The 56431-nt window shown below is 68.9% G+C and carries 54 protein-coding genes (2 of these 54 running past the window's edge); 29 read left to right on the forward strand and 25 right to left on the reverse strand.

What is annotated here, in order from left to right; all coding sequences use genetic code 11:
• Window positions 1-502: the 3' portion of an AraC family transcriptional regulator gene (locus AB0J87_RS43680; protein WP_363976510.1), read on the forward strand. It extends 332 nt beyond the left edge of the window; 502 of the gene's 834 nt are visible here — the last part of the coding sequence; its start codon lies beyond the left edge, outside the window; the stop codon is at window positions 500-502.
• Window positions 503-505: 3 nt separating this feature from the next.
• On the opposite strand, the gene AB0J87_RS43685 is transcribed toward AB0J87_RS43680, so the two are convergent.
• Window positions 506-1528 carry a GDP-mannose 4,6-dehydratase gene (locus AB0J87_RS43685; protein WP_363976513.1) on the reverse strand — a complete coding sequence of 341 codons (1023 nt, stop codon included), beginning with the start codon at window positions 1526-1528 and terminating at the stop codon, window positions 506-508.
• Window positions 1529-1783: 255 nt separating this feature from the next.
• Between AB0J87_RS43685 and AB0J87_RS43690 the strand changes: the two genes are divergently transcribed.
• From AB0J87_RS43690 to AB0J87_RS43705, 4 genes are all read left to right on the forward strand, one after another.
• On the forward strand, window positions 1784-3043 hold the full coding sequence (locus AB0J87_RS43690) for a glycosyltransferase family 4 protein (protein WP_350729375.1): 1260 nt from the start codon (window positions 1784-1786) through the stop codon (window positions 3041-3043).
• Window positions 3044-3046: 3 nt separating this feature from the next.
• Window positions 3047-3757 (forward strand): methyltransferase domain-containing protein, encoded by a 711-nt coding sequence (locus tag AB0J87_RS43695; protein ID WP_350729374.1) that lies wholly within the window; start codon window positions 3047-3049, stop codon window positions 3755-3757.
• Window positions 3754-4809: a prenyltransferase gene (locus tag AB0J87_RS43700; RefSeq protein WP_363976517.1), complete on the forward strand. Its 1056-nt coding sequence runs from the start codon at window positions 3754-3756 to the stop codon at window positions 4807-4809. Before AB0J87_RS43695 ends, AB0J87_RS43700 begins: the two co-directional genes overlap by 4 nt.
• A 123-nt stretch (window positions 4810-4932) precedes the next feature.
• A complete protein-coding gene (locus AB0J87_RS43705; RefSeq protein WP_350729370.1) occupies window positions 4933-5928 on the forward strand; it encodes a DUF1702 family protein in 996 nt (331 codons plus the stop codon).
• On the opposite strand, the gene AB0J87_RS43710 is transcribed toward AB0J87_RS43705, so the two are convergent.
• A complete protein-coding gene (locus tag AB0J87_RS43710; protein WP_350729798.1) occupies window positions 5929-6558 on the reverse strand; it encodes a class I SAM-dependent methyltransferase in 630 nt (209 codons plus the stop codon). It lies immediately after the preceding gene.
• Between the two features lie 85 nt (window positions 6559-6643).
• Here AB0J87_RS43710 and AB0J87_RS43715 point away from each other — a divergent pair, with 85 nt between their 5' ends.
• From AB0J87_RS43715 to AB0J87_RS43725, 3 genes are read left to right on the forward strand one after another with little or no spacing between them, the layout of a single operon-like run.
• A complete protein-coding gene (locus AB0J87_RS43715; RefSeq protein ID WP_363976520.1) occupies window positions 6644-7096 on the forward strand; it encodes a pyridoxamine 5'-phosphate oxidase family protein in 453 nt (150 codons plus the stop codon).
• Window positions 7093-7284: a ferredoxin gene (locus tag AB0J87_RS43720; RefSeq protein ID WP_363976523.1), complete on the forward strand. Its 192-nt coding sequence runs from the start codon at window positions 7093-7095 to the stop codon at window positions 7282-7284. The genes AB0J87_RS43715 and AB0J87_RS43720 overlap by 4 nt, the downstream gene beginning before the upstream one ends.
• 32 nt (window positions 7285-7316) lie before the next feature.
• Complete coding sequence (locus AB0J87_RS43725; RefSeq protein WP_363976526.1) at window positions 7317-8405, forward strand: Zn-dependent alcohol dehydrogenase; 1089 nt, start codon at window positions 7317-7319, stop codon at window positions 8403-8405.
• A gap of 39 nt (window positions 8406-8444) precedes the next feature.
• Here the strand turns inward: AB0J87_RS43725 and AB0J87_RS43730 are convergent, their stop codons facing one another.
• The 4 genes from AB0J87_RS43730 to AB0J87_RS43745 form a co-directional block, all read right to left on the reverse strand.
• Window positions 8445-9029, reverse strand: coding sequence for a TetR/AcrR family transcriptional regulator (locus AB0J87_RS43730; RefSeq protein WP_363976529.1), 585 nt, complete (start codon window positions 9027-9029; stop codon window positions 8445-8447).
• 20 nt (window positions 9030-9049) lie between these two features.
• Window positions 9050-10303 carry a cytochrome P450 gene (locus tag AB0J87_RS43735; protein WP_363976532.1) on the reverse strand — a complete coding sequence of 418 codons (1254 nt, stop codon included), beginning with the start codon at window positions 10301-10303 and terminating at the stop codon, window positions 9050-9052.
• A gap of 64 nt (window positions 10304-10367) precedes the next feature.
• Window positions 10368-11510, reverse strand: a complete 1143-nt coding sequence (locus AB0J87_RS43740; protein ID WP_363976535.1) for a HAMP domain-containing sensor histidine kinase — start codon at window positions 11508-11510, stop codon at window positions 10368-10370.
• Complete coding sequence (locus AB0J87_RS43745) at window positions 11507-12163, reverse strand: response regulator transcription factor (protein WP_363976538.1); 657 nt, start codon at window positions 12161-12163, stop codon at window positions 11507-11509. Before AB0J87_RS43745 ends, AB0J87_RS43740 begins: the two co-directional genes overlap by 4 nt.
• Before the next feature lie 119 nt (window positions 12164-12282).
• Between AB0J87_RS43745 and AB0J87_RS43750 the strand changes: the two genes are divergently transcribed.
• Window positions 12283-13383, forward strand: coding sequence for a serine hydrolase domain-containing protein (locus AB0J87_RS43750; RefSeq protein ID WP_363976541.1), 1101 nt, complete (start codon window positions 12283-12285; stop codon window positions 13381-13383).
• A gap of 55 nt (window positions 13384-13438) precedes the next feature.
• A complete protein-coding gene (locus tag AB0J87_RS43755) occupies window positions 13439-14920 on the forward strand; it encodes a S41 family peptidase (protein ID WP_363976544.1) in 1482 nt (493 codons plus the stop codon).
• 544 nt (window positions 14921-15464) lie between these two features.
• Here the strand turns inward: AB0J87_RS43755 and AB0J87_RS43760 are convergent.
• The 8 genes from AB0J87_RS43760 to AB0J87_RS43795 all read right to left on the reverse strand — a co-directional run bounded on the left by AB0J87_RS43760 (window position 15465) and on the right by AB0J87_RS43795 (window position 24636).
• Window positions 15465-16466, reverse strand: coding sequence for a sugar phosphate isomerase/epimerase family protein (locus AB0J87_RS43760; RefSeq protein ID WP_350729357.1), 1002 nt, complete (start codon window positions 16464-16466; stop codon window positions 15465-15467).
• Between the two features lie 3 nt (window positions 16467-16469).
• Entirely contained in the window at window positions 16470-17627 is a 1158-nt protein-coding gene (locus AB0J87_RS43765; RefSeq protein WP_350729355.1) for a Gfo/Idh/MocA family oxidoreductase, read from the reverse strand.
• A gap of 11 nt (window positions 17628-17638) precedes the next feature.
• Window positions 17639-18691 (reverse strand): ABC transporter substrate-binding protein, encoded by a 1053-nt coding sequence (locus AB0J87_RS43770; protein WP_363976548.1) that lies wholly within the window; start codon window positions 18689-18691, stop codon window positions 17639-17641.
• Entirely contained in the window at window positions 18688-19701 is a 1014-nt protein-coding gene (locus AB0J87_RS43775) for an ABC transporter permease (RefSeq protein WP_363976551.1), read from the reverse strand. The genes AB0J87_RS43770 and AB0J87_RS43775 overlap by 4 nt, the downstream gene beginning before the upstream one ends.
• Window positions 19701-21185, reverse strand: a complete 1485-nt coding sequence (locus AB0J87_RS43780; RefSeq protein ID WP_350729349.1) for a sugar ABC transporter ATP-binding protein — start codon at window positions 21183-21185, stop codon at window positions 19701-19703. Before AB0J87_RS43780 ends, AB0J87_RS43775 begins: the two co-directional genes overlap by 1 nt.
• Before the next feature lie 15 nt (window positions 21186-21200).
• Window positions 21201-22358, reverse strand: coding sequence for an ROK family transcriptional regulator (locus AB0J87_RS43785; RefSeq protein WP_350729347.1), 1158 nt, complete (start codon window positions 22356-22358; stop codon window positions 21201-21203).
• A 293-nt stretch (window positions 22359-22651) separates the two neighbouring features.
• The gene (locus AB0J87_RS43790; RefSeq protein ID WP_350729346.1) at window positions 22652-23524 is read right to left on the reverse strand and encodes an SDR family oxidoreductase; all 873 of its coding nucleotides are present in this window, start codon (window positions 23522-23524) and stop codon (window positions 22652-22654) included.
• Window positions 23525-23577: 53 nt separating this feature from the next.
• Entirely contained in the window at window positions 23578-24636 is a 1059-nt protein-coding gene (locus tag AB0J87_RS43795; protein WP_363976556.1) for an MBL fold metallo-hydrolase, read from the reverse strand.
• 44 nt (window positions 24637-24680) lie between these two features.
• Here AB0J87_RS43795 and AB0J87_RS43800 point away from each other — a divergent pair, with 44 nt between their 5' ends.
• Window positions 24681-25526 (forward strand): glutathione S-transferase C-terminal domain-containing protein, encoded by an 846-nt coding sequence (locus AB0J87_RS43800; protein WP_363976559.1) that lies wholly within the window; start codon window positions 24681-24683, stop codon window positions 25524-25526.
• On the opposite strand, the gene AB0J87_RS43805 is transcribed toward AB0J87_RS43800, so the two are convergent.
• Together AB0J87_RS43805 and AB0J87_RS43810 are read right to left on the reverse strand one after the other, a co-directional pair.
• Window positions 25474-26757 carry an MFS transporter gene (locus AB0J87_RS43805; RefSeq protein WP_363976562.1) on the reverse strand — a complete coding sequence of 428 codons (1284 nt, stop codon included), beginning with the start codon at window positions 26755-26757 and terminating at the stop codon, window positions 25474-25476. The two genes, AB0J87_RS43800 and AB0J87_RS43805, sit on opposite strands and share 53 nt — an antisense overlap.
• Window positions 26754-27320, reverse strand: coding sequence for a helix-turn-helix domain-containing protein (locus AB0J87_RS43810; protein ID WP_363976565.1), 567 nt, complete (start codon window positions 27318-27320; stop codon window positions 26754-26756). The genes AB0J87_RS43805 and AB0J87_RS43810 overlap by 4 nt, the downstream gene beginning before the upstream one ends.
• A gap of 74 nt (window positions 27321-27394) precedes the next feature.
• On the opposite strand from AB0J87_RS43810, the gene AB0J87_RS43815 reads away from it, so the two are divergent.
• The 5 genes from AB0J87_RS43815 (at window position 27395) to AB0J87_RS43835 (ending at window position 33925) form a co-directional block, all read left to right on the forward strand.
• Window positions 27395-28039: a phenylalanine--tRNA ligase beta subunit-related protein gene (locus tag AB0J87_RS43815; protein WP_355205179.1), complete on the forward strand. Its 645-nt coding sequence runs from the start codon at window positions 27395-27397 to the stop codon at window positions 28037-28039.
• A gap of 204 nt (window positions 28040-28243) precedes the next feature.
• Window positions 28244-31885, forward strand: a complete 3642-nt coding sequence (locus tag AB0J87_RS43820; RefSeq protein WP_363976568.1) for a multifunctional oxoglutarate decarboxylase/oxoglutarate dehydrogenase thiamine pyrophosphate-binding subunit/dihydrolipoyllysine-residue succinyltransferase subunit — start codon at window positions 28244-28246, stop codon at window positions 31883-31885.
• A 68-nt stretch (window positions 31886-31953) separates the two neighbouring features.
• Complete coding sequence (locus AB0J87_RS43825) at window positions 31954-32133, forward strand: DUF6104 family protein (protein ID WP_192793777.1); 180 nt, start codon at window positions 31954-31956, stop codon at window positions 32131-32133.
• Window positions 32134-32360: 227 nt separating this feature from the next.
• Window positions 32361-33188 carry a DUF4097 family beta strand repeat-containing protein gene (locus AB0J87_RS43830; protein WP_350729333.1) on the forward strand — a complete coding sequence of 276 codons (828 nt, stop codon included), beginning with the start codon at window positions 32361-32363 and terminating at the stop codon, window positions 33186-33188.
• Complete coding sequence (locus tag AB0J87_RS43835; protein ID WP_363976572.1) at window positions 33185-33925, forward strand: PadR family transcriptional regulator; 741 nt, start codon at window positions 33185-33187, stop codon at window positions 33923-33925. Before AB0J87_RS43830 ends, AB0J87_RS43835 begins: the two co-directional genes overlap by 4 nt.
• A gap of 7 nt (window positions 33926-33932) precedes the next feature.
• Here the strand turns inward: AB0J87_RS43835 and AB0J87_RS43840 are convergent, their stop codons facing one another.
• The 6 genes from AB0J87_RS43840 to AB0J87_RS43865 all read right to left on the reverse strand — a co-directional run bounded on the left by AB0J87_RS43840 (window position 33933) and on the right by AB0J87_RS43865 (window position 38952).
• Window positions 33933-34760, reverse strand: a complete 828-nt coding sequence (locus AB0J87_RS43840; RefSeq protein ID WP_363976575.1) for an oxygenase MpaB family protein — start codon at window positions 34758-34760, stop codon at window positions 33933-33935.
• Window positions 34761-34867: 107 nt separating this feature from the next.
• Window positions 34868-35824 (reverse strand): zinc-binding dehydrogenase, encoded by a 957-nt coding sequence (locus AB0J87_RS43845; RefSeq protein WP_350729328.1) that lies wholly within the window; start codon window positions 35822-35824, stop codon window positions 34868-34870.
• Window positions 35825-35833: 9 nt separating this feature from the next.
• The gene (locus AB0J87_RS43850) at window positions 35834-36712 is read right to left on the reverse strand and encodes a hypothetical protein (RefSeq protein ID WP_363976579.1); all 879 of its coding nucleotides are present in this window, start codon (window positions 36710-36712) and stop codon (window positions 35834-35836) included.
• 46 nt (window positions 36713-36758) lie between these two features.
• Window positions 36759-37178, reverse strand: coding sequence for a type II toxin-antitoxin system VapC family toxin (locus tag AB0J87_RS43855; RefSeq protein ID WP_363976582.1), 420 nt, complete (start codon window positions 37176-37178; stop codon window positions 36759-36761).
• A complete protein-coding gene (locus tag AB0J87_RS43860; protein WP_363976585.1) occupies window positions 37165-37419 on the reverse strand; it encodes a hypothetical protein in 255 nt (84 codons plus the stop codon). Before AB0J87_RS43860 ends, AB0J87_RS43855 begins: the two co-directional genes overlap by 14 nt.
• A 96-nt stretch (window positions 37420-37515) precedes the next feature.
• On the reverse strand, window positions 37516-38952 hold the full coding sequence (locus tag AB0J87_RS43865) for an acetyl-CoA synthetase (RefSeq protein WP_363976588.1): 1437 nt from the start codon (window positions 38950-38952) through the stop codon (window positions 37516-37518).
• Window positions 38953-39235: 283 nt separating this feature from the next.
• Between AB0J87_RS43865 and AB0J87_RS43870 the strand changes: the two genes are divergently transcribed.
• The 7 genes from AB0J87_RS43870 to AB0J87_RS43900 all read left to right on the forward strand — a co-directional run bounded on the left by AB0J87_RS43870 (window position 39236) and on the right by AB0J87_RS43900 (window position 49367).
• Entirely contained in the window at window positions 39236-40357 is a 1122-nt protein-coding gene (locus AB0J87_RS43870; RefSeq protein WP_363976591.1) for a serine protease, read from the forward strand.
• A gap of 280 nt (window positions 40358-40637) precedes the next feature.
• On the forward strand, window positions 40638-41759 hold the full coding sequence (locus AB0J87_RS43875; RefSeq protein ID WP_363976594.1) for a hypothetical protein: 1122 nt from the start codon (window positions 40638-40640) through the stop codon (window positions 41757-41759).
• Between the two features lie 197 nt (window positions 41760-41956).
• Window positions 41957-43123 (forward strand): hypothetical protein, encoded by a 1167-nt coding sequence (locus tag AB0J87_RS43880; protein WP_363976597.1) that lies wholly within the window; start codon window positions 41957-41959, stop codon window positions 43121-43123.
• Window positions 43124-43255: 132 nt separating this feature from the next.
• Window positions 43256-43657 (forward strand): transposase, encoded by a 402-nt coding sequence (locus tag AB0J87_RS43885; RefSeq protein ID WP_350729315.1) that lies wholly within the window; start codon window positions 43256-43258, stop codon window positions 43655-43657.
• A gap of 571 nt (window positions 43658-44228) precedes the next feature.
• A complete protein-coding gene (locus tag AB0J87_RS43890) occupies window positions 44229-45761 on the forward strand; it encodes a hypothetical protein (protein ID WP_363976600.1) in 1533 nt (510 codons plus the stop codon).
• A gap of 435 nt (window positions 45762-46196) precedes the next feature.
• Window positions 46197-47705 carry a hypothetical protein gene (locus tag AB0J87_RS43895; RefSeq protein WP_363976603.1) on the forward strand — a complete coding sequence of 503 codons (1509 nt, stop codon included), beginning with the start codon at window positions 46197-46199 and terminating at the stop codon, window positions 47703-47705.
• Between the two features lie 174 nt (window positions 47706-47879).
• Window positions 47880-49367, forward strand: a complete 1488-nt coding sequence (locus AB0J87_RS43900; protein WP_363976606.1) for a hypothetical protein — start codon at window positions 47880-47882, stop codon at window positions 49365-49367.
• A gap of 65 nt (window positions 49368-49432) precedes the next feature.
• Here AB0J87_RS43900 and AB0J87_RS43905 read toward each other — a convergent pair whose 3' ends face one another.
• Window positions 49433-50791: a hypothetical protein gene (locus AB0J87_RS43905; RefSeq protein ID WP_363976609.1), complete on the reverse strand. Its 1359-nt coding sequence runs from the start codon at window positions 50789-50791 to the stop codon at window positions 49433-49435.
• Window positions 50792-50947: 156 nt separating this feature from the next.
• A complete protein-coding gene (locus tag AB0J87_RS43910; protein WP_363976612.1) occupies window positions 50948-52144 on the reverse strand; it encodes an NADP-dependent malic enzyme in 1197 nt (398 codons plus the stop codon).
• Window positions 52145-52422: 278 nt separating this feature from the next.
• Between AB0J87_RS43910 and AB0J87_RS43915 the strand changes: the two genes are divergently transcribed.
• From AB0J87_RS43915 to AB0J87_RS43930, 4 genes are all read left to right on the forward strand, one after another.
• Window positions 52423-53280, forward strand: a complete 858-nt coding sequence (locus AB0J87_RS43915) for an ABC transporter substrate-binding protein (protein WP_363976615.1) — start codon at window positions 52423-52425, stop codon at window positions 53278-53280.
• A gap of 3 nt (window positions 53281-53283) precedes the next feature.
• The gene (locus AB0J87_RS43920) at window positions 53284-54111 is read left to right on the forward strand and encodes an amino acid ABC transporter permease (RefSeq protein WP_350729305.1); all 828 of its coding nucleotides are present in this window, start codon (window positions 53284-53286) and stop codon (window positions 54109-54111) included.
• The gene (locus AB0J87_RS43925) at window positions 54108-54851 is read left to right on the forward strand and encodes an amino acid ABC transporter ATP-binding protein (RefSeq protein WP_363976618.1); all 744 of its coding nucleotides are present in this window, start codon (window positions 54108-54110) and stop codon (window positions 54849-54851) included. Before AB0J87_RS43920 ends, AB0J87_RS43925 begins: the two co-directional genes overlap by 4 nt.
• A 214-nt stretch (window positions 54852-55065) precedes the next feature.
• The gene (locus AB0J87_RS43930) at window positions 55066-55491 is read left to right on the forward strand and encodes a CGNR zinc finger domain-containing protein (protein ID WP_355205127.1); all 426 of its coding nucleotides are present in this window, start codon (window positions 55066-55068) and stop codon (window positions 55489-55491) included.
• On the opposite strand, the gene AB0J87_RS43935 is transcribed toward AB0J87_RS43930, so the two are convergent.
• Window positions 55488-55853 carry a S24 family peptidase gene (locus AB0J87_RS43935; protein ID WP_363976621.1) on the reverse strand — a complete coding sequence of 122 codons (366 nt, stop codon included), beginning with the start codon at window positions 55851-55853 and terminating at the stop codon, window positions 55488-55490. The genes AB0J87_RS43930 and AB0J87_RS43935 overlap by 4 nt on opposite strands.
• 17 nt (window positions 55854-55870) lie before the next feature.
• Here AB0J87_RS43935 and sodN point away from each other — a divergent pair, with 17 nt between their 5' ends.
• Together sodN and AB0J87_RS43945 are read left to right on the forward strand one after the other, a co-directional pair.
• The gene (sodN, locus tag AB0J87_RS43940; protein WP_363976624.1) at window positions 55871-56272 is read left to right on the forward strand and encodes a superoxide dismutase, Ni; all 402 of its coding nucleotides are present in this window, start codon (window positions 55871-55873) and stop codon (window positions 56270-56272) included.
• A gap of 127 nt (window positions 56273-56399) precedes the next feature.
• Window positions 56400-56431, forward strand: partial view of an anti-sigma factor gene (locus tag AB0J87_RS43945; RefSeq protein WP_127936220.1) — the 5' end (the start) only. The gene runs 394 nt beyond the window's last position; the window shows 32 of its 426 coding nt (coding positions 1-32); the start codon lies at window positions 56400-56402; the stop codon falls past the right edge of the window.

Here is a 56431-nt window from a genome sequence, read left to right on the forward strand (position 1 = left end):
CGCGCCCGTGGTCGATGATCCCGTCCTGGCGGGGGCGCTGCGCTCCCTGCACGCGGAGCTCCTCGGCTCCGACGCGACGGCTCTGCGGCGCGACGAGCTGCTCACGGCCACGGTCGCGGCGATCGTACGGCGGGCCGCCACGACCCCGATCCACCCGGACGGCAGGCCAGGAAGGTCGGCGAGGGTCGCGCGGCAGGCCAGGCAGCTCCTCCATGACCGCCTCAAGGACGATCTCACGAGCGACGACCTGGCGCGGGCCACTGGCGCCAGCCGCTACGCGGTCTACCGGGCCTTCCACGCGGAGTACGGGCTGTCCCCCAGCGACTACCAGCGGCAGCTACGGCTCAGAGCGGCACGTACGCTGATCGCCGGCGGCACGGCCATCAGCGAGGCGGCCACCGCGACGGGCTTCGCCGACCAGAGCCACCTGACCCGCTGGTTCACCCGCTACTTCGGCCTGACCCCGGGCACCTATCGACAGGCCGTCACAGGTGAACGATGACCGTCACGGCCAGGAGCTGTCCTGGTCGGGATCGCCTCCGTCGGAGAGCAACCGCAGATCCGACTCGACCATCATCGCCACCAGCTCGTCGAACGACACGCTCGGCTCCCACCCCAGCTGCGCCCGCGCCTTCTTCGGGTCCGCGCACAGCAGGTCCACCTCGGCGGGCCGGTGCAGCGTCTGGTCGGTCACCACGTACCGCTCCCAGTCCAGCCCCGCGGCCGTGAACGCCGCCTCCACCAGCTCCCTGACCGACTTCATCCGCCCCGTCCCGATCACGTAGTCCTCGGGATTGGCGGCCTGCAGCATCAGGTGCATCGCCTTCACGTAGTCGCCGGCGAACCCCCAGTCCCGCCGCGCCTCCAGGTTCCCCAGTCGCAGCTCGGTGGCCAGCCCCAGCTTGATCCGGGCCACCCCCAGGGACACCTTCCTGGTGACGAACTCGGCCCCCCGGCGCGGCGACTCGTGGTTGAACAGGATCCCGGACACGGCGAACATCCCGTACGACTCGCGGTAGTTCTGCGTGAGGAAGTGCCCGTAGGCCTTGGCCACCCCGTACGGCGAGCGCGGGTGGAAGGCGGTCCGCTCGTTCTGCGGCGTCTCGCTGACCTGCCCGAACATCTCAGAGGATGAAGCCTGATAAAAGCGGATCTGTCGGGAGGCGCCCGAGCCCCGCGACGCCCCCGAGCACACCCGGATCGCCTCCAGCATGCGCAGCACGCCCATCCCGGTCACCTCGGCCGTGAGCTCCGCCTGCTCCCACGACATCGGCACGAACGAGATCGCCCCGAGGTTGTAGACCTCGTCAGGCTGAACGCGTTCCACCGCCGAGATCAGGGATCCCTGGTCCAGCAGATCCCCCCGCACCACCCGCACGTCGGAGAGCAGCTTGCGCATCCTGGACACGCGCGGGTTCGCCTGCCCCCGGGCCAGGCCCCACACCTCGTACCCCTGCTCGAGCAGGTGCTCCGCCAAGTAAGAACCGTCCTGGCCGGTGATGCCGGTGATCAGAGCTCGCCTGGCCAAGGGTCCTCCTGCTATCGCGTATAGCAATCTGTCTGGGACGGAATGTACAGCTAAGCGCCCAGATAGGGCACCAGCCCACCTAGAACCCGTTCCACCGAACCACGCTCGGTTACGGCAACGTCGCAGTTCGCACGACGTTTAACCGTAATTGTGAACAATTCCACCCGACCTACCGAATGGTAGCCTTCTCGGACTAAGGTCATCTTCACGGTACACGCCCATCTCAAGGGCCCTACCGGCGGAGAAAGGGGTGTCGTGGAAGAGCCAGCCCGGCGGGATCGAACGCTGCGAGTCGCGTTGTTGTCCTACCGCAGCAAGCCCACCTGTGGTGGCCAAGGCGTCTATCTTCGCCACCTCAGCCGCGAGCTGGTCGCCTTAGGGCACCACGTCGAGGTGTTCTCCGGGCAGCCCTATCCCGAGCTGGACGAGGGCGTCATCCTGCGCGAGGTGCCCAGCCTCGACCTCTACCGCGACGAGGACCCGTTCAGAACGCCCAAGCTGCACGAATACCGCGACTGGATCGACTGGCTCGAGGTCGGGACGATGTGGACGGCGGGGTTCCCCGAGCCGCTGACGTTCACGCTGCGGGCCTACCGCGAGCTGAAGAAGCGCATCGGCGACTTCGACGTCGTGCAGGACAACCAGACCCTCGGATACGGCCTGCTGGGCATCCAGCGGATGTTCCCCGTGGTCGGCACCATCCATCACCCGATCAGCGTCGACCGCCGCATCGAGCTCGAGGCCGCCACCGGCGGGAAGAAGCTGAGCCTGCGCCGCTGGTACGGGTTCGTGAAGATGCAGTCGCGTGTCGCGCCCCGGCTGAGCCCGATCCTGACCGTCAGCGAGTCGTCGCTGGCCGACATCCACCGCGACTTCAACGTCCCCCAGGCGAACATGCGCCTGATCCCCCTCGGCGTCGACACCCGCTACTTCCACCCGCGCCCGGACAAGCCCCGGCGCAAGGGCTCGATCGTGGCCGTGGCCAGCGCGGACTCGCCCATGAAGGGCGTCGCGACGCTGCTGCGGGCGGTCGCGAAGCTGGCCACCGAGCGCGACGTGCACCTCACCGTCGTCAGCCGACCCACCCCCGGCGGCCCGACCGAGCAGCTCGTCCAGGAGCTGTCGCTGCAGGACCGGGTGCGTTTCGTCCACGGCATCTCCGACGACGAGCTGGGCGAGCTGATCGCCACCTCGGAGATCTCGGTCGTCCCCTCCCTCTATGAGGGCTTCTCGCTGCCCGCCGTCGAGCACATGGCCTGCGGCACGCCCCTGGTGGCCAGCCGTACGGGAGCGCTGCCCGAGGTCGTGGGCGACGCCGCCATCCAGGTGGCCCCGGGCGACCCCGAGGAGCTGGCCGCGGTGCTGCGCCGCCTGCACGACTCCCCCGAGGAGCGCGAACGCGTGGGCAAGGCCGGATACGACCGCGTCATGGAGCGATACACCTGGCACGTCGTGGCCAAGAAGACCGTCGAGGCGTACCTCGAGGCCATGGAGAACCACAAGAGGAGAGGCTGACCAGTGCTGACCGTCGACTTCGCCCGGCTTCCTGTCGGCCCCGGCGTGCGCCTGCTCGACCTGGGCTGCGGCGGCGGCAGGCACGCCTTCGAGGCACTGCGCCGGGGAGCGGACGTGATCGCGTTCGACATGGACCAGGCGGAGCTGGACGGCGTGGCGGCCATGTTCGCGGCGATGGACAAGGCGGGCGAGGTGCCGCCGGGGGCGAGCGGGCAGATCGTCCAGGGTACGGCGCTGGACATGCCGTTCGAGGACGGCAGCTTCGACCGGGTCATCGCGGCCGAGGTGCTGGAGCACATCCCGGACGACATGGCGGCCATGCGCGAGCTCTTCCGCGTGCTCAAGCCGGGCGGTACGGCGGCCGTCACCGTGCCGAGCTTCCTGCCCGAACGGATCTGCTGGGCGCTGGACGAGGCCTACCACACGGCCCCCGGGGGACATGTCCGGATTTATACGTTGGCTGAGCTGTCAGCCAAGCTGAAGTCCATCGGGTTCGAGATCGGCCCCCACCACCACGCCCATGGCCTGCACGCGCCGTACTGGTGGATCAAGTGCGCCGTCGGCGTCGGCAACGACGACCACCCGCTCGCCAAGGCGTACCACGAGCTGCTGGTCTGGGACATCATGAAGCGCCCGGCCGCCACCAGGATCGCCGAAGCCGTGCTCAACCCGATCATCGGCAAGAGCGTGGTCCTCTACGTCAGGAAGCCATGATCTCCCACGCGGAGGTCGTGCGGACGGGCGAGAGCATCGCGGCGATCCAGCAGGACGACGGCGGCGTGCCGTGGCCGGAAGGCCACGTGGACGCCTGGAACCACGTCGAGTGCCTGATGGCCATGTCCGTCGCGGGACTCGGCGAGCCGGTACGGCGCGGCTACGCGTGGCTGGCCCGCCACCAGCGCCCCGACGGCTCCTGGCCGATGAAGCTGGCCGACGGCGTCCCCACGGAGCAGGGCGGCGAGAGCAACCACGCCGCCTACGTCGCCGCCGGGCTCTGGCACCACCACCTCGTGACCGGCGACCAGGCGTTCACCGAGGAACACTGGCCCATGGTCAAGGCCGCGCTCGACTACGTGGCGGGACTGCAGACCGAGCGGGGCGAGATCGTCTGGGAGCGCGACGCGCACGGCGTCGCCTCGACGCTCGCGCTGCTCACCGGGTGCTCCTCCATCCACCAGGGGCTGCGCTGCGGCGTGCTGCTCGCGGACCACCTGGGCGACCCCCAGCCGCACTGGGAGCTGGCCGCCGACCGGCTGGCGCACGTGCTGGCGGCGCATCCCGAGGCGTTCGCGGACAAGAGCCGCTTCTCCATGGACTGGTACTACCCGGTGCTCGGCGGCGCGGTGCGCGGGCAGCAGGCGTTCGGGCTGCTGGAGCGCGAGTGGGCCACGTTCGTGGTGCCCGGGCTCGGGATCAGGTGCGTGTCCGACCAGCCGTGGGTGACGGGGGCGGAGACGTGCGAGCTGGTGCTGGCGCTCGACGCGCTGGGAGACCGGGGGCGGGCGGTCACGCTGTTCACGGACGTGCAGCATCTGCGGCACGAGGACGGCTCGTACTGGACGGGCTGGCAGTTCGCGAACCTCAAGCACTTCCCCCACGAACGATCCGGGTACACGGCCGCCGCCGTCGTGCTCGCCGCCGACGCGCTGCTGGCGCTGACGCCGGGATCCGGCCTGTTCAGGGACATCGTGGGGACGTCGGTGTCCGACCCGGAGACCTGCGGCTGCGCCGCCGGCACGGGCCTGGTACGCCGCGACGACCTCTGACCCCACCCCCGCACAAGCGCTTTTGCGGGTTCTTTGCCGCCGAAATCCGGTGCGCCGCCGATGATCGACGCAATGGGCTTACTAGCTTCTGAGTGACTCGTACGAGGCGTCTTCGGGGGAAGCGTGGGCGACACGGGCACAACTTCGTTCTTGGATCAGGTCAGGACCGAGCCGACACTGTCCCGGGCGAGGGGGCTGCGGAGGTTCCTGGTCAAGGATCCTCTGGAGTCCGATCTGGGCCGGCGACGATTCCGGCTCAGAGGAGGAGCTTCCCGAGCGGTCTTCACCGATGCCGAAAGTGCATACGTTTTCGGCTTCAACGCGGTGATGTCCCGGGAGATTGAGAAGGTCGAGGAAATATCGGCTGAGCAGCGGCCCTTCGGCTACGAAGGGGCGGCCGCCGCCTGCACCGTGCTCGACCTGCTCACGCTGACGCGGGGCCGGCGCCTTCACGAGCTACTCACCGGCCCCGCCCAGCATCATCGCCACGCCGCCTACGTCGGCGCCGGTCGCGGCTACGCCCTGCTGCGGCTGCGGCCCCTGTGGGGGGCGCGGCGCGCGCATCCGCTGCTGCGCTGGCTGGCCGTGGACGGGTTCGGGTTCCAGTGGAGCCTGGCCAGGGCCGACCGCATGGTGGGCGAGCGCACGATGCCCGACCTGCTGACCCGGGCGCACTGTGCGGTGTTCGATCAGGGGCTGGGGCGGCTGCTCTGGTACCACGACAGCGCCTCGCCCGACGACATCGCCGCCAGGATCGGTGGATATCCGGCGGGACGTCGGGGCGACCTGTGGAGCGGGATCGGGTTCGCGGCGACGTACACGGGCGGGGCCGACTCCGACGAGCTGTGGTGGCTGACCGAGCACGCCGGGGCCGACGGGTTCCGCGCCCAGCTGGCCCAGGGGTGCGCGTTCGCCGTCGCCGCCCGGCTGCGGTCGGGGACGCTGCCGGACCACACGGCGCAGGCCGTGCCGATCCTGGCCGGGGCCGAACCCGAGGCGGCGGCCTCGTGGACGGACCAGGCGCTCCTCGCGCTCGGGCACGAGGCGCACACGCACGAGGACTTCCGGCGCTGGCAGTCCCAGACCCGCCGGTCCTGGAGCCAGCGCCACCGCTGCTGACTAGATTCCGGGGCCGACGCGCTCCAGCACGCGGAGCGAGCCCTCCACCGACACCTCGCTGAAGGCGCCGGACCGCACCGCCCGCTGGTAGACCCGGTACGGCGCCTGCCCGCCATCGGCGGGATCGGGGTAGATGTCGTGGAAGACCAGCGCCCCGCCCTCCATGACGTGCGGCGCCCAGCCCTCGTAGTCGCGGGTCACCGGCTCCTCGGAGTGCCCGCCGTCGATGAACAGCATCCCCAGAGGCGTCCTCCAGAGAGCGGCGACCTGCTCCGACCGGCCGACGATCGCGATCACCTCGTCCTCGAGCCCCGCGGCCGCGATCGTGGCCCTGAACGTCGGCAGCGAGTCCATCTTGCCGAACCGGGGGTCCACCAGCGTCGGGTCGTGGTGGGCCCACCCTGGCTGGATCTCCTCGGAGCCCCGGTGGTGGTCGACGGTGACGACCACCGACCCGGCCTGCCTGGCCGCCGCGCCGAGATAGACGGCCGACTTCCCGCAGTATGTGCCGATCTCGCAGACGGGGCCCAGCTTCCCGTACTGGCAGGCGGCCTCGTACAGGGCCAGCCCCTCGTTGTGCGGCATGAATCCCTTGGCGTGCTTCGCTGCGTAGAGCAGCTCTGACGGCATCGTCATGGGGATGCAGCCTAGCCGAACCGAATAACATTCCAGGGGACCCTTGCAGCGCCGTTCTGAAACCTGTTCTACTTACAACGTGAATCAGCGCGCTCGCATCGCCATGTCGGACGACGACGTCACCGCCTTCCTGGAGAGCTCGCGCAAGCTGCAGCTGGCCACCATCAACGCGGACGGCACACCCCATTTGGTGACGATGTTCTATGGGCTCGACAAGGGACGCATCACCTTCTGGACCTACGCGAAAGCCCAGAAAGCCCGCAATCTTGCCCGCGACTCCCGGGTGAGCTGCCTGATCGAGACGGGCGACGACTACGCCGAGCTCCAAGGCGTCCTGGTGTACGGGAACGCGGAGCGGGTGGACGACCGCGACCGCGTCATGGACATCGGGATGACGGTCACCCGCCGGATGACTCCGGGCGTACCGGACGAACTGCTGCGCCCGTATGTGGAGCAGACCGGGCAGAAGCGAGTTGCGTACATCGTGGAGTACACCAAAGTGGTCTCATGGGATCACAGGAGGCTCGCATGAGAGTCAAGGTGGACGAGCTGGTCTGCGAGGCCAACGCCGTGTGCATGGGGCTCGCGCCGGAGGTGTTCGAGTTGGACGACGACGACCAGCTCCACGTCCTGCTGCCAGAACCGCCCCCCGAGATGCAGGACCGCGTCCGCCACGCCGTCCGGTCCTGCCCCAAAGCCGCCCTTTCCCTAGAGGAATAGCCCCGCTAGGCACCAGCCGGAGGAGGAACCCCATGCGCGCCGCGATCCTGCACGCCGTAGGCAACGACAAGCTGGACATCCGCGACGACGTCACCCTGGCCCCCGTCGGGCCGGCGGACGTACGCGTACGGATCAAGGCGACGGGCGTCTGCCACTCGGACCTGTCGGCCATGACCGGCGTACTGCCGCAGCCCGTGCCGCTGGTGCTCGGGCACGAGGGCGCGGGCGAGGTGGTCGAGGTGGGCGAGCACGTCACCTCGCTCAAGCCGGGCGACCACGTGGTCATCAACTGGCGGCCCGGCTGCCAGGAGTGCGACCTGTGCCTGGGCGGCCAGCCGTACCTGTGCATCAAGTACGTGGTCGAGGCGTTCAGCAAGGGCAACTTCCGGTTCGGCGGCGACGGGGCGACGGCGTACGGGATGGCCGGGTGCGGCACCTGGGCCGAGGAGATCGTCGTGCCGTGGCAGGGCGCGATCAAGATCGACGAGGACGTGTCGTGGGAGGCGGCGGCCCTGATCGGCTGCGGCATCACGACCGGCGTGGGCGCCGCGATCAACACCGCGAAGGTCCGCCCCGGCTCCACGGTCGCGGTGATCGGCTGCGGCGGCGTCGGCCTGTCGGTCATCCAGGGCGCCCGCCTCTCCGGCGCCCGCATGATCCTCGCGATCGACCCGCTGGAGTCCAAGCACGAGCTGGCCAGGAAGGTCGGCGCCACCCACGCCGTCACCCCCGAGCAGGTCCCCGACACCCTGAACGAGCTCACCGCCGGCGCCGGCTTCGACTACGGCTTCGAGGTGGTCGGCAAGGCGGCCACCATCCAGAGCGCCTGGCAGATCACCCGGCAGGGCGGCGACGTCATCGTGGTCGGGGCGGGCGCGGTGGACGACATGGTGTCGATCTCGGCGTTCAGCCTGCTGTTCGAGGGCAAGAACCTGCTCTCCAGCCTGTACGGCGAGGCGGACGTGCGCCACGCCTTCCCCTACTTCGCCAAGCTCCACAAGGCCGGCAAGCTGGACCTGGAGTCGATGATCAGCGCCCGCATCCGCCTGTCGGACCTGAACGACGCGGTGGCGGCGCTGCGGGGCGGCGAGGTCCTCCGCCAGATCGTCGTCATGGACTGACTCTGTTCCGAGTAGAAGGGGCCGCCGCGGTGGCCCCTTCTACTGCGTCGGCGCCGGCGCGAGCCAGTGGCGATTGAGATCGCTCACGGCCTCCAGCCAGACCTGCGGCCGCTCCCCGGCGGCGATCGCGTCCGCGGCGCTGTGCAGGACGGTGAACAGGAGCGTGGCCGCGACATGCGGGTCGACCTGGCGGAACGCGCCGTCGTCCATGGCCCGCCGCAGCGCCTTGGCGATGGCGGCGATGATGTCCGGCCCCCCTTCGGGCGCGGGGTTGGAGTGGAAGACCGCGGCATGGAGCCCGCCGGGCCGGGCGATGGACTCGACGGCCGCCGCGCATTCGGCGTCGAGGGTGGCCCACCAGTCGATCGGCTCGGTGGATTCGGCGAGCCGGTGGAAGCGGTCCACGTAGTCCCGTAGCACGCGGTCCCGTACCGCGGCGACCATCTCCTCCCAGGAGGAGAAGTAGACGTAAAAGGTGCCCTTGGCGGCGTCGGCTTCGGCGGTGACGGCCTGGACCCAGTTGGTCACGTCCTGCCCGGAGTCCAGGAGCCGGATGGCGGCGTCGATGAGTTCGCCGCGCCTGGCCTCGGGGGAAAGACGGCGCCGGCTCCTGGAGGTCACCATCGCATCAGGTTAGCCGACCGTCACGTCATCACCCCTGCGTGGGAGATGAGGAGCTCGCTGACGCCGCGAAGGTTGATGTGCTCCCGGTACGGCGGCGGGTCGGCGACCAGCGCGGGCTCCCGTACGCGCCGGGCGAACGCGGCCAGCGCCACCCGGCCTTCGAGCCGGGCCAGCGGCGAGCCGAGGCAGAAGTGCGGACCGAAGCCGAAGCCCAGATGCCGCACCTGCTCGCGGGCCGGGTCGAACCGGTCCGGGTCCGGATTCGCCTCCGGGTCCCGATGGGCCGCGGCCAGCAGCAGGATGACCAGGCTGCCCGCGGGCACCTTCGCCTTCCCGACGCTCATGTCCTCTTTGGTGACCCGGGCGGTGAGCTGGACGGGCGGGTCGTAGCGCAGGGTCTCCTCGACGACCGCGGACGCCGTACCGGGGTCGGCGCGCAGGGCGGCGAGGTGGCCGGGGTGCCGCAGCAGGGCGAGCACGCCGTTGGCGATCAGGTTGACCGTCGTCTCGTGCCCCGCCACCAGCAGCAGCACGATCGTGGAGACCAGCTCGTCATGGCTGAGCGCGTCACCGCCCTCCTGCGCGGCGAGCAGCTCGGAGATCAGGTCGTCCCGGCGCGGGCTCCGGCGTCGTTCGGCGACGAGGTCGTTGACGTACCGGTGCATGTCGGCCATGCCACCCGCCCACTCGTCGTTCCCGTCGCCAGGATTGCCGAACCCGTCGAGCAGCCGGGTGAGCTGAGCGGTCCACCCGTGGAACAGCCGCTCGTCGGCCTGCGGCACGCCGAGCATCCGGCAGATGACCGTCACCGGCAGCGAGTAGGCGAGGCCGGACATCACGTCGAACGTCTCCCCCTCACCCGCGCGGTCGAGGCACTCGTCGACCAGCCGCGTGACGGAGTCCTCCATCCGCGCGACGGTACGGGTGGTGAACGCGCTGCTGACCAGACGCCGCAGCCGGGTGTGGTCCGGAGGATCCAGGGAGAGGAACCACGGCCGCCGGACCGAGGCGGGAGCGTCCGCGGGGTACGGGTCGGCTGCCCCGTCGGGCTGGAAGAACCGCCACCGCTCGGCGCTGAGCCGCGGGTCGCGCAGCAGCGTCTCGCAGTCGCGGTAGCCCGTCACCACTAACGAGGACATCTCCTCGATCCACACCGGGCCGCGAGCGCGGAACTCGGCGTAGATCGGATACGGGTCGGGCCTCGAAGCGGGGTCGAGCAGCTTGCCGACCAGGTGCAGACCGGACGACGTCTCGCTGTCGGTTGCCATGGACATCTGGGCTCCTTGAAGTCGCACACTATTGACCTTAGGTCATTAATAATGACCCGGGGTCAATATGTCAACGACGACAGCCGGGCTCTCCCGGGAGGTCGATGGTGACGTCGAGGCCGCCGCCGGCCCGGGCGGCGAGCGCGACCCGTCCCCGGTGGGCGAGTGTGACCGCGCGCACGATAGACAGCCCCAGCCCCAGGCCGTCGGTACGGACGCGGGTTCCCTGCCCGCGCACGAACGGTTCCAGCAGCGTCTCCGCCTTGCCGGACGGGATCTCGCGGCCGGTGTTGGAGATCCGCAGGACGGCGCGCCCGCCCGCCGTACCCGTGTCGACAACCACCCGCCCACCTGCGCGGTTGTAGCGGACCGCGTTGTCGACCAGGTTGCCGATCATCCGTTCCAGCAGGACCGGTTCGCCGCTGACGGGTGCGGGCCGAAGCTCGGATCGCACGGCGACGCCGGCGGCAGCCGCCCGCGCCGCGGCGGCGTCAAGGGCGGCGGCCGCGACGGCGGCCAGGTCGACCGGTTGGCGCGCTGCCAGCCCGGCCTGGCTACGCGCCAGCAGCAGCAGCCCGTCCAGGACGCGCTGCATGTGCTCGACCGCGCCGCGTACGTCGCCGGCCATCGCGAGCAGCTCGGCACGGCTGGGCTTTCCGTCCAGGGTGACGTCGATCGCCGTGCGCGCCGTGGTCAGCGGCGTGCGCAGCTCGTGGGCGGCGTTGGCGGTGAACAGCCGCTGGCTGTCCAGGATCCGGTCCCGCTCGGCGACGCCGCGCTGGATGCGGTCCAGCATCCCGTTGATCGTGCCCGCCAACGCCGACAGCTCGTCGGCAGGGGCGGTGACCGGGACCCGCTCGGTGAGGTTCTCGGCCGACAGCCGCCGGGCGGTGGAGGAGATCACGCGGATCGGCCGCAGCACCCGACCGGCCACCAGCCAGCCGAGCACGGCGGCCAGACCGGTCACCACGACGAGCGCCAGACCGGCCTGGGGCAGCAGCGCGGACAGGGTGTCGGCCTGCACCCGGTCGGCCAGAACGCGCAGCCCGTCCTGCGGCGACGTGTCCGGCGAGGGATTGCCGGCCGGGTCCAGGTGGGTGAAGATCGCGCGGCGCCGCATCAGCAGATAGGTCAACCCGGTCAGAGCGGCGCCCGCGACCAGCACCAGGGCGGTCTGCAGCAGAGCGAGCCGGGCCCGGGCGGTCAGCCTCACGAACCGATCCGGTAGCCGGCGCCGGTGACGGTCTCGATCAGCGGCGGGTCGCCGAGCTTGCGGCGCAGCGTGCCGACGGTGATCCGGACCGCGTTGGTGAACGGGTCCGCATGCTCGTCCCACACCTTGTCCAGCAGGGTTTCCGCGCTGACCACGGCACCGCCGGCGGCCAGTAGCCGCTCCAGCACGCCGAACTCCTTGGGCGTCAGGCGCAGCAACCGCCCGTCCCGCTCGGCGCTGCGCCGGGCCGGATCCAGGGCCACGCCGGCGGCACGCAGCACCGGCGGGCGGGCCGGTGCGCTGCGCCGTACCAGGGCGTGGACCCGCGCGACCAGCTCGGAGAACGCGAACGGCTTGCCCAGGTAGTCGTCCGCGCCCAGCATCAGCCCGCCGACCCGGTCCTCCACGGCGTCGGAAGCGGTCAGCATCAGCACCCGCGACACCCCCTGCTGGGCGAGCCGGCGGCACACCACGTCGCCGTGCACGACGGGCAGGTCCCGGTCCAGGACCACCACGTCGTACGGCGTGATCTCGCACTTGTCCAGAGCACTCCGGCCGTCGAGGGCGACGTCGACGGTGAAACCGTGCTTGCGCAGCCCGGCTTCGATGTACCCGGCGAGGGGTTGCTCGTCTTCGACCAGGAGCACGCGCATCCGGGCAGTATCGCAACGCCCGCATATGGAAGGCATATGGGCCGCCGATCGGCTGCCGATCGGCGCCGGCCGGTAGATGTGATCACCCTCGAAGTCCCGCCAGGAAAGGGTGATCGACCATGACGACCAAGCACCGGAGCAAGAGGATCTCAGCAGTGGCCGCCGGGGTGGCCTGCGCAGTGCTGGCGTTGAGCGTCCAAGGACCCGCGGCCGCCGCCGACCAGGTCACGCTGGGAGACGTCCAGCAGGCGATGAAGGACGTGGCGAAGACCGACGGCGTGGTGGGCGCCATCGGAGAGGTGTACCTCGACGGCAAGCGGGTGGGCCGGGGGACGGCGGGTTCACGCCTGATCGACGGCAAGGGCGGGCGCATCCCCCCGGGTTCCCGATACCGCATCGCGTCCCAGACCAAGCTCATGGAGGCCACGGTCATCCTGCAACTGGTCGGGGAAGGCAAACTCGGCCTGGACGACAAGCTCAGTGACGTCCTGCCCGAGATGGCCGAGCACGACTATGTGGATCGGGCTGCGGAGATCACTGTGCAGCAGCTGATCCGGCACACCTCGGGCATCCCCGACTTCATCGAAAGCGGGAAGTTCGACGTCTTCGACTTCACCACCGCCTACAAGCCGATCGACCTGGTGAAGGCCGCACGTACCGTACCTCGCAAAGGCGAGCCGGGAGAGTACCTCTACTCCACCACCAACTACGTCCTCCTCGGCATGATCATCGAGAGGCTGACCGGCCATGATCGGGCCGGCGAGTTCGAGCGGCGCCTGTTCACCCCGCTCGGCATGAACCGCACCTATCTGGCCACCAAGGTTTCCGACCAGATCAAGGGCCCGCACGGACACGGCTACCACCCCGACGCCAAGGGCTTGCCACGCGACGTCGACCGGCTCAACGCCACCATCGGCGCCGAAGGAGCGATCTCCACCGCGCACGACGTCAGCGCCTTCTACCGCGCGCTCAACCAGGGCCGGCTGCTGCCTGCGGACCTGCAACGACAGCTGCCGCGGCCGCGACCCAGCCTGTGCGGCGGAACGGTTGCGTCGGCCGCGGGCGGCATGCCCGGGATCAACTCCATCACCTTCTCCTCGACCGACGGCCGGCTCCAGTTCGCGGTGGCCGCCACGCTGAAGATCGATAACGAGCAGGCCATGGCCGTCGGTGACGCCATCAACAAGGCCGCGGAAGCCGTGCTGTGCCCCGGCCAGTAGCCGGAGCCGTCCGTCGACCGCGACATCCGCCCATGGGTGAAGGAGACCTCTCAGCGTGAAGCGTTCCCTCCTGACCGTGCTGGCCTGCACCGGCATCCTGACGCTGGCCACGTCCGGCGCCGCGGCCACCGTTCGGCCCGAGTCAGCCCCGCGAAGCGAGGCAGCCGCGCGGACCGAGGCCATCCTGCGGACCGGGGCAGCCATGTGGACCGGGGCGGCCACGTGCGGCTCCAAGCCGCCGGACCAGCCCCTCGCCACTGGCCTGAGCACCATCAAGCAGGCATACGACTGCATCTTCACCGGCTTCTACGGCCGCGGGCGGCTCGACCGCCGGGCGGTGCTCGCGGCCGGGTTCGCCGGGCTCACGGAGGAGCTCAACCGCCGCGGCGCCGACCGGCCCGACGCCACCATGCCGCCGATGACCGGGAACCCCACGACCGACCTGGCGGCATTCGCGGCCGTGTACGAGCGGGTCGTGGCCGATCTGCCGGACGACGCCGCGCTGCGGCAAGCCGTGGCCGGGGCGACGATCAAGGGCATGGTGGGCAGCCTGCACGACAATCACTCGCAGTGGCGCCGCCGAGCACAACTACCCGGTAAGCCGGGCGACGTCTATGGCCTCGGCTTCACCACCTCGCCCGGCTATTCGATCACCTACCGGGCACCGCAGAAGGCGGTGGCTCCGTTGTTCGTCAACGCCGTCCAGGGCGGCCCGGCCGCCGCCGCTCGTATCCGGCCGGGCGAGATCGTGCAATCCGTCAACGGCGCGCCCGTCTTCGTGGACGGCGTCCTGTCCAGCGGCGCCATGAACCTGCTCAACCCGGAATACTCCGGCGACCGGCCGGACCCGGTGCGGCTGGCGCTGCGCGACCCCTCCACCGGCCGCGTCAGGAAGACGACACTGCGCCCGAAAGTGTTCACCCCCACGACGCGGCCAGTCACGGCCCGCCTGCTTGACGGCGACGTGGCCGCGATCAAGCTCACCAACTTCCAGCCCGGCACCGCGGACCAGGCCCTGGCCGCCATCGCCGAACTGCGTGCGGACAAGAAACCACGTGGCCTCATCCTCGACCTGCGCGGCACCAACGGCGGCTCGCCCGCCGAGGTCGTCAAGCTGCTCAGCAGCTTCGTACACGGCAAGGTGCACAGTTACGACTGCGCCCCGGACGACACGTGCACGCCCAACCGCACCGACGACGCGGTCCCGCTGCTCGGCCTGCCCCTGGCCGTGCTCATCGACGGCATCTGCGCCTCGGCCTGCGACGCCTTCTCCGTCGCGGTCAAAGACCTCAAGGTGGGGCCGCTGATCGGGGCGCGCACGTCGGGCATGGTGTCGGGATCCGCCCGTATGTTCGCGCTGGACGACGGGAGCACCCTGTCGCTGCCCGCGGCCTACCAGGTGGGCGCCAACCGTGAACTGATCAACGGCATCGGCGTGGCACCCGACCACTACCTGCCGCTGACCGCGAAGGACCTGCGCGAGGGCCACGACCCGGCGATGGCCAAGGCCCTGTCCCTACTTTCCGCCGCCCGGTAGAAGCACGCCCGGCCGCTCGATAACCGGCGAACCGCAACCGAGCCGGACCGTACGCTGACGACCCCGCACCGGCCCCGCCCTGGCCTGCAGGAAGGCACGGCCTGGGACGTGATCGAGTCCAAGCTACCGGACATCGCCTCAGGGCTGGTCGACCTGGCGCGGCTGCTGGTCGAGCTGCGCCCCCTCGACTTTGGCGAGCGCTTATCTTTAAAGGCGTTCGCTCCCTCTCAGTGGGAGCCCCGTCGCCTCTCCGGCGGTCAGTCAAAGGACGACTTCGCCCTCGGCCCAGCGCATGGAGTGCGCGAGGGGCGGGAGCCCCTCGCCTCGGGCTTGGGGCGGAGCCTCAAGCCCGTCAGACGCAGCCCGAGCGACAGCGAGGACCGCTCGGGGCGGGCTCCAGCAGGCCAAGCCGGTAGCCGGGCAACGGGTGGGCGCCGGCGAGCGGGGTTTTCGGGGGGTTCGAAAGGGGGGGCGAAGCCCCCCTTGGGAGGCGCTGGCTGGAAGCCCGAGGCGCGCAGCGCCCCCCTTGTGGAAGGCCTTGCTGTTACGTCGTGGAGAAGGCGGCGTCGAAGGCGGTGGCCGGTGGGGTGATGGAGTTGAGCTTGCGGATGTAGCCGAGCGCCTCCCGAGCCCCATCCAGCCGGTCCATCCCCGCGTCCTCCCACTCGATCGAAATGGGCCCTTCGTACCCGATCGAGTTCAGCGCCCGGAAGCAGTCCTCCCAGGGCACGTCGCCCCGCCCCGTCGAGACGAAGTCCCAGCCGCGGCGCATGTCGGCCCACGGCAGGTGCGAGGACAGGCGGCCCTTGCGGCCGTCGCCCACGCGCATGCGCGTGTCCTTGCAGTCGACGTGGTAGATGCGGTCCTTGAAGTCCAGGATGAACCCGACCGGGTCCAGGTCCTGCCAGACCATGTGGGACGGGTCCCAGTTCAGGCCGAAGGCGGGGCGGTGACCGATCGCCTCCAGGGTCCGCGCGGTGGTGTAGTAGTCGTACGCGATCTCACTCGGGTGAACCTCGTGCGCGAAGCGCACCCCGACCTCGTCGAAGACGTCGAGGATCGGGTTCCAGCGGTCGGCGAAGTCCTGGTACCCGGCGTCCACCATCGACGCCGGCACCGGCGGGAACATGGCGACCGTGTGCCAGATCGACGACCCGGTGAAGCCGACCACGGTGTCCACGCCCAGCAGGGCGGCCGCGCGGGCCGTGTTCTTCATGTCCTCCGCCGCCGCCTGGCGGACCGACTCGGGGTCGCCGGAGCCCCAGATGCGGGCGGGGAGGATGGACTTGTGGCGCTCGTCGATGAGGTCGCACACCGCCTGGCCGACGAGGTGGTTGGAGATGGTCCACACCTTGAGGCCGTGCTTGTCGAGCTGAGCGTGCTTCTGCTCCACGTACGACGGGTCCGCCACGGCCTGGGCCACGTCGAAGTGGTCGCCCGAGCAGGCGATCTCCAGGCCGTCGTAGCCCCATTCGGCGGCCAGCCTGCACACCTCCTCGAACGGCAGGTCGGCCCACTGCCCTGTGAACAGGGTGACAGGTCGCATGTGTCAGTCCTCCACGTTCATGTAGCGGCTGCCCTCAGCCGCGCTACGCTCGACCGCCTCCAGCACCCGCTGCACCCGCAGCCCGTCGGCGAACGACGGCGTGGGGTCGGCTCCGGTGGCGATCGCCTCCAGGAAGTCGTTGATCTCGTGGGTGAAGGTGTGCTCGTAGCCGAGCCCGTGCCCGGGCGGCCACCAGGCGCCCACGTAGGGGTGGTCGGGTTCGGTGACCAGGATCCGCTCGAAGCCGCCGCCTCCGGAGCTGAACCACAGCTCGTTCATGGCCTCGAAGTCGAACGCCAGGCTGCCGAGCGAGCCGTTGATCTCGATGCGCATCGCGTTCTTGCGGCCGAAGGCGAAGCGGGTGGCCTCGAACGAGGCCAGCCCTCCGCCCGAGAGCCGGCCGATGAACAGGGCGGCGTCGTCCACCGTCACCTGGCCCATGTCGCCGGTGCCGGTGGCCTCCAGGCCCGCGGACGCCGCGGCGACGGGGCGTTCCTTGATGAACGTCTCCGTCAGCGCGGAGACGCCCACCAGCTGCTGCCCGGTGATGAACTGGGCCGCGTCCACGATGTGCGAGCCGATGTCGCCCAGCGCGCCCGCGCCCGCCTTGTCCTTCTGCAGTCGCCAGACCAGCGGGAACTCCGGGTCGACGATCCAGTCCTGCAGGTACGCGGCCCGTACGTGCCTGACCTCGCCGATCCGGCCCTCCTCGACGTACCGGCGGGCGAGCGCGATCGCGGGCACCCGCCGGTAGTTGAAGGCCACCATGCTCTTGACCGAGGACGGCGCCGCCTGCGCGGCCCGGACCATGGCCTCGGCCTCTTCGACGGTGTTGGCGAGCGGTTTCTCGCAGATCACGTGCTTGCCCGCCTGCAGCGCGGCGATGGCGATCTCGGCGTGCGAGTCACCGGGCGTGCAGATGTCGACGATCTGCACGTCGTCGCGCTTGATCAGCTCTCGCCAGTCCGTCTCGACGTCGGCCCAGCCGAGCTGTGCGGCGGCCGCCTCGGTGCTCTCCTTCGACCTGCCGCCGAGCACCGCCATGCGAGGCACCAAAGGCAGGTCGAAGAAGGCCGAGACGCTGCGCCAGGCCTGGGAGTGGACGCGGCCCATAAAGGCGTAGCCGATCATGCCCACGCCGATGGTGGTCTTGTCTGACATGCAACCCCCGATCAGGATTCGAAGCCGAGCGCCAGGTACTTCTCGACGTTGTCCTTGGTAATGGTCTCGGATGCGAGCGTGATGGACTGCGGAACCTGGTTCTCCACCAGATCACTCATGCCCTTCCCCTGCGCGATCAGACGTGCGAGTTTGATCGCCGAGGAGGCCATCGTCGGGCTGTAGGTGACCGTGGCCTTCAGCACCGACGTACCCGACTGGATCTCCTTCATCGCGTTCAGCGACCCGGCGCCGCCGACCATGATGAACTCGTTCCGGTTGGCTTCCTTGATCGCGGCCAGCACGCCGACGCCCTGGTCGTCGTCGTGGTTCCAGAGCGCGTCGATCTTCTTGTGCGCCTGGAGCAGCGACGTGGCCACCTGGTTGCCGGTCTCGACCGTGAACTTGGCGTCCTGCTTGGCCGTGACGCTGAACCCGAACGTCTTCAGCGCGTCGGCGAAACCCTTGCTGCGGTCCTGCGTCAGCGGCAGCGTGGCGATGCCCTGGATCTCGACGATGACGGGATTGGCGACGCCCTTGTCCTTGAGCTGCTTGCCGATGTACTGCCCGGCCGCGACGCCCATGCCGTAGTTGTCGCCGCCGATCCAGGTCCGGTAGGCCAGCTTGTCGGGGAAGACGCGGTCGAGGTTGATGACCGGGATCCCGGCCGCGGTGGCCTGGAGCGCGACCTGGTTCAGCTGCTGGCCGTCGTTGGGCAGGATGACCAGCGCGCTCACCTTGGCCGCGATGAGCGACTCGACCGCGGAGATCTGCTGGTTGATGTCGTTCGTCGGCTCGACCGGCTTGAACTCCACGTCGGAGTACTGCTTCGCGGCACTCTCGGCGTTCTTGGCGATGGCCGCGATCCAGCCGTGGTCGGCGGCGGGCGCCGAGAACCCGATCGTGACCTTGTCGCCCGGCTGGTCGTTGCCGCTGGCCGCCGGGGCGGGCGCGGGCGCCGAGGCCGAGTTGCCGGTCGATGCCGCGGGCTCGTTGCTGGTGCAGCCCGTCGCTAAGAGTACGGCTCCGCCGACGAGGAATCCCCTGCGCGCGACGTTCTCACTCATGGTGCTCTCTCCTTCAAGTTCCGCCGCTGGAGAAGGACGGCGACGACGATGATCAGGCCCTTGGCGATCAGCTGGTCGCTGGTGTTGAGCCCGTTGAGAATGAACAGGTTCGTGATGAGGGTGAAGATCAGCAGGCCCAGGATCGAGCCCACGATCGTGCCCCGGCCCCCGGTGAGGAGCGTGCCGCCGATGATCACGGCGGCGATGGCGTCGAGCTCGTACAGGTCGCCGTGGGTGGACGAGCCCGTCGTCGTACGCGCCATGATGAGGATCGCGGCGATGCCGCAGCAGAGCCCTGACAGGGCGTAGAGCAGCATCGTGTGCCTGCGCACGTCGATCCCGGCGAGCCTGGCCGCCTCGGGGTTGCCCCCGACCGCGTACGTCCGCCGCCCGAACGTCGTGCGGTTGAGCACGATCCACCCGAGCACCACGACCAGGGCGAAGATGTAGACCAGCAGCGGGATGCCGAGCACGCGCGTGGTCGACAGGTCCACGATGGCGGAGTTGTCGGACTGGATGAGCTGCGTCTTGCGGTCGGACATGCGCTGCGCCAGCCCTCGGGCGGCGACGAGCATGGCCAGCGTCGCGATGAACGGCACCAGTCGCCCGTAGGCGATGAGTAACCCGTTCACCAGCCCCGCCCCGGTCCCGACGGCGATGGCGCAGATCGCCATCACCACCGGCCCGTACGACTGCGTGGCCAGCGTCGTGGCCCAGACCGAGGCCAGCGCCATGACCGCGCCGACCGACAGGTCGATGCCGCCGCCGATGATCACGAACGTGGCCCCGACCGTGATCACGCCGATCGTGGCGGCCAGGGAGAGGATGCTGACGAGGTTGGAGGCGGTGGCGAAGTTCCCGGGCACGGTGACGAGGCCGACGACGATCAGCAGCGCCAGCGCCGCCAACAGCCCGAGATGTCGCATTTCTCCGAAACTGGCGCGGAAGCCGCCCGGCGACGGGGGCGACCCCACCCCCGCGAGCGGCCGGTCCGTTGTGGGCTCGCTCATCACGCCGCCCTCCCATTCATGATCATGTCGAGTACGCGGTGCTCGTCCAGGCCCTCGGCGTCGCCCTCGTGGATGACCGTCCCCTCGCGTAACACGAGCACCCGGTCGGCCAGGCCGAGCACCTCGGGCACCTCGCTGGAGACCAGCAGCACGCCGATCCCCTGCTCGGCCAGGTTGCGGATCACCGCGTACAGCTCGGCCCTGGCGCCCACGTCCACGCCTCTGGTCGGTTCGTCGAGCAGGAGCAGCTTGCGGCCGCCGAGCAGCCAGCGGGCGAGCACGGCCTTCTGCTGGTTGCCGCCGGACAGGGTCCGGATCGGGCGTTCGGGATCGGGTGGCCTGATGTCCAACATCTCCGACAGGCGCTTGGCCTCGGCCCGCTCCCGCTTGCGGTCGATCCAGCCGAACCTGGCGAACCCCGGCAGGGTGCCCAGCGTGATGTTGGCGGTGACGCTCTGGTCGAGGAGGAGGGCCTGGGCCTTGCGTTCCTCCGGGGCCAGGCCCATGCCGCGCTTGACGGTGCCGACGACGCTGCGGCGCATGGGAGTTCCGGCGAGCAGGACGCGGCCCGAGGCGGGGCGGGCGCCGTACACGGCCTCCAGGATCTCCGAGCGGCCCGAGCCGACGAGCCCGGCCAGCCCGACGATCTCGCCCGCCCGGACGGAGAACGACACGCCCGAGAAGACGCCCGGCGAGGACAGGTTCTCGACCTTGAGCACCTCCTCGCCCGGCGAGCGGCCGGCCCGGGGCGGGAAGACGTACTCGACGTTCCTGCCGGTCATGAGCGAGACGATCTCCCCGGTGGGGGTGTCCCGCGCGGACAGGCCGACGGCGACCGTGCGGCCGTCCTTCAGCACGGTGACCCGGTCGCCGATCTCGCGGATCTCCTCCAGGCGGTGCGAGATGTAGACCACGGCCACGCCCTGGGCGGTCAGCTCGCGGATGATGCGGAAGAGGTTCGCGACCTCGTCGTGGGCGAGGGCGGCGGACGGCTCGTCCATGATGATCAGGCGGGCGTCGTGGGAGAGCGCCCTGGCCATGGACACGACCTGCTTGGCCGCCGGCGACAGCCGGCCCACCTCGGCCGAGGCGCGGATCTCCCCGTGGCCGAGCCGTTCGAGCACCTCGCGGGCCGCGCGCCTGGCGGCCGCCCGGTTGACGAAGCCGAAGCGGGCGTGCTCGTGGCCGAGGAAGATGTTCTCGGCCACGCTGAGCCCGTCGACCAGGTCGAGTTCCTGGTAGATGGTGGCGAAACCGAGCCTGATGGCGTCGATGGGACTGCTCGGGCGCACTTCCTGGTCGTTGAACAGGATCGTGCCCTCGTCCGGCTGGTGCGCTCCCGCCAGCACCTTGATCAGGGTGGACTTGCCGGCGCCGTTCTGGCCGAGCAGGCAGTGCACCTCGCCCGCCCGTACGTCCAGGTCGACTCCGTCCAGCGCGCGCACGCCGGGGAACTGCTTGACGATGCCCTTCATGACCAGCATCGGGGAAAGTCCCTTTCAGGCGTTGACGATCCGGTTGATGTTGTCCGGCGACAGGTAGTGCTCGATGGCGAGGATCCCCGCCCCGAGCGCGGCCGCGTTGATGCCCGTACGGCTCGGCGTGATCGACAGGTGGTGCGTGGCCAGCGGGAGCGACCTGCGGTAGACCGTCTCCCTGATCCCGGCCAGCAGGTGCTCGTGCACCCGCGACAGCGCGCCGCCGATGACGATGACCTCGGGGTTGAAGAAGTTGACCAGGCTGGCCAGCACCTCGCCGACGAGCCGGCCGGCCTCTCTGACCAGCCGCAGCGCCTGGGTGTTGCCCGCCTGTACGAGCGCCACGACGTCGGCTCCGGACTCGGCCGGCAGGCCCAGCTCGCTCAGCCGCCGTGCGATGGCGGCGCCACCGGCCACGGCCTCCAGGCAGGCGCTGTTGCCGCACCGGCAGCCCGCGTCCTCGTGGCCGCTGACCCGGATGTGCCCGATGTCGCCGGCCGAGCCCTGGGCGCCCCTGTGCAGCTTGCCCTCGGCCATGATGCCGCAGCCGATGCCCGTGCCGACCTTGACGAACAGCAGGTGGCCGGCACCGGGGAACGAGTGACGGTGCTCGCCGAGCGCCATCACGTTGACGTCGTTGTCGACCAGCACCGACACGCCGTCGAAGTACTCGGGGATGGGGTAGTCGTTCCAGCCCGGCATGATCGGCGGGTTGTTCGGCCGTCCCGTGGCGAACTCCACCGGCCCCGGCACCCCGACCCCGATGGCGCGCAGCGCCGACCGGGGCCGCCCCGCCTCGCCGAGCAGCTGGTCGAGACGCTGGTCCACGTGGGCGAGCACTTTCTCCGGCCCCTCGCCGATCAGCAGCGAGTCCTCGCACTCGGCCAGCAGGTTGCCCGAGATGTCCATCAACACGACCCGGCAGTGGGTGGCCCCCAGGTCGACTCCCGCGAAGGCGTGCTCCTCGGTGTGCAGGCGCAGCTGGCGCGGCGGGCGGCCACCGGTGGACTCACCGCTCTCGGTCTCCTCGACCAGCCCGCGCTCGATCAGCGCGTCCACGCGCTGGGAGATCGTGGACCTGGCCAGGCCGGTGAGCCTCGCTAGATCGGAACGGGTCGTGGCCGAACCTGCGCTGATCAATGTCAGCACATCTCCGGCAGAGCCCGGCTGGGGGGTCATGCCGCGACAATAAGATCACCGATGCGGCAAATCAAGAGTGAGTATCGACAAAACTCCGGCGACTTCCGCCGAAGATCGAACAAAGCCCGGTTTTTCCGGCTTTTTGGGCATCTATCGCGACTTCGTACTTCGGCCAAGGTCCTTCGATGAGCGGCCATCTCGGCGTCGCCCTCTGACAGAAGTCCCTCTTGGAGCCTCGCTTGTTACGCCGCGTCATCCACGTCGCCTTGCTGAGCGCATGGCGGATCCCCGCCGCCGGCGTGGAGTGCCCGGCGGCGGGGATCCGACAACCCTTAGAGCATCGCCTTCATCGAGTCGGCGGCCGTGAGCACGTAGGGCTGCTCGGCCATGACGGCCTCCCAGTTGCCGGCGACGGCCTCCGGCGTGAGGTCGTCGGTCTTCCAGCCCGGCCCCTCCGCCACGAACACCCGCGCCACCCGGCCGCCGCCCACGCTGAACACCTCGCCGCTCGCCTCGCACGTCTCGTGCACGAGGTACGCCACCAGCGCGCTCACCCGCTCCGGCGTGAACTTGGCCTCGAACTCGGCCGGCAGCAGCGCCTCCGTCATCCGGGTCCAGGCGATGGGCGCGATGGCGTTGGCCTTGATGCCGTTGCGGGCGCCCTCGATGCCGAGCGTCTTGGTCAGGCCGACCAGGCCCATCTTGGCGGTGGAGTAGTTGGCCTGGCCGAAGTTGCCGAACAGGCCCGCCGGGCTGGAGGTGTTGACGATGCGGCCGTAGCCGGCCGCCTTCATCAGCGGGTACGCGGCCTGGCTGACCAGGTACGAGCCGCGTACGTGCACGGCCAGCACCCCGTCGAAGTCCTCGACCGTCATCTTGCCGAACGACTTGTCCCGCAGGATGCCCGCGTTGTTGACGACGATGTCCACCTTGCCGAACGCGTCCACGGCGGCCTGCACGATGGCCCTGGCGCCCTCCGGCGTGGCGACGTTGTCGGCGTTGGCGATGGCCTGGCCGCCGTTCTTCGTGATGAGCTCGACCACGTCGGCGGCGGGCCCCGTGGAGGCGCCCGTGCCGTCGAGCGCGCCGCCGAGGTCGTTGACGACGACCTTGGCGCCCCGCTCGGCCAGCAGGAGCGCGTGCGACCTGCCAAGACCGTGCCCGGCGCCCGTGATGATCGCGACCCTGTCATCGAACCGAAGCATCGAACCTCCCACGCAGGAGAACAACATTCTGTTACGAGCTACGATAGACCGCGTCAGGGCAGGCGCCACAGTTCGGGCTCGCCGGGCTCCCTGCGTACCCGCCCCTTGGCCGCCAGCCACGCCAGATGGGCCAGCGTCTCGTTGTTGGCCGCGCGCCGCATGAACGGCGGGATCGTCTCCCACGGCCGCGACCACGACAGGCGGGTGGCCACGTCCCAGCACGTGACACCGTCCAGAGAGCCGACGACCTGCTCGATCTCCGCCAGCCGCTCGGCGTGGTGCGCCAGCACGTAATCCACCCGCTCGGCCAGCTCCAGGAACCGGTACTCGTGGGCCGGCAGCACCTCCTCCACGTCCAGCTTGCGCACGGCGGCCAGCGCGTCGAGGTAGTCGGCCAGCGGGTTCGGACCCGACTGGGGGTGGACGGCCACGATGGGCGTGATCTTCGCCAGCACGTGGTCGCCGGAGAACAGCAGCCGGCGCGAGGGCGAGACGAAGCACAGGTGGCCGGGCGAGTGGCCCGGCGTCCAGATCGCCCGCAGGTCCCAGCCGGGCAGGCCGAGCTCGTCGCCGTCCTCGACCAGCCGGTCCGGCCTGGCCATCGAGACCACGTGCCTGATCATCATGGACGCGCCGGCCAGCTCGTCCAGCGTCAGCGGCGGCACGCCGCAGCGGACCAGCAGCGCGCGTTCCCGGTCCACGAGGGAGTCGATGACCTCGTCGTCGTAGCGTTCGCGGATCAGGCGGGCGTCGGCCGGGTGCAGGGCGATCCAGGCCCCGGACATCTCGCGGATGCGCCCGGCCAGGCCGTAGTGGTCGGGGTGGATGTGGGTGACGAGCACGCCCTTGACGTCGGTGATCGCGTACCCGGCCACGCCGAGACCCGCGACGAGCGCGTCGTACGCCTCGTCGGTGTTCCACCCGGCGTCGACGATCACCACGCCGTCGGGCAGTTCGAGGACATAGACCAGCACGTACCGCAGGGGGTTGATCGGGATCGGCACCGGGACCGACCACAGCCCCGGACGCACCCGCTCGACCTCGGGGATCGCCCCGCCCACCCACGCCTCCCGCTGCGCCTGGCTCGCGGGAGTCACCACAAATTTCGACACATGCCGAATATAGTTCTGTGTCCGAATCATGTTCTACTGGGGTCATGAAGCTGCGCCGCGAGCTCTCCGAAGATGGCCGGTTCGTACGGCAGCCGAACCGCTTCACCGACCGCCTCGGCCCGCCCGAACCCGGCCGCTACCGCCTCTACGCCTCCTACGCCTGCCCGTGGGCGCAGCGCGTGCTGATCGTCCGCGCGCTGCTCGGCCTGGAGGACGTGCTGGACGTCACGATCGTCGACCCCATCCGCGACGAGAAGGGCTGGCGCGTCCCGGACGGCGACCCCGAGTATCTGTCGGAGCTCTACCACGCGACCGACCCGGACTACACGGGCCGCTACACCGTGCCGTGCGTCTGGGACACCAGGGACAAGCGGATCGTCACCAACGACTTCCCGCAGATCACCATCGATCTGGAAATGTCATGGGGAACCTCCCCCGACCTCTATCCGGAACGCCTCCGCCCCGACATCGACATCATGAACGACCGCCTCTACCACGGCCTCAACAACGCGGTCTACGAGGCGGGCTTCTCCCGCGACCAGCAGGTGTACGAGGAGGCCGTGGCCCGGGTCTTCACCACGCTCGATTTCCTCGAGGTGCGCCTGGCGGAGTCGGAACACCTCTTCGATGTCCTCACCGACAGCGACGTGCGCCTGTACACGACCCTGGCCAGGTTCGACGCCGTCTATCACGGGCACTTCAAGTGCTCGGTCCGGCGGCTGGTCGACTATCCGGCGCTGTGGGCGTACGCGCGCCGGCTGTACGCGATCCCGGCCTTCCGCGAAACCACCGTCTTCGACCAGATCAAGCGTCACTACTACATCACCCAGACCAACATCAACCCGAGTGGGATCGTGCCCGTGGGGCCGGAGATCGACTGGAGCCTGTAGGCGCGGGCATCCGTACGAACAGCAGGGCCGAGGCCAGCACCACCAGCGCGGCGCCGATCCATGCGACGGCCACCCCCGCCTGCCCGGCCAGCGCGCCGAGCGTCAGGTTGGCCACGACCCCGCCCGCCTGCAGCGACAGCGAACTGGTCGAGGTGACGGTGGTGCGCTCGGCCGCGCTGACCGCGTTGTGGGTCATCTCCAGGCAGAGCAGGCCCGCCACCGACAGCCCCACGAAGAGCGTCATGTACGCCAGCCCCGCGCTCACCAGCCCAGCCGGGCCCCTCAGCCCCGCGGTCGCGGCGAGCGCCCCGACGGACAGCGCGGCCAGCACCGTCCCGGCGATCGCGCCCCCGGCTGAGCCGCCGGCCAGCCGCGCCACCCGGGGCGCGAGCGCGCTGCCCGCCGCGCTGCTCGCGAACCCGAGCGCGGAGACCACGGCGTAGGCCAGGCTGCCCCGCTCGGCCGTACCGGCCAGCTCGGCCAGCCGCCCGGGGGTGAGCAGCTCGATGCTGATCAGCACCACGCCGGAGGCCGCCGCGGCGGCCATCAGGCGGCGCAGCACGGGCGCGCCCGCCGCCAGCCGGACGCCCGCCCCGACCGTGGCCGGGACCTCGCGCAGCACGCTGACCAGCGACCTGCGGGCGTGCGCGGGCTCCGGCATCGCGAACACCACCACGACCAGCAGCACGGCCGCCGCCGTCGCGCCCGCCAGCGGCGGCGCGGCCAGCGGGAAGATCACCTGCGCCGGCACCAGGAGCGGCAGGCCGCCGCCCGCCAGCACGCCCACGCACAGCGCCACGGACTCCATGGCACCGCCCCTGGCCAGCCCCGGTTTGAGATCGGCGTCGCGGCCCTCGATCCCGTGGAGCGTGTCGACGTACCAGGAGGTGGCCGGGCCGCTGGACAATGCCCTGGCCACGCCCTTGAGCACTCCGCTGATCAGGAACATCCAGAACGTGGTGGAGACGGCGAGCAGCGCGAGCGCGGCCACGGTGAACGCGGCGGAGACGGCCAGGACCACGCGCCGCCCGAGGACGTCGGCCAGGCCGCCGGTCGGCAGCTCCAGGGTGGCGGTGACGACCGAGAACACCGTCACCGACAGCCCCACCTCCGCCAGGCCGAGCCCCCGCGCGGTCATGAGGAGCACCATGGTGGCCGCCATCAGGCCCAGGGGCAGCCAGGTCAGGAAGCTGACGAGCATGTAGCGGCGTAAGGCCGAGCGTGCGGTCACGACTCCTCCTCCTGCGATCGCGGTACGGCGCCGTGCCAGGCGTGGACCTGCCTGGCCTCGGGATCGCCGGCGTATTTCGCGGCAAGGTCGCGCAGCAGCTCCTCGGCCCTGTCGTTGAACTCGCGCACCCCGGCGGGCGGCAGCGAGACGATGTGGTCGCTCATCCCCGCCGCGTCGCCCCAGTCGCGCGACCAGCCGTCGAGGTCGAACTCCTCCATCACCCGCCCGACGAACTCGGCCTGCCGCAGGTGCATGATCCGGACCGCCTCGCGGCCCTCGGCCGTGTCGGACAGCTCGCCGGCGTCCCACGAGGTGTAGCGGTGGCGGGCCCGCCAGCGTCGCTCGCGCCCGTCGCGCCGGTCGTCGTCCTCCTCGATGAAGCCGTACTTGAACAGCTCCCGGAGGTGGTAGCTGGTGGAACCCGAGCTCTCGCCCGCCTTGCGCCCCAGCTCGCTCGCCGTCGCGGGGCCGTCCAAGCGCAGCAGGCCGAGCAGGCGCACGCGCAGCGGGTGGGAGACCGCTTTGAGCACCCGCGGGTCACTGATCCTGTACTGCTCCTCCATGCGTTCCACCGTAAACCGCAAAGCTAATTTTGCAAAGAGATTTTTGCGGTCTCGGCCGCTTCTAGACTGTGGAGATGCTTGACGACATCTGGGTGGACGACTCCGTCTTCGCACTGCGCCCCGACTTCGCGGTGCTGGTCATGACCGCGCACGGCCTGCGTAACGGGCCCACGGACGACCGGTCCCGGGCCTGGCTGGCGGCGGCCTCCGAGTACGAGGTGCAGACGGACAAGATCGACGCCTGGAAGGACGCCTATCGGGCGTTCGGCGCCAAACCACAGCGGACCAGGCCCTCGGTCGACGCCCTGACCCGCAGGATGCCGCTGCCGGAGATCAACCAGGCGGTGGACGCGTACAACTCGATCAGCGTGAAGCACGCGCTGCCGATCGGCGGCGAGGACCTCGACCACTACGCAGGCCCGGCCCGGCTGCTGCGGGCGACCGGCGACGAGGCGTCCGAGGAGGCGCTCGGCACGCCCGAGCCGGGCGAGGTGATCTGGCGCGACGACGTCGGCGTCACCTGCCGCAGGTGGAACTGGCGTCAGGTCGCGCGCACCCGGCTCACCGAGGAGACCACCAACGCGATCTTCCTCCTCGAGCGCCTCGAGCCGATGTCCCTGGAGGAGCTCAAGGAGGCGGGCGAGGAGCTGGCCGACCTGCTGTCCGAGTTGTCACCAGAGGTACGGATTGCTAGCAGATTGGTGTCCGGCGGGAAATAAACCTCCCGTCGTAGTGTTGATACCAAAGAGTAATAATTGCGGCACCACCCGGATTGACTAGGGGGACGTGACCTCTTTGCACTGTCCTGAGAGGATCGTTCGAGGCGGCACGGGCTCTTCGGCGCGCGCTGCCGGTCCGGGCGAGTAGCCTTGGACAGGTTCTCTAACATCAACGCCGATCTGCGGAAGAGGGCGATTTCCGCCGTGTCGTCAGAGTCGTCGCGGACAAACCCGCTGGCAAGCTTTGGTCAGAACGAGTGGCTTGTCGACGAGCTGTACCAGAAGTACCTCCAAGATCCCGAGTCTGTCGACAAGGCATGGTGGAACTTCTTCGCTGACTACAACCCTGATTCCGGAACGGGCCGGGCAGCGCCGGTCAGGGAGGTGGCGAACGGCACCGTGACCGCTCCCGCTCCCCCCCAGGCGCCGCCGAAGGCACCACCGGCTGCCGAGAAGCCGAAGCAGCCGGCCACCCCGGTGCCCAAGGGCGCCGAGGAGGTCAAGCTGCGCGGCGCCGCTGCCCGCACGGCCGCCAACATGGACCTGTCTCTGACGGTCCCGACGGCCACCAGCGTGCGCGCGATCCCGGCCAAGCTGCTGATCGACAACCGCATTGTGATCAACAATCACCTCAAGCGGGGTCGCGGCGGGAAGATCTCCTTCACCCACCTGATCGGCTTCGCGATCGTCAAGGCCCTGAGGGCCATGCCGGAGATGAACTACTCCTACACGGAGGTCGACGGCAAGCCGACGCTGATCAAGCCCGAGCACGTGGGCTTCGGCCTGGCGATCGACGTCCAGAAGAGCAACGGCGAGCGCCAGCTCCTCGTGCCCTCGATCAAGGGCGCCGAGGAGATGGACTTCCGCCAGTTCTGGATGGCGTACGAGGACGTCGTCCGCAAGGCCCGCGCGGGCAAGCTGGGCGTCGACGACTTCGCCGGCACCACGATCTCGCTGACCAACCCCGGCACGATCGGCACCGTCCACTCCGTGCCGCGCCTGATGCCCGGCCAGGGCACCATCATCGGCGTCGGCGCGATGGAATACCCGGCCGAATACCAGGGCGCCTCGCCCGACACGCTCTCGCGCCTGGCCGTCTCCAAGGTCATGACGCTGACCAGCACCTACGACCACCGGATCATCCAGGGCGCCCAGTCGGGCGACTTCCTGCGCCAGATCCACCGGCTGCTGCTGGGCGAGGACGGCTTCTACGACGAGATCTTCGAGGCGCTGCGGATCCCGTACGAGCCGGTCCGCTGGGTCCAGGACGTCTCGGCCTCCCACGACGACGACGTGTCGAAGTCCGCCCGCGTGATCGAGCTGATCCACGCCTACCGCGTGCGCGGCCACCTGATGGCCGAGACCGACCCGCTGGAGTACAAGCAGCGCAAGCACCCCGACCTGGACATCCAGTCCCACGGGCTGACGCTGTGGGACCTGGAGCGCGAGTTCGCCACGGGCGGTTTCGGCGGCCGCGCGCTGATGAAGCTCCGCGAGATCCTCGGCGTGCTGCGCGACTCCTACTGCCGCACGGTCGGCATCGAGTACATGCACATCCAGAACCCCGAGGAGCGGGCCTGGATCCAGGCGCGGGTGGAGAAGCCGCACAAGTCGCCCGAGCGTGACGAGCAGCTCAACATCCTGTCCCGGCTCAACACCGCCGAGGCGTTCGAGACGTTCCTGCAGACGAAGTTCGTCGGCCAGAAGCGCTTCTCCCTGGAGGGCGGCGAGTCCCTGATCCCGCTGCTCGACTCGGTGATCAGCGACGCCGCCGACGAGGGCCTCGACGAGGTCGTCATCGGCATGGCCCACCGCGGCCGCCTCAACGTGCTGGCCAACATCGTGGGCAAGTCGTACGCGCAGATCTTCGGCGAGTTCGAGGGCAACATCGACCCGCGCACGGCGCACGGCTCCGGCGACGTGAAGTACCACCTCGGCGCGACGGGCACGTTCACCTCGCCGGGCGGCAAGACCATCACCTCCTCCGTGGTCGCCAACCCCTCCCACCTGGAGGCGGTCGACCCGGTGCTCGAGGGTGTCGTCCGCGCCAAGCAGGACCTCCTGGAGCGCGGCGAGGAGGGCTTCACCGTCCTGCCCGTGCTCATCCACGGCGACGCGGCCTTCGCCGGCCAGGGCGTCGTGGCGGAGACGCTCAACCTGTCGCAGCTGCGCGGCTACCGCACCGGCGGCACCGTGCACGTGGTGGTCAACAACCAGGTGGGCTTCACCACCTCGCCCGCCTCGTCCCGGTCCTCGGTCTACGCGACCGACGTGGCCCGGATGATCCAGGCCCCGATCTTCCACGTCAACGGCGACGATCCCGAGGCCGTGGTGCGCGTGGGCCAGCTGGCCTACGAGTACCGCCAGGCGTTCCGCAAGGACGTCGTCATCGACCTCATCTGCTACCGCCGCCGCGGCCACAACGAGGGCGACAACCCGGCCTTCACCCAGCCGCTGATGTACGACCTGATCGACGCCAAGCGCTCGACCCGCAAGCTCTACACCGAGGCGCTGATCGGCCGGGGCGACATCACGGTCGAGGAGGCCGAGCAGGCGCTGCGCGACTACCAGGCCAAGCTGGAGCAGGCGTTCACCGAGACCCGCGAGGCGGCGAAGAAGCCGGCCGAGGCCGCCGCGATGCGGGTGCCGCCGACCGAGGTCGTCAAGTGGTCGCACGCCGACACGGACACCGCGATCAGCGACGAGACGCTCAAGCGCATCGTCGACACCCAGCTCAACCTGCCCGAGGGCTTCACGCCGCACCCGCGCCTGGCGCCGGTGCTGCAGCGCCGCGGCCAGATGGTCGAGACGGACACGATCGACTGGGCGATGGGCGAGACGCTCGCCTACGGCTCGCTGCTGATCGACGGCCACCCGGTGCGCCTGGTGGGCCAGGACTCGCGCCGCGGCACGTTCACGCAGCGCCACGCCGTCCTGGTGGACCGGATGACCGGCGCCGACCACACGCCGCTCAAGACCTTCAACCAGGGCACCACGAAGTTCTACATCTACGACTCGCTGCTGAGCGAGTTCGCGGCGCTCGGCTTCGAGTACGGCTACAGCGTCGTCCGCCCGGACGCCCTGGTCGCCTGGGAGGCGCAGTTCGGCGACTTCGTCAACGGCGCCCAGACGATCATCGACGAGTTCATCTCGTCGGGCGAGCAGAAGTGGGGCCAGAAGTCCTCCGTCGTGCTGCTGCTGCCGCACGGCTTCGAGGGCCAGGGCCCCGACCACTCCTCGGCCCGCATCGAGCGGTTCCTGCAGGTCTGCGCGCTCGACAACATGACGGTCGCGCAGCCCTCGACCCCGGCCAACTACTTCCACCTCCTGCGCTGGCAGGTGGAGTCGCAGCGGCACAAGCCGATGGTGGTCTTCACGCCGAAGTCGCTGCTGCGCCACAAGGCGGCCACGTCCAAGGCGTCCGACTTCACCACGGGCACCTTCCAGCCGGTCCTGGGCGACACGACCGTGGATGCGTCCAAGGTCACCAGGGTCGTGCTCACGTCCGGCAAGCTCTACTACGACCTGGCGGCGGAGCGCGACAAGAAGGGCCGCAACGACGTCGCGATCGTCCGGCTCGAGCGCCTCTACCCGTTCCCGGGTGAGGAGCTGGCCGCCGAGCTGTCCCGCTACGGGTCGCAGGCGGAGCTGATCTGGGCGCAGGACGAGCCGGTCAACATGGGGCCGTGGCCGTACCTGGCGCTCAAGCTGGCCGAGGACCCGGAGACGCTGGGTGGCCGCCCGCTGCGCCGCGTCTCGCGCCGCCCCAACAGCTCGCCGGCGACGGGCTCGCACAACTCGCACGACACCGAGCTCGAGGAGATCCTCCACGAGCTGTTCGGCTGATCCAACACCAGAGTGAGCCCCCGGCCCCGGCTGGGGGCTCACTGCCGTTTCAGGAGGACTTGAGAAAGATGTACTTCACCGATCGGGGGATCGAGGAACTGGTCGAGCGGCGGGGCGAGGAGGAAGTCAGCCTGCTCTGGCTCGGCGAGCGGCTGCGCGAGTTCGTCGACCTCAACCCGGAGTTCGAGATCCCGATCGAGCGGCTGGCCACCTGGCTGGCACGGCTCGACGACGACGAGGACGACTGACCCCACCCCACCGCGGCCCCCTTCCCCGCCACGGCGGCGAGGGGGCCCCGGCGCCGCCACCCGCAAGCGTCCTGCACGGTGGGGCCGTCGCCCCCAGCCCGCCCCAAGGGTCCTGCACGGCGGCCCTCCAGCCCGCCCCCTCCCCCAAGGGACGGCACCTCGACGCGCCAACGCGATACATCTTGAGTTTCCCAAGAACGCGACATATCGTGTTACGTAGGGAGAACATGTCGCCAGAAGGGCGGGGGAACATGCAGCAGTGGACGATCGAGGGCCCAGAACAGCTGACGTTCGGCCAAGTGGAAGCGCTCGACGTGCGCATCGTCGCCGGCCGCCTGGCCGTGCTGGCCAGCGACGGCCCGCCCACAGTCGAGGTGTCCGAGATCGAGTCGGCATCCCCGCTGCTGGTCACGTACGACGAGGACGCCAAGGAGCTCTCCATCACCTACAAGGACCTCACCTGGGACGGCCTCCTCGGCTGGCTCCGGCGCGACCGGCGCAGGACGGTCCTGACGATCACCGTTCCCAAGCACTGCACCGTCAACGCCGGAGTGGTCTCCGCGCCCGCCGTGGTGGCCGGGTTCGAGAGGATGACGCAGGTCAGGAGCGTGTCCGCGGAGATCGTGCTCGACGGCGTCAGCGGCGACGTGAACGCGACGACCGTCTCCGGCCCCGTGGAGAGCCGGGCGATGGACGGCGACCTGGCGTTCAAGAGCGTCTCGGGCGACCTGACCGTGGCCGACGGCACCCCGCGCCGGCTCAAGGCGAACACCGTCTCCGGCCGCATCACGGCGGATCTGGCGCTTCGGCCGACCGGCCATGTGACGCTCAACAGCGTTTCCGGTGACATCCTTGTCAGGCTGCCGGAAAACGTGGAGGCGGACGTCAACGTGAGATCCACCTCCGGCAGGCTGGTCAGCACGTTCCACGAACTGTTCAACTCGAACGGCCCCGGCACGAAGTCGATGTCGGGCAGGCTGGGCGGCGGCATGGCGTCGCTGTCGGCGATCACGGTCTCCGGCGAGGTCGCGCTGCTCAAGGGGGAGAAGGAATGAGCCCTGTCTTCGGTCACGGCCGGCTCCGGCTGTACCTGCTCAAGTTGCTGGAAGAGAGCCCGCGTCACGGCTACGAGGTCATCAGGCTGCTCCAGGACCGCTTCCTCGGCGTCTACTCGCCCTCTCCCGGCACGATCTACCCGCGCCTGGCCCGCCTGGAGGAGGAGGGCCTGGTGACGCACGAGGTGGTCGAGGGCAAGAAGGTGTTCTCGATCACCGACAAGGGCCGCGAGGAGCTGAACGCCCGGCTCGACGAGCTCGACGACCTGGAGCAGGAGATCTCCGCCTCCGTGCGCGACATCGCCCGCGAGGTCAAGGAGGACGTCCGCGACACGGTCAAGTCGTTGCGCGACGAGCTCACTCGGATGGCCAAGGACGTTCGCACGGGGGCCCGGGACGACACCCGGCGGCTCAAGGAGCAGCAGAAGGCGGACTTCAGGCGGCTCAAGGAGCAGCAGAAGCGGCAGTGGATGGAGCACGCCACCCACTGGCAGGACGAGGGCGAGCGACTCAGCGGGGAGTGGCGCAGGATCTGGTCCGAGGTCTGGGCCACGCTGGGCGGCTCGCCGACGAGCCGCGCCGACCTCGACGCGGAGCTGGGCGAGCTGCTGGCCGACTTCATCGCCGAGGCCCGGCAGGAGGCGTCCGAGGCCCGGCTGACGCCGGAGAAGCTGGCGGAGCTGCGTACGGCGCTCGACGAGACCCGCCGCCGCGTCCGCGACATCCTCGAAGGCTGACCTCCGTTCATGCCGAGCGGAGGTGCCGTTCCGGGCGGCGCGGGCCGCGGGCGGCCTTGCGGGCGTGGTAGGCGATGGGCATGTACCTCAGGCGTTCGGGCAGGCGCGGCGTCAGCACCGCCACCGCGTGCCCGAGGTGCCGCAGCCGCCGCTCCTCCCGCGCCGTCCACGGCAGCCCCAGCTTCCGCCGGATGGCGGGCGGCAACGTACCGACCGTCACGAAGTAGTTGAACTCCCCCGATCCCACTCCCACAGGCGTCCACAGCCGCCGCAGCGGTCTCGGCAGCCCGGGCGGCGCCGGCGTGCCGCGCAGGACCGACAGCACGTCGAGCGCCGTCGGGTGCGCCTCCAGCCGGTCGGCCACCATCGCGTCGAAGTACCGCCAGAACGCCTCCAGGTCCGCGGGCATCTCCCGCTCCGGCACCCGCAGGATCGCGCCGAGCTGCCGCGACTCGGCGTAGAGCCGCCGCTCCTGCGCCACGGTGAACGGGGTGCCGAAATAGCGGTTGAGCGCGACGAAGCGCTCGAACAGCGACAGGTGCACCCACGCCCACGCCTCCCCGTTCAGCGCGTGGTAGGGCCTGCCGAGCTCGTCCACCCCGCTGATCTGCCGGTGCAGCCTCCTGAGCCGCGCGCCCTCCGCCGGGCCGTCCGCGCCGCCGTACACCCATTTCTGGATCGAGACGAGCGTGCGGGTGAGCCGCCCCCACGGGTCGTCCTTGTACGTGGAGTGCTCGGCGACGGCCGCACCCACGGCCGGGTGCATCGTCTGCATGACCAGCGCGCTCCCGGCGACGAGCAGATTGCGGTATTCGCCGGTGGTGTCCCAGTGCATCGAACCTGGACCGAAGGGCTGAACCTCCATCATCACGGCCTCCCGGGTGAGACAAGCCCACTCATGCTTGTATCACCCGGAAAGCCGGGAAGTAACCCTTTACTTATTCAGACGGTGAAGACGATCTTTCCGAAGATGTCCCCTTCGGCCATGGCCGCGAACCCGTCCCGCGCCTCCGCCAGCGGCAGCACCCTGTCGACGACGGGCCGTACCCCGGTCTGCTCCAGGAAGACCGCCAGCCGGCCGAGCTGTTCCCGCGTGCCCATCGTGGAGCCGACGACGGACAACTGCAGGAAGAAGACCCGGTTCAGGTCGGCGGGCGGGACCGCGCCGCTGGTGGCGCCGCTGACGACGATGCGCCCGCCCGGCTTGAGCGACTTGAGCGAATGGTCCCAGGTGGCCTGACCGACGGTCTCCATGACCGCGTCCACCCGCTCTGGCAGCCGCGCGCCCGGCTCGAACACCTGGTCGGCGCCGAGTTCGAGGGCACGCGCGCGCTTCTCCTCGGAGCGGCTGGTGGCCCACACCCGGTAGCCGCCGGCCCGGCCGAGCGCGATCAGCGCGGTGGCGACGCCGCCGCCCGCGCCCTGCACCAGCACGGTGGAGCCGGGCTCGAGCCCGGCCTTGTCGAACAGCATCCGGTACGCGGTCAGCCAGGCCGTGGGCAGGCAGGCGGCGTGCTCGAAGCCGAGCCCGGCCGGCTTGGGCACGAGGTTGCGCCGCGGCACGGCCACCCGCTCGGCGAACGTGCCGTCGTGCACCTCGGACAGCAGCGTGCGCTTGGGATCGAGCGTCTCGTCGGCGCCCGTGCCGATCACGGAGTGCACGATGACCTCGTTGCCGTCCTCGTCCACGCCGGCGGCGTCGCAGCCGAGCACGATCGGCAGCCGATCCTGCCTGATGCCGACGCCCTTGAGCGTCCAGAGGTCGTGATGGTTGAGTGCGGCCGCGCGCACGGAGACGGTCGTCCATCCGTCCGGGACCTTCGGCTCCGGACGCTCGCCGAGCGTCAGCCCGGCGAGTGGGTTGTCGGGGTCGGTCTGTGTGGCGGTTACGGCGAACATGGCCGCACCCTACTTCAGCGTGATCCGAATCCCTTCCAAGGCCCGCTTCCTGAACGACTGTGGCCCCGTGACCGCGACCAGCACGTCGCCCCTGCACACCGAGCCGGCCGGCCGCCCGCGCCCCTCGATCACACTCGGCATCCCGGCCTTCTTCTTGCAGCCGGGCGTGGGCGCCAGCACGACCATCTCCCCCGCGCCGCCGCCGAACCACAGCTGCGGCCCCAGCGGCTGCCCCTGCGCCGTCTCCCCCGGCCTGGCCAGCCGCACGGGCGACCTGGCCGACAGCACGAGGTAGCCGTCCTTCGTCTCCCTGCCCTTCAGCCCCCGCGCGAGGGCCACCCGCTGGTCGAACGTCAGCCCCTGCCCCCGGTCGTACATCGCCAGCCGCCACCGCCCGAACGTGAACAGCAGCACCTGCCCGTAGTAACCGCTGCCCGCCCGGCGGGGCCAGAGGGTGACGTTGGGCGCGTAGTTCCTGATCGCCTGGCCACCCGCGGTCACCTCGAACTCACCGTTGTACGGGGCGGACAACTGCCGATACTGCCCGTCGATCCAGACCCCCTGGTAGGGCCGCGACCCCATGGCGGCAAGACCGAGCTCGGCCGGGTATCGCACCTCGGCCCGCACCCCGTGCGGGAACACCACCTCCATGACCTCCTCACCGCCCTTGGCCGCGGGCCGGACGGTGAGGGCGTTGGGGGCGCTGTCTATCTTGGTGAGGGACCTGATGGGCTCGGAGGTCGGCCCTGCCGGCGGCGCAGGCTCGGGATCCCGGCTGATGAGCAGGCTGACGACGGGGATCAGAAGGAGCGCGAGCACCACCACCAGCCCGACCCACCGGCGGCGACCACGCTCGCCTACCTCGATGACATCGAACCGGTCAACCACGACGGTTCCTAGCCGAGTAGTGCGGGCTTGCGCCCTTTCATCCAGTTCAGTTGAGCGGCGACCGCCAGCGCAAGCCCTGGAACCTGGCGAAATCCTTGTCGCAGGTCACAAATTCACAACCGTGCTCGATGGCGAGTGCGGCGAGATAGGCGTCGGGGATGAGCTTGCCCACGGCGCCGGTTTGCTCGCACAGCTTGACGAAGATCTCCCAGTGTCTCGGGCCGGCGTGCACCACCACCGCATGAGGCTGGTGGCGGACGATCTCGGCAAACGTCCGCGCGGCCTCGAACGAGGTGGGGCGCGGGATACGCGTCGCCACGCGGATGAAGCCATTGAGTGCGAAGTCGCTCACTGCATAGGCCTCGTCGCCATGCAGCATCTCGGTGAGCACGACATGGCACTGCTCGTGGTGCTCCATGTCACGCCGCTGCGCGTTGACGAGGACGTTCGTGTCAAGCATCCGCATGGCAGGTCCTCATAACGCGCTCGATGTCCTCCTGCTCGAGAATCTCCTTGATCTCGGCCCAGGTCAGCTTCGGCCCTGCCGCGGATCCGGAGACGGGTAGCTCGATGCGCGGCCGTTCTGCCAGCTCCGCGGAGCGGTTGAGCAGTTGCCTCAAGGCATCCTCCATCACTGAGTTGAGACTGCGTCCGTTACGTGCCGCGTACGCCTTCGCCTCGTTGAGGAGCGTCTCGTCGATGCGCACCGTTGTCCTCCGCATGACTCCAGCGTCCGCCGCTGACATCAAAATGTCAACTCCAGACAGTAGTCGTACGGTCACGGTCTTTGCATCAACTTTGAGTCACCACGCCGCCACGTTGACCTTCCCGTCAGAAGACACCCGCACCACCTGCCCCACCAGCTCCCGCGACTCCGCGTCCGCCAGCAGCCCGGCCTCCTCCACCACCGCATAGGCCCGCCCGCCCGGCACCTCCACCACCAGCACCCCCCGCTCGGCGGCACCGTCGCGTCCGTGCGCCACCGTGTACCCCGCCACCACCCCCTCCCCCGCACAGGCCCCCACCAGAGGCACCTCCTCGGCCACGAACACCGGCGCGGCGCTCCCCAGCCGCCCTCCCGGCTCGCTGGACCACACCGCATATGTGTGTTTGGTCAGATGCATCCCCACCCCGCTCACCAGCCCGTGCCCGGACTGGGCCCGGAGCAGCCCCGCCATGGTCGCCGTGGAGTGCAGGACGTAGTCGCTGGCCGGCCCGCCCGCGTACGGCAGCCCGCCGGTGACCGTGAGCCCGCGCCGGTCCAGGGGATCGAGCCCGATCGCGTCGCACGCCTGCCGCAGCGCCACCGCGAAACAGCTGTACAGGTCGAGCGCGTGCATGTCGCCGAGCCCGAGCCCGGACCGCCGGAAAGCGGCCTCCGCCACGTGCGCGATGGCCCGGGAAGACCCGAGTTCGGGCCGCGCGGCCACCTCCCAGGTGTCCTCCCCGTACGCCCACCCGCGCAGGTAGACCCGCCCCTCCGCCGGCACCCCGAGCCGGTCGGCCAGCCGCGAGCTGGCCAGGATGACGGCCGCCGCCTGGTCCACCTCCAGCACGGCCACCGTGTCCCTGGTGTAGGGCCAGCCGACGAAGCGGTCGCCCGTCGCGAGCTCGTCGGGGGTGCGGACGGTCCGGCGCCAGGCGTACGGGTTCGCGGCGGCCACCTCGGTCATGGGCGCCATCAGCCGGCCCCTGTCGCGCATCTCCTCCGCGATCGTGAGCCCGGACGCCGCCCGCCGCGCCGTCTCCATGATCGCGTAGGTGTGCACCGGCATGAAGAGCCCGTGGGCCAGCGCGTACGGGTGGGGCGGGCGCTCCCACCCGTACGGGGGCTTGGGCACGGCGGGGTGGCTCCACGGGACGTGCTCGCCCGCCCGCCGGTACGCCCGGCGCGTCGCCAGCGCCTCGGCCCCCGCGACCAGCGCGGAGTCCAGGTCGCCCGCCGCGATCCTGGCCGCCGCCTCACCGATGAGCAGCTGCGGGGCCGTACCGCTGACCTTGGAGTACGCACGGTGCCGCGGCGTCGCCCCGAGGCGCTCGGCGAGGCGGCCGACCGGCGAGTCGTACTGCCACGAGTCGGTGTGGACGATCTGGATCGAGTCCAGCCGCTCGACGGGGAGCCGGGCGTCCTCGGCGGCCGCGCGTGCCGTCTCCTCCCATAGATCGAGCGGTTCCGGACCGGGCTGCTCGCGAATGGTGCGTTGTGCGATGCCGATGAGACAGGGGGTGCGAGGATCCATGAATCCATCTAACCAGAACAAGATTCGGTTGATAAGGAGTGGCATTTGATAATGCCTGTTACCGCTGTTGCGCGAGACAAAAAACGGGCGGCATGACCTGCGGGGATGCCAATCATGAATACATGCGGTTTCGCTATTTCTATAACGGAATGGAACCGGGCCATGCTTTTTCGCGTCGTTTCATGGCCATCCCCTTGCGCCATTCATTAGCGTTCCGATCGTTTTCCTGGCCCACCGGGGCGCAGTACCCCGCTCTGGGCCGCCGAAAGCCGAAAGGAGCTCCATGTTTTCCCGAGCAAGGCGCATCGCGTTCCCGCTCGCCGGCCTGATGGCCGTCGGGCTGGCCGCGGGCATGGTCGGCGGCACCCCGGCCAACGCCCAAGCACCCTCCGACGTCGTGTCCCAGAACTCCGCCACCCCCGCCGAGCAGGCGGTCCAGTTCTGGACCCCCGACCGCGTCAAGCTGGCCACCGACTACGACGCCGGCCTCGACCTGACCTCCAAGGGCGTCAAGGGCAGCAACGACGCACCTGACGGCCCTCCGGGATCCGTCCCGCCGATCGGCGAGGAGAAGACGAAGGCCAAGAAGAGCAAGCACGTCAATCTGCCCAACACGGTCGGCCGCGTGTTCTTCACGCTGCCCAAGGCCGACCCGCGCGACCCGAGAAGCTGGCGGTACTGCTCGGCCAGCTCGGTCCAGGGCAAATACCGCAACCTCGTGGCGACCTCGGCCCACTGCGTCTACGACACCAGCAAGAACACCTTCTACGACAACTGGATCTTCATTCCGTCGTACTGGGACGGCAACAATGTCTGGGAGGGCAAGGCGCCCTACGGCATTTACGCCGCCAAGACGTTCAACGCGCACGACGACTTCGTGGTGAAGGAGGACTACGACTTCGACTACGCGTTCGTCAACGTCTACAACGGCATCAAGGTCAACTGGGAGAAGGTCGGCAACCGCTGGCAGTGGACGGTCAAGAACGTCGGCCGCCTCGGTGACAACGTCGGCGGCCAGGGCTTCACCTGGAACAGGAGCACGAAGCTGGACGTGTTCTCGTTCGGGTACCCGGCGGGCGAGCACCCCGACGGCGACAAGCCGTACACCGGCCGCACGATGAAGTACTGCTTCGGCAAGACCCGGCCGATGCCCGAGGCCAGGAAGTACAACCTGCAGGAGCACATCGGCTTCAAGTGCTCCTTCACCGCCGGCGCGAGCGGCGGGCCGTTCATCTACAACTACAAGAGCGCGTCGCGCACCGGCTACCTGGTCGGCGTCAACAGCGTCGCGTGGGACACCGACGCCAACGACCGCTACGACTACATCTCGTCCCCGTACTTCAACACCGACACGTACAAGGTCTACAAGGCCGCGGCCAACCGCTGGACCGGCAACTTCCGCTGATCGAGGTGGCTTCGGAGGCCCCGGTTCCCCTGGGAACCGGGGTCTTCCACTGAGGCGTACATCACTGGAACGGGCGCGGAATGAGTGGAATTCAACAAGTGCCTACACCCACTCCGACCTGCGGAAACACCTCTTACCAATGATCATTTAGAGATCTGTCTGACGATGTCCTTATAGTGCACAGAGCACTCTTGATCAGGTAACGAATCTCTATCCTGGCTGCAATACCACCAGTACATCTGGAAAAATCCACCCTTACGACCCCAAGAAAGGTTAATTCATGATCCCCCGGGCCAGGCACTTGGTGGCGGCTGCGCTCAGCAGCGCGCTGCTGATGGCGCCTGCCTTCACGGGGACCGCGAACGCCGCGCTCGACAGCAACGCCGCGCTCGACAGCAGGGTCTTCGCCGTCTCGCTGGCCAAGACCGCGGTGGACGTCAAGCGGGTCGCCGACTACTGGACACCCGACCAGCTCAAGCAGGCCGACAGCTACAGCCCCGCGACGCCCGGCACCCAGGCCGCCACCCCGGCGCCGTCGACCTCCGCGCAGGCCTCCAACCCCGCCACGCAGGCCGCGACCACCGTCACGCGGGCCGTCGCCGCGCAGGCCGTGTCGCCCGTGCTGCCGCGCAAGGGCTCGGTCGCCAGGACCATGGGCAAGGTCTTCTTCCGGTTCGGGGAGAAGGAGTACTGGTGCTCCGCCAGTGCGGTCGCCGCCGGGAACCGCAGCGTCGTCGCGACGGCCGGGCACTGCGCTTACGACCCACGACAGGCCAAGGCTGCCGACTACTGGATCTTCGTCCCCAACCCCGGGCCCAACGGCGAGACGCCCGACGGCATCTACGTGGGCTCCTCGATCAGCATGCACGAGGACTGGTCGGGCAAGGGCGACTACGACTTCGACTACGCGTTCGTGACCGTGCACCGCGGCTTCAGGTGGGAGGCCAAGGACGGCCGCTACGTCATGAGGGACGTGGGCCGGCTCCAGGACAACGTGGGCGGCCAGGGCATCGAGCTGAACAAGAAGCCGACCACCTACACGGTGGCCGCGTTCGGCTACCCGGCGGGCGCGCAGCCCGACGGCACCCGCCCGTTCGACGGCAAGCGCCTGGAGATGTGCAAGGAAGGCCCCACCCGCTGGACCTCCGCCGTCAGCCTCGACCTGCAGAAGGGCGTGCAGCTGCTCAACTGCGACTTCAGCCCGGGCGCGAGCGGCGGCCCATGGCTGATCGGCTTCAACAAGGACCGCTGGACCGGCTACCTCAACGGCGTCAACAGCCTGACCTGGAACAGAGACGCGAAGGGCTGGTACGACGCGGTGTCGTCCCCGTACTTCGACACCACCGCCGGAGCGGTCTACCGACGCGCCGCCGCGCAGACCACTCCGTCAAATGTGACCTAAATCACTGCAACCGTCCGGTCACTGCTGGTGATCAGCGCATCCTTTGTCTCAGCAAGGTCACGATGCCCTGTTGGAGCGCTGACATGATCTACCCGAAATTCACATGAGCATTGTCAAACCGGTAAGTTCCGGGCTGTCCGTTTGCTGAGTTATGGAGGTGCACCAGGCGCCTCATGTCAGCGCAACCTGGAGTTACCTTGAAGCGAATCCTGCTGCCCGCCGGCGGTGCCGTCCTCGCGACCGGCCTGCTCGCCGTAGGTCTGACCGGTACGGCCCAGGCCGAGGGCGACGTCTCCCACGACCCGATGGCCAACAACACCGCCGAGGCCGCCTCCGTCGCCTCCTTCTGGCTCGCCTCGAACGGAGCCGCGCTCCGGCAGGCGACCCAGTACACCTGGGACGCGAACGACGTTCGGAAGGTCGTCTCCAAGGGCGGCTACACCCCCGACGGCAAGCCCGGCACCACGGCTCCGACCGGTGAGACGAAGTCGAGCGGCGCCAAGGCCCAGAACGTGAACATCCCCAAGACCATCGGCAAGGTCTTCTTCGTCGACGGCTCCGGCAAGTTCCGCTGGTGCTCGGCCACCTCCATCCAGTCGAACTACCGCAACCTGGTCTCCACGGCCGGCCACTGCGTCTACGACACGGACAGCAACAAGGCGCTCCTCGACAACTGGGTCTTCGTCCCCGGCTACTACCAGGGCAAGACCCCGTGGGGCATCTACGTGGGCAAGCAGGCCTTCACCCACTACGACTTCGACACGTACGAGGACTGGGACCGCGACTACGCGTTCGTCACCGTCTACAACGGCATCCAGTTCAACGGCGTGAAGCAGGTGGACCGCAAGGACTACCAGAGCTTCACCGGCCCGAAGCGCGCGTGGGGCGGCCACTACTACATCCTGCTGTCCAAGGACGCCGGTCGCCTCGGCGACAACGTCGGCGGCCAGGGCTTCTCCTGGAACCAGCCCACCGGCAAGCCGGTCCGTGCCTTCGGCTACCCGGCCGCTCCGCACCCGGACGGCAACAAGCCGTACAGCGGCGTCACGCCGAAGAACTGCTACGGCACGACCACCGCCAAGGCGGTCGGCGCCTCCTGGCTCAAGATCGAGGAGCACATCGGCCTCAAGTGCGCCGTGACCCCCGGTTACGACGGCGGCCCCTGGCTCCAGAACTACAGCAACGGCAAGCGCCTCGGTTACGTGAACGGTGTGACGAGCACCTTCGCCGACCAGGACGGTAACGACCGCGTCGACTACATCACCTCGCCCTACTTCGACGGCGAGACGGCCGCGGTCTACAACGCGGCCAAGAACGTGTGGTCGGGCAAGATCGTCGGCCCGAACGGCGAGCTGTACAAGTAAGCCCTTCCAGGGGATAGGCGAGGGTCTCGGTATTCCGAGGCCCTCGCCTCATCTTTTGTCGGGGCGCTTCCGAAGACGAAGATCTTTTTTGGATCTGCTGACACAGAGTGTTTACCTTGTCACGATGGGCACATGCATCGTGGCGATCTGACGAACGCCGAATGGGAACGGCTGGCATCGCTGCTACCCCCCGGCGACACGCTTGGAGACCGGTGGGACGAGCACCGGATGATGATCAACGGGGCGCTCTACCAAGCCAGGACCGGTCTGCGATGGCGTCATCTGCCCGGGCGATTCGGCTGCTGGGTGACCATCTACCGGCACCACCGCCACTGGACGGCCGACGGCACCTGGCGACGACTGCTGAGAGCGATCGAGACCGCCCAGGACGACACGACCACCGATGACGGCGCCGCACCGCCACAACGCCCCGTGCCGGCCCACCACCCGCGACACGAAGCCCTCGCCCGCGATCCGGTGCTGCTGAGCCTGCGCACCCACCTGGCGGCAGTCGTCCGGCAGAGGGACATCTAAGCCACACCTGGCGAACCGACCCGTTCGCCCTTCCTCCGACGACCGAGGAGCACCCCTCCAGCTCCTCGCCCGCCATCACGCACACTGAGGCGCCCAAGGGCGCCCCAGTCCACATAGGCCAGGCGCGGGGGTGTCTCCCCTACGACCCCACGCCTGGCGCTCCACAGCCGTCCTCGCCGCCCCTCCTCCCGGCGAGGACGGCTTCTTTTTGGCCCCATAACCCGAACCTGAAGATCACCTGTGAGGATTGGAGCGAGTTAGACGGATTAGGCGCCAATCCGGTTCCTGTGATCTGGGTCACGTTTCGTCGGCTACGTTATGTGGCGAACAGCTAACGGCACACGGGTCCCATCTGCCACAACCCGTCCATACCCAGCGAAAACGTAACTATCCAATCACCGCGCGCGAAGATCTCTGACAGATAACAGCACGGTAACGGCGGTAGGAGCGCCTACCGGATCGCCCAAACCGGGTTCCACCTGCGGAGATCACCACGCTATGTTCCTTGCTATCCCTTTACTGACGCATGGGACGCATGTTGCGACCCACGACAGAGCAAGGAGCAGTTCCCTTGAAGCGCATCCTCATCCCCGCCGGTGGCGCCATCATGGCTACCGGCCTTCTGGCTGCCGGCCTGGCCGGCACCGCCCAGGCCGCCAGCGACGTCGCCAGTGACCCGATGGCGGCGAGTGCGGCGAACGCCAAGGCCATTGCCGAGTTCTGGGCTGACAACAACGGTGCCGCCCTCCGGGCCGCCAAGGAGTCCAACGTCTGGGACAAGGGCGACATCGCCAAGCTGCAGAGCAAGGGCGGCTACAGCGCCGACACCAAGCCCGGCTCGACGGCTCCGATCGGCCAGGAAAAGAAGACGACCGTCAAGGTCCAGAACGTCAACATGCCGAAGACCATCGGCAAGGTGTTCTTCGTCAACAGCAAGGGCGAGAAGAAGTGGTGCTCCGCCACTTCGATCCAGTCCCAGTACCGCAACCTGGTCGCCACGGCCGGTCACTGCGTGTACGACACGGCCACCAACTCGGACGTCATGTCCAAGTGGGTCTTCGTCCCCGGTTACTACCAGGGCAAGTCCCCTTGGGGCATCTACGTGGGTAAGCAGGCCTTCACCCACTACGACTTCGACGTGTACGAGGACTGGGACCGCGACTACGCGTTCGTCACCGTGTACAACGGTGTCCAGCTCGGTGCCGGCACTCCCAAGCAGGTCTCCAAGGCCGACTGGGACAAGTACACCGGCATCAAGGACGCCAAGGACGTCGAGATCAGCCGCGAGGAGTTCCTGAAGGGTCAGCTTGACCCGACCAGGACCGAGGCGTACTGGGTCAAGGAGGGCACGGCGCCTGAGGCGACCGGTCCCGACTACCCCGGTGCCGCGGTGGGCAAGGTCGAGGTCACCGAGGACGTCTACAAGGACGCCAAGGTCGGCAAGGGCAACGGTTTCAAGTTCGGTGAGCCCGTCACCGAGATCGTCACCGACGCCGAGGCCGCTGCCTACAAGGCGAAGCAGGGCGACAAGCCCACCGACAAGTACCCCGCCAAGGTCGTCAAGGACGAGCGCGGCAACTGGACGATCACGCACTACTACGTCCAGCAGTGGTACAAGGCGGGTTCGGAGGCCAAGTACTACAAGACCGTCTTCTTCATCGTCGAGGGCTTCGCCAAGGACGCGGGCCGTCTCGGTGACAACGTCGGCGGTCAGGGCTTCGCCTGGAACCAGCCCACCGGTAAGCCCGTCCGCGTGTTCGGCTACCCGGCCGCTCCGCACCCCGACGGCAACAAGAACTACACCGGCGTGACTCCGAAGTGGTGCTACGGCAACACCACGAAGAAGCTGGTCGGTTCGGCTGCCAAGAAGATCGAGGAGCACGTGGCCCTCAAGTGCGCCTTCACCGAGGGCGCCGACGGTGGTCCGTGGCTGTACAAGTACAGCAACTCCAAGCGTCTCGGTTACCTGAACGGTGTCGTGAGCACCTTCAACGACCAGGACGGCAACGGTCGCGTGGACTACATCTCCTCGCCGTACTTCGACGGTGAGACCAACGTGGTCTACAAGGCCGCCGCGGTCGCATGGTCCGGCAAGATTGTCTAAGGTGACGGACAGCGACCGGTCTTAGACCGTTCGTATAACCGTTTCCTCCGAAGGGCCCGGCATCCTGCCGGGCCCTTCGGCGTTCCCGCCAAAAGTGAAGGGCCGTTGGACGCATGGGGCGCCCAGACGGTGCCATCAATCCAATGTGATCTGCATCACATAGTCTCTTCGACCGCGATCGAAGGGACACTCGGACCCCGCGAACCGCTCTGACAACTCCCTTATGTTGATCAGGGCAAACGGTCCCGAAGCGAGCTTTCCTCGACTCCTGCGCATCAGCCGTTTAAACATCACAGAACGGTCACGCCCGTCTTGTCGCCTCTTTTCCTGTCAAAGCGGCTACCCGCGAGCAAGATCCACACTGTATGTTCCTGGCTATCCCTTTACTGACGCATGGGACGCAAGAGGCGTTCCACGACAGCGCAAGGAGTTTCCATGAAGCGCATCCTCCTCCCGGCCGGTGGCGCCATTCTGGCCACTGGTCTGCTGGCTGCTGGTCTGGCTGGCACCGCCCAGGCTCAGGCCGACAACACCGTCGCTAGCGACCCGCTCGCGAAGACGGCGGCCCAGGCGGCCGAGACCCTGGACTTCTGGACCAAGTCCAACAACGCGGCCCTGAGGGGCGCCGTGGCGTTCACGCCCGACGCTCTCGAGGTCTCGAAGATCTCCTCCAAGGGTGGGTATACGAACGACACCAAGCCTGGGTCGACCGCCCCCATCGGCGAGGAGAAGAAGGCCACCGTCAAGGTTCAGAACGTGAACCTGCCGAAGACCATCGGTAAGGTTTTCTTCGAGGGCCGCGACGGCAAGCTGTACTGGTGCTCCGGTACCTCGATCCAGTCGCAGTACCGCAACCTGGTCGCCACGGCCGGTCACTGCGTGTACGACCTGGCTGCGAACGACGAGGTCGTGTCCCGCTGGGTCTTCGTCCCCGGTTACTACCAGGGCAAGGCTCCTTGGGGCGTCTACGTGGGTAAGCAGGCCTTCACCCACTACGACTTCGACGTGTACGAGGACCTCGACCGCGACTACGCCTTCGTTACCGTCTACGACGGCATCGGCGGCACGCTGAACAAGCCCAAGGCGGTCGACTGGAAGACCTACGACGCCTACAAGGGCGAGAAGTTCGTCAAGGACATCGAGGTCTCCAAGGCCGAGTACGACAAGGGCAAGCTCGACCCCGCGACCACGGACTACTACGACGTGGACCCGGGCAAGGCCGAAGAGGCCACTGGTCCGGACTACCCCGGCGCCGTCGTGGACCGCAAGGAAGTCTCGAAGGAGACCTACGACGATGCCAAGGTCGGCAAGGGCCAGGGCTTCAAGTTCGGTGAGCCCGTCACCGAGATCGTGACCGAGGCCCAGTACAACGCGTACTCCGGCCCGGGCGCGAAGACCAAGGACGCTGCCGGCAACTTCCTCATCACGCACTACTACGTGCAGAAGTGGTACCAGCCCGGCAAGGTCGACCGCTATGTCCGGCTCACGCCGTACATCGTGGTGCACGAGGTCAAGAGCGTTGGTCGCCTCGGCGACAACGTTGGCGGCCAGGGCTTCGCGTGGAACCAGCCGCGTGGCAAGTACGTGCGGACCTTCGGTTACCCGCAGGGCGCTCACCCCGACGGCAACAAGCCCTTCACCGGTGTCACGCCGAAGTGGATCTACGGCAAGACTGCCACCAACTACGTCGTGGTGCCGAAGTACAAGGTCGAGGAGCAGGTCGGTCTGAAGGGCACCGTGACCGGTGGCTACGACGGCGGCCCGTGGCTGTACAAGTACAGCAACGCCAAGCGTCTCGGCTACGTCAACGGTGTCACCAGCCTCATCGCTGACACCGACGGCAACAACCGGTACGACACGATCACGTCGCCGTACTTCGACGGTGAGACCAACGTCGTCTACAAGGCCGCTGCGGCTGCGTGGAGCGGCAAGCTCATCCCGTAGTTCGCTGCGGATCGGAACGAAGACTTGTTCGTCGTTCTCTAGCAATACCGAAGGGCTCGGCATCCTGCCGGGCCCTTCGGCCTTTTTGCTGAGAAATCTGGCAACCACCCTTACCAGGGTGACTAAAGGGTCGATAGTGTCTTTACACCCTTTTTGACAACTGTGGAGCCTCCCTTGAAGCGCCTGCTCATCCCCCTAGCCGCCGCCTGCCTGAGTGCCGCCGCGCTCGCCGTCCCAGCCACCGCCGCACCGAGCTGGGCCACCGACAATCTCGCGCCCAAGCCGGCCGACGCGTACGGCGACGCCTTCTTCTGGCTCGACTCCAACGGAGCCGCCCTGCGCAAGGCCACCCAGTACAACCTGGACGCCAAGAACGTCTCCAAGCTGGTGTCGGCGGGCAGCAACGGCGCCCCTGACGGCAAGCCGGGCATGACCGGACCGACCACCGCCCCCAAGGCGACGGTGTCCAAGAACATCAACCTGCCCAAGACCATCGGCAAGGTGTTCTTCCTCGACAAGTCCGGCAACTACCGCTGGTGCTCGGCCACGTCCATCCAGTCCAGGAACCGCAACCTGGTCGCCACCGCGGGCCACTGCGTCTTCGCGAACGGCAAGGACGACGTCTACGACAAGTGGATCTTCGTGCCCGGCTATTACCAGGGCAAGGCCCCCTTCGGGGTCTACGTCGGCGCCTACGCCTTCACGGCGTACGACCTGGACACCTACGACGACTACGACGGCGACTTCGCGTTCGTCGCGGTGCACAACGGATTCTCGCTGGCCGGCGAGAAGGAAGTCTCTCGCAACGACTTCAAGGCGTGGGCCGGCGACAAGTGGGTCAAGCCGCGTGAGATCAGCTCCGCGGAGTTCCTCAAGTGCCAGCTGACCCTCGGCGACTGCTGGTCGGAGGGCGAGGACAAGCCGACCGACCTCGTGGGCCCCGACTACCCCGGCGCCGTTCTGGAGAAGGTCGAAGTCAGCGACTCCGCGTACAAGGACGCGAAGGTGGGCAAGGGCCAGGGCTTCAAGTTCGGCGAGCCCATCGTCGAGCAGGTCACCAAGCCTCAGCAGGACGCCTACCAGGGCCCCGGGGTCAAGGGCACCGACAAGCTGGGCAACTACACCATCACCCACTACTACACGCAGAAGTGGGTCAAGCCCGGCACGTCGCGTAAGTACTACGAGGCCCACTACATCCTCGGGATCGCCAAGGACATGGGCCGGCTCGGTGACGTCGTCGGTGGGCAGGGTGTGGCCTGGAACCAGCCCCTCGGCCAGCCGGTGACCGTCTTCGGCTACCCCTCGGCCCCGCACCCCGACGGCGACCGCCCGTTCACCGGCGTGACGCCGAAGTGGTGCTCCGGCAAGACCGCCACCAAGAGCTACCAGGTCAACACGTTCAAGGTCGAGACGCACCAGTTGCTCAAGTGCTCCATGACCGCCGGCGCCGATGGCGGCCCCTGGCTCATGAAGTACGACAACAACAAGCGCACCGGCTACGTCAACGGGGTGACCAGCCTGTTCCACGACAACGACGGCAACGGCCGGGTCGACTACATCAGCTCGGCGATCTTCGACGGTGAGGTGGCCGACGTGTACAACAAGGCCAACTACGCGGAGACCAAGAAGATCGTCGGCCCGAACGGCGAGCTTCTCCAGTAGACGACAGCACGTAGACGGCAACACGAAGAACGGCCCGGGTGACAAGCACCCGGGCCGTTTTCGCGTCATACCGGCGCGAGCTCCCGCGTCCGTTCGCGCAGCGCCAGCACGGCCCGCTCGTTCTTGTACGGCTCCAACCGCCGCCGCAGGTCGGCCGCGTACGACCGCGACCGGGTCGACTGCAGCTCCCCCGCCAGCGCGAAAGCGGTGCCCGCGACCGAGCACGCCTCCTCCAGCTCCCCGCACTGCAGCAGCCCGGCGGCCAGCAGCGACAGGTTGAACATCCGTCCGCGGACGTAGCGGGAGTCCATGTCGAGCGAGCGCCGGGCCTGTCGCACGGCCCGCTCCCCCTCCCCCAGGTCACGGAAGCAGTGGGCGAACTTCGCCGACAGGTAGGCCTCGTCGAAGTAGCTGAGCCAGACCGGCTCGTCGTCGGGCTTACGGGCGTCGAAGGCGGACTCCGCCTCGTGCAGGGAGACCCCGCAGGAGCGGGCGTCGCCCAGGCCGGCGTGGGCGTGGGCCTCCAGGACGTGCGCGGAGGCGAGGAGCGTGTGCACACCGGCGCGGCGGGCCGCCATCTGGGCGGAGCGGGCCAGGTCGAGGGCATGGGAGGGCTGGCCCATGTAGATGGCCTGGTGGGCCATGCCGGCCAGGATCTCGCCGCCCAGGGTGTGGTCGTCGGCGCTCCTGGCCAGGCGGAGCGCCTGGATGAGGTAGCGCTGGGCGAGACCGTGCTGCTCCATGTCGTACGCCATCCAGCCGGCCAGGCGGGTCAGCTCGGCGGCCGCGGCGGCCAGGCGGCGGCCGGTGGACTCGCCGTACAGGCCGTCCTTGAGCAGTGGCGAGACGGCGGTGTCCAGATATTTGACCACGGACGAGCGGACCCGGCCGCTGCCGAAACGGTTGTCGAGCTCACCGAACGATCGGGTGACCTCGTGGATGGCGGCGATGTCGGCGCGGCCCACCCGACGCCCGCCCGTGCCGCTCAGCTGTCCCCCGGGTGGGGACGTCAGCCAGCGGATGGCTCCCACGGAGCCCGCTCCTATCGCGAAGGTCGAGTCGATCAGGAACCTCCGCCTCTCCACGTCGGCCCGCCATAGCGCAGTCACGGTCGCGACCCCCTCCTGCCACGTGTGCGTGAACTCCTGACCGAGATCGAGGGGTGTGAGGATCGCCGGCATGCCCAGGTCCTCCGAGGTAACCGGTCGGCCCAGCCGCATCGCGAAGATCTCCGCGAGCAGGTAGGGCACCGGGTCACGTGGCCTCTGACCACCGATCCAGCGCAACACGGAGCTGTGGTCGTATTTGAGGCCCGGAGTGCCACGGGCGGCTCCCCAATCGTTCAGGCACCTGGCCAGTCCTTTGTGGGAGAAGCCCGCTTCCGCGATGAGCTGCTGAAGCAGTCGGTTCGGCTCGCGTTCCATCGCTCTCCTCGTCACAGGAGTTGGGCGCCCACACCTTACAGAGAGCTACTGTTATAGCACCTTGAGTAAAGGTTTCAGGGCGGTTCTCAAAGAGACCACCAACTCCACGACGAAACGGGGGCCTCCCTGATCCAAGGAGGCCCCCGTACGAGGAGGTCAGACGCGGGCGACGCCGTCCGCGCGGGCCTGGGCCGCGACCGCGGCGGTCACGGCGGGCGCGACGCGCTCGTCGAACGGGCTCGGGATGACATACGTCGCCGAGAGGTCGTCGCCGACGACGCCGGCCAGCGCGTTGGCGGCGGCCACCTTCATGTTCTCGGTGATGGCGGACGCGCGCACGTCGAGGGCGCCCCTGAAGACGCCGGGGAAGGCCAGCACGTTGTTGATCTGGTTGGGGAAGTCGGAGCGGCCGGTGGCCACGACCTTGGCGTGCCGGGCGGCCACCTCGGGGTGGACCTCGGGGGTGGGGTTGGACAGGGCGAAGACGATGGCGTCGGGCGCCATGGAGGCGATGGCCGCCTCGGACACGGTCGACCCGGACAGCCCGACGAACACGTCGGCGCCCGCCAGCGCGTCCTCCGTCGAGCCGGTGTGGCCGGCGCGGTTGGTGTCGCGCGCGAGGGCCTCCTTGACGGGGTTGAGCCCCTCGCGGCCCGCGTAGATCATGCCCTTGGAGTCGGCGACCGCGATGTCGCCGATGCCCGCCTCCAGGAGGATGCGGGAGACCGCGACGCCGGACGCGCCCGCCCCGGCCACGACGGCGCGCAGGTCGCCGAGCGAGCGCCCGGTCAGGCGGGCGGCGTTCTGGAGCGCGGCGAGCACCACGATGGCGGTGCCGTGCTGGTCGTCGTGGAAGACGGGGATGTCGAGCAGCTCCCGGAGCCGGTCCTCGACCTCGAAGCAGCGCGGGGCGCTGATGTCCTCGAGGTTGATGCCGCCGAACGACGGCGCGAGGCGCAGGACGGTCTCGACGAGCGCGTCGACGTCGGTGCAGTCGAGGCAGATGGGGACGGCGTCGACGTTCGCGAACTGCTTGAACAGCAGCGCCTTGCCCTCCATGACCGGCATGGCGGCCGAGGGGCCGATGTCGCCCAGGCCGAGCACGGCGGTGCCGTCGGAGACGACGGCCACCACGTTGGAGACCCAGGTGTAGTCGTTGACCAGCGCGGGCGTCTCGGCGATGGCGGTGCAGACCCGGGCGACGCCGGGCGTGTAGGCGAGGGAGAGATCGTCCGCGTCGCGGACGGGAACGGTGGAGCGGACCTCGAGCTTGCCTCCGCGGTGCAGCGCGAAGGCCGGATCGAGATCGAGTTGCTCGACGGGAACGGAAGCAGAAGCGGGCGTGACAGCCACAGCGACCCCTGTAGTCATCGGGAGCGGAAGAAACCTTCGGCGGGCGAGCGCGAGCGGGCTGGCCTCGGTAGCTGCCAGGATCCCCTCGTCGGTCGTCTCAGAGGGGTACGGGGGTCACCCGTCTCCCTATCGTGCCACATGGTGAGATGGACTCGGTGTCAGTGCCGACGCCGTTCCGTTGACGCATCGTTAAATGTCTGATGGCTGACCGGTGCAAAACCCCATTTAAACTGCACAAAACGCAAGTTTCCTGGCTTTTCACATCGAGGAGGCCGTACATGGCCCTCAGCCCCAAGGGCCGCCGTGGCTATGCCGCCGGCGTGCTCGCGTTGACCGCCGCACTGGCGCTGACCGCGTGCGGGAGCGGTGGCAACAGCTCGAGCTCCGCCACGACCGGCGCGAGCGCCTCCGCAGCCGGCGGTGTTCAGCTGGTGCAGCCTGGCAAGCTCACAGTCTGTACGAACATCCCGTACGAGCCGTTCCAGTTCAAGGACGCGAGCGGCAAGATCGTCGGTTTCGACGTCGACATCGTCGACCTTGTCGCGAAGAAGCTGGGCGTGACCCAGGAGATCGTGGACATCGACTTCGCGGTGATCAAGAGCGGCGCCGCCATGGCGGCCAAGAAGTGCGACCTGGCCGCCGCCGGCATGACGATCACGCCGGAGCGCAAGGCGAACATCGACTTCTCCGACCCGTACTTCGACGCCACCCAGGCGCTGCTCGCCAAGAAGGGCACCGGGGCGACGTCGCTGGCCGACGTCAAGGCCAAGAACCTCAAGCTGGGCGCCCAGGCCAGCACCACGGGCCTCGACTACGTCAAGAAGCAGGGTTTCGACCCGACCGAGTACGCCGACTCCGCCAAGGAGCTGCTGGCCCTGCAGGCCGGCCAGGCCGACGTGATCGTCCAGGACCTCCCCGTGGTCCTCACCTGGCTGAAGAAGCCGGAGGTCGCCGCGAAGTTCGAGCTGATCGGCAGCCTGGACACCGGCGAGCAGTACGGCCTCGGCCTGAAGAAGAACGCCGACCCGGTGCTGCTCAAGACGATCAATGAAGAGATCGCCAAGGCCAAGCAAGACGGCACCTACGAGAAGATCTACGTGAAGTGGTTCGGCAAGAAGCCCGGCGAGCTGGGCTGATCCATGGCCGACCAGCCGAAGACGGCTGAGCCCGCACGCGCCGGGCTCAGCCCTCGGAAGAAGCAGCAGATCAGCCGCGGCATCCAGTACGCCGTCCTGGTCGTCGTGCTCCTCCTCCTCGTCCTGTACGCGGACTGGGGCAGCCTCGCCCAGAACTTCGCCAAGCCCGACGTGGCGAAGGAGACGCTGCCGGAACTGTTCACCATCGCGCTGCGGAACACGGTCATCTACACGGTCACCGGATTCGTCCTCGCCTTCCTCGTGGGACTGCTGCTCGCGCTCATGCGGCTGTCACCGGTCCGGCCTTACCGGTGGATCGCGATCGTCTACATCGAGATCTTCCGTGGCCTGCCCGCGCTGCTGATCTTCATCATGATCACCTTCTTGCCACTGGCGCTGCCGGGCTTCCAGGTGCCTTTCGGCACATACGGCCAGGTCGCCCTCGGGCTCGGGGCGATCGGCGCGGCCTACCAGGCGGAGGTGTTCCGCGCGGGGCTGCAGGCCGTGCCCAAGGGGCAGGTCGAGGCCGCCAGATCGCTGGGCATGTCCGCCACCCGCGCCCAGTTCACCGTGGTGATCCCGCAGGCCCTCCGCATGGTCATCCCGCCGACCACCAACCAGTTCGTGGCCCTGCTCAAGGACTCCTCGCTGGTGCTGTTCCTCGGCGTGTCCAGCGAGTATGTCGAGCTCGCCAAGTTCGGCAACGACCTGGCCTCCCAGCACTCCAACGCCACGCCCATCATGGTCTCCGGTCTGACGTACCTGATCGTCACGATCCCGCTGGGATATCTGGCGACCCGGCTGGAGGGACGTAAGGGGAGGAACCGATGACGCACGCGATCGAGATCGCGGACCTGCACAAGCACTTCGGCAGGAACGAGGTGCTCAAGGGTATCCACATGACCGTCGACCCCGGCCAGGTCGTCTGCGTCATCGGGCCGTCTGGCTCCGGCAAGTCCACCCTGCTGCGCTGCGTGAACCTGCTGGAGGTGCCCACCAAGGGCAAGGTGTTCGTGGAGGGCGTCGAGCTCACCGACCCCGATGTGGACATCGACGCCGTACGCCGCCGCATCGGCATGGTCTTCCAGCAGTTCAACCTGTTCCCGCACATGACCGCGCTGCAGAACGTGATGATCGCCCAGCAGCGGGTGCTGAAGCGGGGCAAGAAGGAAGCCGAGGTCGTCGCCAGGGAGAACCTGGACAAGGTCGGCGTCGGCGCCAAGTGCGACGCCTACCCGGCGCAGCTCTCGGGCGGCCAGCAGCAGCGGGTGGCGATCGCCCGGGCGCTGGCCATGAACCCGGACCTGATGCTGTTCGACGAGCCCACCTCGGCGCTCGACCCCGAGCTGGTGGGAGACGTGCTCACCGTCATGCGGAAGCTGGCGGAGGAGGGCATGACCATGCTGGTGGTCACCCATGAGATGGGGTTCGCGCGGCAGGTGGCCGACCGGGTGGTGTTCATGGACGGCGGCGTGATCGTCGAGGACGGCGAGCCGGCGCAGGTGATCGGCGATCCGCAGCAGGAACGCACGCGCGCCTTCCTCCACCGGGTCCTGCACCCCGAGGAGTAGGCCCGGCAGGCACGGCGGGGAGCTCCGTACCACCGTACGGAGCGCCCCGCCCACCGGACTCAGCGCCCCATGTACGCCTCGAAGCGCTGCCCCAGGGCCCTCTTTACCCGGCGGCACGCACGGCCCCTGAAACGCCTTCTCAGCCGCGCCTGACCGCACTCCCCGCCGGAAGACCCGGCCCCGATCGGCGTGGCCCGTGATGTAATACACCCGCATGGACCTCACCTCTTACGCCGAGTGGGCCGTCCGGCTGGTCAACGATCCCGACCCGCCGCCGGAGCTGAGGCCGCTGCGCGACGAGCTGGCCGCCGCCTTCGACGAGGCCGACGACGAACGGGCCGTGGCCGCGCGGCTCAACGCCCTGCTCGTGCGCTATCCCGTACGCCCCCAGCTCACCGACCACGACGGCGGGGGCTGGCACCTCCACCTGGCCGAGGACTCCGCCGCCTGCGCCGTGATGGGCCTGGCCGCGGTCGTGGCGGAGCTGGGCGCGGACCGGCTCGGCCGGTGCCAGGAGCCGCGCTGCGGCAAGGCGTTCCTCGACACCTCGTCCAACCGTTCGCGCCGCTACTGCTCCTCCCGCTGCGCCAGCCGCGCGAACGTCGCCGCCTTCCGCGCCCGCCGGCGCAACGGCTCCTAACGCCGCCGCAGGAGGGGCCAGTAACGCAGCACGACCCGTCCGACGATGTCGTGGACCGGCCCGAAGTCCCAGCTGTCACGCCGCCCGCTGGCCCGCTGGTTGTCGCTCTCCAGCCACCATCCGTCCTGTCCGTGCCACTGCGCCCGTTTCACGATGAGCTGCTCGGGATCACCGGGAAGTCTCGCCACCACGAGATCTCCCGGGTGGACGGTGGCGCCCCTGCGTACGAGGAGCCAGTCGCCGGGAACCAGCGCGGGGCGCATCGAATCGCCCTCGACACGCACTCTCATGGGCTGTGACCCCCTACTCCGCAGGCGTTGGGACCCGAGTAAGGTCGGTTGTGGACCAAGCTGATTCAGCATCAAGGAAGGACTTTCTGATGCTCGCACGACTGCTACGACCCAAGCATGTCGCTTCCGCACACTGCGACCTGCCCTGCGGGGTCTACGACCCCGCTCAGGCCCGCATCGAGGCCGAGTCGGTCAAGGCGATCATGGAAAAGTACACGGCCAACGAGGACGCGGTCTTCCGCGCCCGCGCGCTGTCCATCAAGGAGGAGCGGGCCGAGCTGGTCAAGCACCACCTGTGGGTGCTCTGGACCGACTACTTCAAGCCGCCGCACCTGGAGCAGTACCCTCAGCTTCACCAGCTCTTCTGGGACGCCACCAAGCTCGCGGGCGCCGCCGGCGCCAAGGGCACGGTCGACGTCGCCAAGGCCGAGGACCTGCTGGGCAAGATCGACGAGATCTCCAAGATCTTCTGGGAGACCAAGGCCGCCTAAAACGGCACATAAGGCTCTGTACGGCAGCAGCCGTACAGAGCCTTTTCCGTTGATGGCGAGTCTGAATCGTCCAAGCACCTCCCAGGGGCGGTAAGTTGCAGTTGGCGTCGGAAACGCGAGGAGGAACGTGACCGAGGAAACCGAGACGCGCGCGGAGGG

The organism is Nonomuraea sp. NPDC049625, from assembly GCF_040675285.1.
GTDB classification, from domain to species: Bacteria; Actinomycetota; Actinomycetes; order Streptosporangiales; family Streptosporangiaceae; genus Nonomuraea; species Nonomuraea angiospora_A.

Bases quoted from the DNA above. Each gene is read 5' to 3' on its own strand.
- AB0J87_RS43760 (WP_350729357.1), bottom strand. From the start codon at position 16,466: ATGCGACCTGTCACCCTGTTCACAGGGCAGTGGGCCGACCTGCCGTTC.
- AB0J87_RS43720 (WP_363976523.1), top strand. From the start codon at position 7,093: ATGAGAGTCAAGGTGGACGAGCTGGTCTGCGAGGCCAACGCCGTGTGC.
- AB0J87_RS43875 (WP_363976594.1), top strand. From the start codon at position 40,638: ATGATCCCCCGGGCCAGGCACTTGGTGGCGGCTGCGCTCAGCAGCGCG.
- AB0J87_RS43750 (WP_363976541.1), top strand. From the start codon at position 12,283: ATGACGACCAAGCACCGGAGCAAGAGGATCTCAGCAGTGGCCGCCGGG.
- AB0J87_RS43725 (WP_363976526.1), top strand. From the start codon at position 7,317: ATGCGCGCCGCGATCCTGCACGCCGTAGGCAACGACAAGCTGGACATC.
- AB0J87_RS43935 (WP_363976621.1), bottom strand. From the start codon at position 55,853: ATGCTGAATCAGCTTGGTCCACAACCGACCTTACTCGGGTCCCAACGC.
- AB0J87_RS43865 (WP_363976588.1), bottom strand. From the start codon at position 38,952: ATGGATCCTCGCACCCCCTGTCTCATCGGCATCGCACAACGCACCATT.
- AB0J87_RS43790 (WP_350729346.1), bottom strand. From the start codon at position 23,524: ATGCTTCGGTTCGATGACAGGGTCGCGATCATCACGGGCGCCGGGCAC.
- AB0J87_RS43765 (WP_350729355.1), bottom strand. From the start codon at position 17,627: ATGTCAGACAAGACCACCATCGGCGTGGGCATGATCGGCTACGCCTTT.
- AB0J87_RS43825 (WP_192793777.1), top strand. From the start codon at position 31,954: ATGTACTTCACCGATCGGGGGATCGAGGAACTGGTCGAGCGGCGGGGC.
- AB0J87_RS43840 (WP_363976575.1), bottom strand. From the start codon at position 34,760: ATGCACTGGGACACCACCGGCGAATACCGCAATCTGCTCGTCGCCGGG.
- AB0J87_RS43895 (WP_363976603.1), top strand. From the start codon at position 46,197: ATGAAGCGCATCCTCCTCCCGGCCGGTGGCGCCATTCTGGCCACTGGT.
- AB0J87_RS43870 (WP_363976591.1), top strand. From the start codon at position 39,236: ATGTTTTCCCGAGCAAGGCGCATCGCGTTCCCGCTCGCCGGCCTGATG.
- AB0J87_RS43915 (WP_363976615.1), top strand. From the start codon at position 52,423: ATGGCCCTCAGCCCCAAGGGCCGCCGTGGCTATGCCGCCGGCGTGCTC.
- AB0J87_RS43770 (WP_363976548.1), bottom strand. From the start codon at position 18,691: ATGAGTGAGAACGTCGCGCGCAGGGGATTCCTCGTCGGCGGAGCCGTA.
- AB0J87_RS43925 (WP_363976618.1), top strand. From the start codon at position 54,108: ATGACGCACGCGATCGAGATCGCGGACCTGCACAAGCACTTCGGCAGG.
- AB0J87_RS43930 (WP_355205127.1), top strand. From the start codon at position 55,066: ATGGACCTCACCTCTTACGCCGAGTGGGCCGTCCGGCTGGTCAACGAT.
- AB0J87_RS43710 (WP_350729798.1), bottom strand. From the start codon at position 6,558: ATGCCGTCAGAGCTGCTCTACGCAGCGAAGCACGCCAAGGGATTCATG.
- AB0J87_RS43785 (WP_350729347.1), bottom strand. From the start codon at position 22,358: ATGACCCCCCAGCCGGGCTCTGCCGGAGATGTGCTGACATTGATCAGC.
- AB0J87_RS43780 (WP_350729349.1), bottom strand. From the start codon at position 21,185: ATGCTGGTCATGAAGGGCATCGTCAAGCAGTTCCCCGGCGTGCGCGCG.
- AB0J87_RS43855 (WP_363976582.1), bottom strand. From the start codon at position 37,178: ATGCGGATGCTTGACACGAACGTCCTCGTCAACGCGCAGCGGCGTGAC.
- AB0J87_RS43815 (WP_355205179.1), top strand. From the start codon at position 27,395: ATGCTTGACGACATCTGGGTGGACGACTCCGTCTTCGCACTGCGCCCC.
- AB0J87_RS43905 (WP_363976609.1), bottom strand. From the start codon at position 50,791: ATGGAACGCGAGCCGAACCGACTGCTTCAGCAGCTCATCGCGGAAGCG.
- AB0J87_RS43730 (WP_363976529.1), bottom strand. From the start codon at position 9,029: ATGGTGACCTCCAGGAGCCGGCGCCGTCTTTCCCCCGAGGCCAGGCGC.
- AB0J87_RS43830 (WP_350729333.1), top strand. From the start codon at position 32,361: ATGTCGCCAGAAGGGCGGGGGAACATGCAGCAGTGGACGATCGAGGGC.
- AB0J87_RS43810 (WP_363976565.1), bottom strand. From the start codon at position 27,320: ATGGAGGAGCAGTACAGGATCAGTGACCCGCGGGTGCTCAAAGCGGTC.
- AB0J87_RS43700 (WP_363976517.1), top strand. From the start codon at position 3,754: ATGATCTCCCACGCGGAGGTCGTGCGGACGGGCGAGAGCATCGCGGCG.
- AB0J87_RS43775 (WP_363976551.1), bottom strand. From the start codon at position 19,701: ATGAGCGAGCCCACAACGGACCGGCCGCTCGCGGGGGTGGGGTCGCCC.
- AB0J87_RS43735 (WP_363976532.1), bottom strand. From the start codon at position 10,303: ATGTCCATGGCAACCGACAGCGAGACGTCGTCCGGTCTGCACCTGGTC.
- AB0J87_RS43835 (WP_363976572.1), top strand. From the start codon at position 33,185: ATGAGCCCTGTCTTCGGTCACGGCCGGCTCCGGCTGTACCTGCTCAAG.
- AB0J87_RS43920 (WP_350729305.1), top strand. From the start codon at position 53,284: ATGGCCGACCAGCCGAAGACGGCTGAGCCCGCACGCGCCGGGCTCAGC.
- AB0J87_RS43800 (WP_363976559.1), top strand. From the start codon at position 24,681: ATGAAGCTGCGCCGCGAGCTCTCCGAAGATGGCCGGTTCGTACGGCAG.
- AB0J87_RS43845 (WP_350729328.1), bottom strand. From the start codon at position 35,824: ATGTTCGCCGTAACCGCCACACAGACCGACCCCGACAACCCACTCGCC.
- sodN (WP_363976624.1), top strand. From the start codon at position 55,871: ATGCTCGCACGACTGCTACGACCCAAGCATGTCGCTTCCGCACACTGC.
- AB0J87_RS43745 (WP_363976538.1), bottom strand. From the start codon at position 12,163: ATGCGCGTGCTCCTGGTCGAAGACGAGCAACCCCTCGCCGGGTACATC.
- AB0J87_RS43885 (WP_350729315.1), top strand. From the start codon at position 43,256: ATGCATCGTGGCGATCTGACGAACGCCGAATGGGAACGGCTGGCATCG.